41 protein-coding genes and 1 pseudogene are annotated in these 45,931 nt (G+C 71.0%); 23 read left to right on the forward strand and 19 right to left on the reverse strand.

The window, feature by feature from the left end; genetic code table 11:
* A pseudogene (locus tag ACFO0C_RS36895) lies at positions 1–525 on the reverse strand (PucR family transcriptional regulator); the annotation flags it as partial.
* A 130-nt stretch (positions 526–655) separates the two neighbouring features.
* On the opposite strand from ACFO0C_RS36895, the gene ACFO0C_RS36900 reads away from it, so the two are divergent.
* From ACFO0C_RS36900 to ACFO0C_RS36940, 9 genes are all read left to right on the forward strand, one after another.
* Positions 656–1,909 carry a flavin-containing monooxygenase gene (locus ACFO0C_RS36900; RefSeq protein WP_378071417.1) on the forward strand — a complete coding sequence of 418 codons (1,254 nt, stop codon included), beginning with the start codon at positions 656–658 and terminating at the stop codon, positions 1,907–1,909.
* On the forward strand, positions 1,906–2,733 hold the full coding sequence (locus ACFO0C_RS36905; protein ID WP_378071418.1) for an SDR family NAD(P)-dependent oxidoreductase: 828 nt from the start codon (positions 1,906–1,908) through the stop codon (positions 2,731–2,733). Before ACFO0C_RS36900 ends, ACFO0C_RS36905 begins: the two co-directional genes overlap by 4 nt.
* Positions 2,730–4,043: an MFS transporter gene (locus ACFO0C_RS36910; protein WP_378071419.1), complete on the forward strand. Its 1,314-nt coding sequence runs from the start codon at positions 2,730–2,732 to the stop codon at positions 4,041–4,043. Before ACFO0C_RS36905 ends, ACFO0C_RS36910 begins: the two co-directional genes overlap by 4 nt.
* 64 nt (positions 4,044–4,107) lie before the next feature.
* A complete protein-coding gene (locus ACFO0C_RS36915; protein WP_378071420.1) occupies positions 4,108–4,407 on the forward strand; it encodes a hypothetical protein in 300 nt (99 codons plus the stop codon).
* 142 nt (positions 4,408–4,549) lie between these two features.
* Positions 4,550–4,918, forward strand: coding sequence for a hypothetical protein (locus tag ACFO0C_RS36920; protein WP_378071421.1), 369 nt, complete (start codon positions 4,550–4,552; stop codon positions 4,916–4,918).
* Positions 4,919–5,053: 135 nt separating this feature from the next.
* Entirely contained in the window at positions 5,054–5,833 is a 780-nt protein-coding gene (locus ACFO0C_RS36925) for an inositol monophosphatase family protein (protein ID WP_378071422.1), read from the forward strand.
* Between the two features lie 60 nt (positions 5,834–5,893).
* Positions 5,894–7,174, forward strand: a complete 1,281-nt coding sequence (locus ACFO0C_RS36930) for a multidrug effflux MFS transporter (protein ID WP_378071423.1) — start codon at positions 5,894–5,896, stop codon at positions 7,172–7,174.
* Between the two features lie 899 nt (positions 7,175–8,073).
* The gene (locus tag ACFO0C_RS36935; RefSeq protein ID WP_378071424.1) at positions 8,074–8,898 is read left to right on the forward strand and encodes a hypothetical protein; all 825 of its coding nucleotides are present in this window, start codon (positions 8,074–8,076) and stop codon (positions 8,896–8,898) included.
* Positions 8,899–8,929: 31 nt separating this feature from the next.
* Positions 8,930–14,305, forward strand: coding sequence for a hypothetical protein (locus ACFO0C_RS36940; protein WP_378071425.1), 5,376 nt, complete (start codon positions 8,930–8,932; stop codon positions 14,303–14,305).
* A 12-nt stretch (positions 14,306–14,317) separates the two neighbouring features.
* Here ACFO0C_RS36940 and ACFO0C_RS36945 read toward each other — a convergent pair whose 3' ends face one another.
* From ACFO0C_RS36945 to ACFO0C_RS36955, 3 genes are read right to left on the reverse strand one after another with little or no spacing between them, the layout of a single operon-like run.
* Entirely contained in the window at positions 14,318–15,922 is a 1,605-nt protein-coding gene (locus tag ACFO0C_RS36945) for a peptide chain release factor 3 (protein ID WP_378071426.1), read from the reverse strand.
* A 58-nt stretch (positions 15,923–15,980) separates the two neighbouring features.
* A complete protein-coding gene (locus ACFO0C_RS36950) occupies positions 15,981–16,454 on the reverse strand; it encodes a phosphatase domain-containing protein (protein WP_378071427.1) in 474 nt (157 codons plus the stop codon).
* Positions 16,455–16,458: 4 nt separating this feature from the next.
* Positions 16,459–17,151, reverse strand: a complete 693-nt coding sequence (locus ACFO0C_RS36955; RefSeq protein ID WP_378071428.1) for a hypothetical protein — start codon at positions 17,149–17,151, stop codon at positions 16,459–16,461.
* Between the two features lie 182 nt (positions 17,152–17,333).
* On the opposite strand from ACFO0C_RS36955, the gene ACFO0C_RS36960 reads away from it, so the two are divergent.
* The gene (locus ACFO0C_RS36960) at positions 17,334–17,804 is read left to right on the forward strand and encodes a hypothetical protein (protein WP_378071429.1); all 471 of its coding nucleotides are present in this window, start codon (positions 17,334–17,336) and stop codon (positions 17,802–17,804) included.
* A 27-nt stretch (positions 17,805–17,831) separates the two neighbouring features.
* Positions 17,832–18,527: a hypothetical protein gene (locus ACFO0C_RS36965; RefSeq protein ID WP_378071430.1), complete on the forward strand. Its 696-nt coding sequence runs from the start codon at positions 17,832–17,834 to the stop codon at positions 18,525–18,527.
* A 42-nt stretch (positions 18,528–18,569) separates the two neighbouring features.
* On the opposite strand, the gene ACFO0C_RS36970 is transcribed toward ACFO0C_RS36965, so the two are convergent.
* From ACFO0C_RS36970 to ACFO0C_RS36985, 4 genes are all read right to left on the reverse strand, one after another.
* Positions 18,570–19,907 carry a dipeptidase gene (locus ACFO0C_RS36970; RefSeq protein ID WP_378071522.1) on the reverse strand — a complete coding sequence of 446 codons (1,338 nt, stop codon included), beginning with the start codon at positions 19,905–19,907 and terminating at the stop codon, positions 18,570–18,572.
* On the reverse strand, positions 19,907–20,320 hold the full coding sequence (locus tag ACFO0C_RS36975) for a hypothetical protein (protein ID WP_378071431.1): 414 nt from the start codon (positions 20,318–20,320) through the stop codon (positions 19,907–19,909). Before ACFO0C_RS36975 ends, ACFO0C_RS36970 begins: the two co-directional genes overlap by 1 nt.
* Complete coding sequence (locus ACFO0C_RS36980) at positions 20,317–21,729, reverse strand: APC family permease (protein ID WP_378071432.1); 1,413 nt, start codon at positions 21,727–21,729, stop codon at positions 20,317–20,319. Before ACFO0C_RS36980 ends, ACFO0C_RS36975 begins: the two co-directional genes overlap by 4 nt.
* An 85-nt stretch (positions 21,730–21,814) precedes the next feature.
* Positions 21,815–23,065: a threonine/serine exporter family protein gene (locus ACFO0C_RS36985; protein ID WP_378071433.1), complete on the reverse strand. Its 1,251-nt coding sequence runs from the start codon at positions 23,063–23,065 to the stop codon at positions 21,815–21,817.
* 88 nt (positions 23,066–23,153) lie between these two features.
* Between ACFO0C_RS36985 and ACFO0C_RS36990 the strand changes: the two genes are divergently transcribed.
* The 3 genes from ACFO0C_RS36990 (at position 23,154) to ACFO0C_RS37000 (ending at position 27,203) form a co-directional block, all read left to right on the forward strand.
* A complete protein-coding gene (locus ACFO0C_RS36990) occupies positions 23,154–24,746 on the forward strand; it encodes an MFS transporter (RefSeq protein WP_378071434.1) in 1,593 nt (530 codons plus the stop codon).
* Positions 24,743–25,843, forward strand: coding sequence for an aminopeptidase P family protein (locus tag ACFO0C_RS36995; protein ID WP_378071435.1), 1,101 nt, complete (start codon positions 24,743–24,745; stop codon positions 25,841–25,843). The genes ACFO0C_RS36990 and ACFO0C_RS36995 overlap by 4 nt, the downstream gene beginning before the upstream one ends.
* A 112-nt stretch (positions 25,844–25,955) precedes the next feature.
* On the forward strand, positions 25,956–27,203 hold the full coding sequence (locus tag ACFO0C_RS37000; protein ID WP_378071436.1) for a threonine aldolase family protein: 1,248 nt from the start codon (positions 25,956–25,958) through the stop codon (positions 27,201–27,203).
* A 260-nt stretch (positions 27,204–27,463) separates the two neighbouring features.
* On the opposite strand, the gene ACFO0C_RS37005 is transcribed toward ACFO0C_RS37000, so the two are convergent.
* Positions 27,464–28,054: a TetR/AcrR family transcriptional regulator gene (locus ACFO0C_RS37005; RefSeq protein ID WP_378071437.1), complete on the reverse strand. Its 591-nt coding sequence runs from the start codon at positions 28,052–28,054 to the stop codon at positions 27,464–27,466.
* A gap of 50 nt (positions 28,055–28,104) precedes the next feature.
* Between ACFO0C_RS37005 and ACFO0C_RS37010 the strand changes: the two genes are divergently transcribed.
* Positions 28,105–29,490, forward strand: a complete 1,386-nt coding sequence (locus tag ACFO0C_RS37010; RefSeq protein WP_378071438.1) for a Vgb family protein — start codon at positions 28,105–28,107, stop codon at positions 29,488–29,490.
* Between the two features lie 262 nt (positions 29,491–29,752).
* Here the strand turns inward: ACFO0C_RS37010 and ACFO0C_RS37015 are convergent, their stop codons facing one another.
* Both ACFO0C_RS37015 and ACFO0C_RS37020 read right to left on the reverse strand, forming a co-directional pair.
* Positions 29,753–30,355, reverse strand: a complete 603-nt coding sequence (locus tag ACFO0C_RS37015) for a HEAT repeat domain-containing protein (RefSeq protein ID WP_378071439.1) — start codon at positions 30,353–30,355, stop codon at positions 29,753–29,755.
* 625 nt (positions 30,356–30,980) lie between these two features.
* Positions 30,981–31,847: an EamA family transporter gene (locus ACFO0C_RS37020; RefSeq protein ID WP_378071440.1), complete on the reverse strand. Its 867-nt coding sequence runs from the start codon at positions 31,845–31,847 to the stop codon at positions 30,981–30,983.
* Between the two features lie 71 nt (positions 31,848–31,918).
* On the opposite strand from ACFO0C_RS37020, the gene ACFO0C_RS37025 reads away from it, so the two are divergent.
* Positions 31,919–32,773 (forward strand): LysR family transcriptional regulator, encoded by an 855-nt coding sequence (locus tag ACFO0C_RS37025; protein ID WP_378071441.1) that lies wholly within the window; start codon positions 31,919–31,921, stop codon positions 32,771–32,773.
* Here ACFO0C_RS37025 and ACFO0C_RS37030 read toward each other — a convergent pair.
* A complete protein-coding gene (locus ACFO0C_RS37030; RefSeq protein ID WP_378071442.1) occupies positions 32,742–34,031 on the reverse strand; it encodes a sensor histidine kinase in 1,290 nt (429 codons plus the stop codon). The genes ACFO0C_RS37025 and ACFO0C_RS37030 overlap by 32 nt on opposite strands.
* A gap of 62 nt (positions 34,032–34,093) precedes the next feature.
* Between ACFO0C_RS37030 and ACFO0C_RS37035 the strand changes: the two genes are divergently transcribed.
* Complete coding sequence (locus ACFO0C_RS37035; RefSeq protein ID WP_378071443.1) at positions 34,094–34,750, forward strand: response regulator transcription factor; 657 nt, start codon at positions 34,094–34,096, stop codon at positions 34,748–34,750.
* Here ACFO0C_RS37035 and ACFO0C_RS37040 read toward each other — a convergent pair.
* The 4 genes from ACFO0C_RS37040 to ACFO0C_RS37055 form a co-directional block, all read right to left on the reverse strand.
* Positions 34,745–35,833, reverse strand: a complete 1,089-nt coding sequence (locus tag ACFO0C_RS37040) for a YncE family protein (protein WP_378071444.1) — start codon at positions 35,831–35,833, stop codon at positions 34,745–34,747. The two genes, ACFO0C_RS37035 and ACFO0C_RS37040, sit on opposite strands and share 6 nt — an antisense overlap.
* A 123-nt stretch (positions 35,834–35,956) precedes the next feature.
* Complete coding sequence (locus tag ACFO0C_RS37045) at positions 35,957–37,441, reverse strand: cellulase family glycosylhydrolase (RefSeq protein WP_378071445.1); 1,485 nt, start codon at positions 37,439–37,441, stop codon at positions 35,957–35,959.
* A gap of 110 nt (positions 37,442–37,551) precedes the next feature.
* The gene (locus tag ACFO0C_RS37050) at positions 37,552–37,857 is read right to left on the reverse strand and encodes a hypothetical protein (protein ID WP_378071446.1); all 306 of its coding nucleotides are present in this window, start codon (positions 37,855–37,857) and stop codon (positions 37,552–37,554) included.
* 28 nt (positions 37,858–37,885) lie between these two features.
* Positions 37,886–38,575 (reverse strand): hypothetical protein, encoded by a 690-nt coding sequence (locus ACFO0C_RS37055; RefSeq protein WP_378071447.1) that lies wholly within the window; start codon positions 38,573–38,575, stop codon positions 37,886–37,888.
* A gap of 205 nt (positions 38,576–38,780) precedes the next feature.
* On the opposite strand from ACFO0C_RS37055, the gene ACFO0C_RS37060 reads away from it, so the two are divergent.
* Genes ACFO0C_RS37060 through ACFO0C_RS37075 form a run of 4 tightly spaced genes read left to right on the forward strand, consistent with a single transcriptional unit; the run spans position 38,781 to position 41,606 of the window.
* The gene (locus tag ACFO0C_RS37060) at positions 38,781–39,191 is read left to right on the forward strand and encodes a hypothetical protein (RefSeq protein ID WP_378071448.1); all 411 of its coding nucleotides are present in this window, start codon (positions 38,781–38,783) and stop codon (positions 39,189–39,191) included.
* A gap of 14 nt (positions 39,192–39,205) precedes the next feature.
* Entirely contained in the window at positions 39,206–40,243 is a 1,038-nt protein-coding gene (locus ACFO0C_RS37065; protein WP_378071449.1) for a hypothetical protein, read from the forward strand.
* Positions 40,244–40,263: 20 nt separating this feature from the next.
* On the forward strand, positions 40,264–40,800 hold the full coding sequence (locus ACFO0C_RS37070) for a hypothetical protein (protein ID WP_378071450.1): 537 nt from the start codon (positions 40,264–40,266) through the stop codon (positions 40,798–40,800).
* A 26-nt stretch (positions 40,801–40,826) separates the two neighbouring features.
* Positions 40,827–41,606 (forward strand): hypothetical protein, encoded by a 780-nt coding sequence (locus tag ACFO0C_RS37075; protein ID WP_378071451.1) that lies wholly within the window; start codon positions 40,827–40,829, stop codon positions 41,604–41,606.
* A gap of 4 nt (positions 41,607–41,610) precedes the next feature.
* On the opposite strand, the gene ACFO0C_RS37080 is transcribed toward ACFO0C_RS37075, so the two are convergent.
* Positions 41,611–42,150, reverse strand: a complete 540-nt coding sequence (locus tag ACFO0C_RS37080; RefSeq protein WP_378071452.1) for a cysteine hydrolase family protein — start codon at positions 42,148–42,150, stop codon at positions 41,611–41,613.
* Positions 42,147–43,127 (reverse strand): helix-turn-helix domain-containing protein, encoded by a 981-nt coding sequence (locus ACFO0C_RS37085; RefSeq protein WP_378071453.1) that lies wholly within the window; start codon positions 43,125–43,127, stop codon positions 42,147–42,149. Before ACFO0C_RS37085 ends, ACFO0C_RS37080 begins: the two co-directional genes overlap by 4 nt.
* Positions 43,128–43,397: 270 nt before the next feature.
* On the opposite strand from ACFO0C_RS37085, the gene ACFO0C_RS37090 reads away from it, so the two are divergent.
* Entirely contained in the window at positions 43,398–43,949 is a 552-nt protein-coding gene (locus ACFO0C_RS37090; protein ID WP_378071454.1) for a hypothetical protein, read from the forward strand.
* On the opposite strand, the gene ACFO0C_RS37095 is transcribed toward ACFO0C_RS37090, so the two are convergent.
* Positions 43,946–44,833, reverse strand: coding sequence for a LacI family DNA-binding transcriptional regulator (locus ACFO0C_RS37095; protein WP_378071455.1), 888 nt, complete (start codon positions 44,831–44,833; stop codon positions 43,946–43,948). The two genes, ACFO0C_RS37090 and ACFO0C_RS37095, sit on opposite strands and share 4 nt — an antisense overlap.
* A gap of 57 nt (positions 44,834–44,890) precedes the next feature.
* Here ACFO0C_RS37095 and ACFO0C_RS37100 point away from each other — a divergent pair, with 57 nt between their 5' ends.
* Entirely contained in the window at positions 44,891–45,907 is a 1,017-nt protein-coding gene (locus ACFO0C_RS37100) for a zinc-dependent alcohol dehydrogenase (RefSeq protein WP_378071456.1), read from the forward strand.
* The last annotated feature ends 24 nt before the right edge of the window (positions 45,908–45,931 follow it).

Consider the following 45,931-nt stretch of genomic DNA (forward strand, 5'->3'; position numbering starts at 1 on the left):
CGCCAGGGCCGCCGCCGAGCCGCCCTGCAGCAGCCGGCGCAGGATCGCCGCGTCACGACCGCCCGGCCGTGGATCGACCAGCGCTTTCGTGGCCCGGTGGGCGGAGATCAGCCGGCCGCGGACGGCGTCGGCCCAGTCGTCGTACAGCTCCCGGGCATCGAGCATCCGTTCGGCGCTGACCCCCTCGGCCCGGGCGACCTCCCGGGCCCGCGCCCAGATCGCCCGCTCGGCGACGTGGATGGCGCCCAGGACCGCCTCGATCGCCACGCCCTGCCGGGCCCGGGTGACGCCGAGCTCCTCCACGAAGGACAGCTCCGCCTCGGTCGGTCCGCGCCGGTCAGCGAGCGCCCGGGTCGCCGCGGTGAGCAGGGCCCGGGTGTGGCCGGCGATGTCCGACGGCGGCAGCACCGCGACCTCCCGCACGGTCGCCCGCACCCCGGAGATCACCGACGGCAGCAGGTCCTCGTCGCCCATCACCCGCTCGATGAGATCGACCATCGCGGTCCAGTCGTCAGCAGGCTGCATCCCGACATGCTGCCGTGCCGTTGTGGTGGCCCACAACCACAACATGAAACGGCGTGGTCCACTCCATTCTCAGGGCGGCGGCCAGCGCCTACGGTTTGGCCAGCGCTACAACCTCGGTAGGAGAAGTTCCATGCGTGTCGCCGTGATCGGCGCGGGAGCCGCGGGACTGGCCACGGTCAAGGCTCTGCTCGACGCCGGCTGCGAGGTGGTCGCCTACGAGCGCGGTGACCGGCCCGGCGGGCTGTGGACCGACACCTACGCTTCCCTGCACCTCAACACCAGCAAGGGCCGCACCGAGTTCGCCGACTTCCCGATGCCCGCGGGCTGGCCCGACTACCCGTCGGCAGCCCTGGTCGCCGGGTATCTCGCCGACTACGCCGACCGGTTCGGGCTGACCTCGCACATCCGGTTCGGCACGACCGTCACCCGGGTCGAACCCGCCTGGACCGTCACCACGGATCAGGGCGACACCGAGCGTGTCGACGCGGTGATCGTCGCCAACGGCCACAACTGGCGGCCCCGCCACCCGGAGCCCGGTTATCCCGGGACGTTCGACGGACTCCAGATGCACGCCCACGACTACCGTACGCCCGAGGTCTTCCGGGACCGGCGGGTGCTCGTCGTCGGCATGGGCAACTCGGCCATGGACATCGCCGTCGACGCCTCCCACACTGCCCGCGGGCCGGTTCTGCTCTCCGCCCGGCACGGCGTCCACATCGTGCCGAAATACCTGTTCGGGCGGCCGGCCGACGCCACCGGCGGGGCCATCGCGGCGCTTCCCTGGCGGTTGCGGCAGGCGATCGCCGAACGGTTGCTGCGGGTCGCGGTCGGGACCCCTCAGCGGTACGGGCTACCCGCGCCCGCCGGCGGCCTGTTCCAGAACCACCCGACCGTCAGCGACACGATCCTGCACCGGCTCACCCACGGTGAGGTCGTCCCGCGGCCCGGCATCGACCGTCTCGACGGGGCGAAGGTCGTGTTCACCGACGGGACGATCGACGCGGTCGACGTCATCGTCTGGGCGACCGGGTACCGCGTACACATCCCGTTCCTCTCCGAAGAATGGCTGGGCCCGGACCCGGAGAGCCTGCCGCTGTACCGCCGGGTCTTCCACCTCGACGACCCGGCGCTGGCGTTCGTCGGGCTGATGCAGTCCACCGGCGCCGCCTTCCCGGTCGTCGAGGCGCAGGCGAAGCTGGCCGCGGCGTACCTCTCCGGGAAGTTGATCCTGCCCTCCGCCGCCGCGCAGCGGCAGGCCGTCGACCGTGACCTGCGCGCGGCCGTGGACCGCTGGGGCCCGCACGCCCGTCCCCACATGCGGGTCGACTTCGACAGCTATGTCGCCGCACTCCACCGTGAGATCGCCCGAGGAGGTTCCCGTTGAACGCCCGCGATCCGCGCGGGATGCGTGTCCTGGTCACCGGCGCGTCCGGGACGTTCGGCCGGGCGATCTGCGCCCGTCTGGACTCCCTCGGCGCCCGCGTCGTCGGCCTCGACCGCGCGCCCCGCGTCAACGACCCGGTCGAGGTCCTGCCCTGCGACGTCACCGACGACGCGTCCGTCCGCGCGTCCGTCGGCGAGGCGATCGCCCTGCTCGGCGGCCTCGACCTGCTCGTCAACAACGCCGGCGTCGGCGGTCCGGCACCGGCTGAGCTGCCACCGGGCGAGGAGGTGCGCCGGCAGCTCGACATCAACCTGCTGGGCACCTGGCGGGTCACCGCCGCCTGTGTGGACGCCCTGGTCGCGTCGCGCGGGCGGATCGTCATGCTGACCTCGCGGATGGCGGTGATGCAGCTTCCCCTGGCGGCGGCCTACGGCGCTTCGAAAAGGGCCCTGGTGGCGTACGCCGACGCGCTCCGCCTGGAGATCGGCACCCACGTCGGCGTCACCTGTGTGTATCCGTCGGCCGTGCGCAGTCCCATCCACGACTCCACGGCCGCGGCCGGGCTCTCCCTGGAGGGCATGAGCCGGTACGAGCCACTGGACGGCGTGGTCGACACGGTCCTGCGGGCGGCTCTCAGCCGGCGGCCACGCCGTGACCTGCCGACCACCCGGCGCGGGGCGGTGGAGTTCTTCCTCGCGCGTCACCTGCCGGCGCTCACCGATCGGATCGTCGCCCGTACCCTCGCCGGACGGGTCCGGTCCGGCGCCTTCGGTGACGCCTCCCTGGCCGCCGGTGTGGTCTCCCGCCACGGTGACGCGCGGTGACCGTCCGGCGCGGTGACCTGCTGGCGTACGCCACCGGCTCGGTCGGGATGGGCGTCTGGGTGACCGTTCCCGGGTTGCTGCTGCTCTACTTCCTGACCCACACGCTCGGTGTGCCGCCGCTGCTGGCCGGGCTCACCCTGCTGCTGCCCAAGATCATCGACGTGGTGGTGCACCCGTACCTCGGCAGCCGCTCGGACCGCGCCGCCCGTCGCACCGGGAACCGGATCGGCATGCTCCGGGTGGGTCTGCTGCTGGCCGTGGCGATGGTCGGCATGTTCTCGGTGCCGGGCGGGTTGTCCGGCGCGGGCGCGGCTCTGTGGGTCGGTGCGTGGTTCGTCGCCGGAAATCTGCTGTTCGCCTGCTTCCAGGTGCCCTATCTGACGACGCCGTCGGATCTGGAGGTCGGCTATCACGAGCGCACCCGGGTCTTCATGTTCCGGATGCTGTTCCTCACGCTGGGGCTGCTCGGGGCCGGGGTGGCGGCCCCGGCCCTGGTAGCGGCCGGCGGGCGCGGCGACTACGCCCGGATGGCGCTGCTGCTCTCCGGGATCATGGTGGTCTCCGGGCTGGTCGCGATCGTCGGGGTGCGGCGGCTGACCGCGCATTCCGGGTTCCGTGCCCCGGCCGATTCGCACTCCACACTGGCCGACATCGGCGTCGCCTGGCAGGACCGCGACTTCCGGGCGCTCGTGCTGTCCTACCTGTTCACCGGGACGACCACCCACCTGTTCCTGGCCGCGCTGCCGTTCTACACCGAACACGTCTTCGGTGACCCGAAGCTCACCGCCGTGTTCATGGGGGCGTTCCTCGGCCCGGCCGTCATCGCCGGCCCGGTGTGGGCGGTCGTGTCACGCCGCATCGGCAAACAGCGGGGACTGGTCATCTCGCAGTCGGTGTTCGTCGCCGGGTCGCTCGCACCGCTGCTCGGTTACGGCACGGTGCCCGCGGTCGCCGTCGTCGTGGTGCTCGGGATCGCGTTCGCCGGCCTCCAGCTGTTCGCGTTCTCGATGGTCCCGGACGCGGTGGCCGCCGCCTCGGCCCGGGGCGCGACCAGGGCCGGGGCGTACACCGGGGTGTGGACCGCGACCGAGGCCACCGGAACCGCCATCGGCCCGTACGTCTACTCGGCGGCGCTGGCGCTGGGCGGTTTCGTCGCCACGACCGACGGCCGTACGGTCACCCAGCCGGAGTCGGCACAGACCGCGCTGCTGCTCGGTTTCACCGTCGTCCCGGCCGTCCTGATGGCCGTGGCGCTGGCCTTCCAGCTCCGCTGGACCCTGGACCGCACGCCTGCGACAACGTCGGTGTGACCGATTCCGGCCGTGCGACGATGGGCCGATGGGGGAGCCGTACCGGCCGTCGGCCTTGAGGGTCATGGCGGAGTATGAGGTGGTCGACCCGGTCTGGGACTCGGACCTGGAGCACATGGGCCCGGTCGACCTCGACGACCTCGGCGTCCGCCCGGAGCTGGTGCGGCGTCTGCGGGCGTGGAACGACGAGTACACCGGCATCGCGCTGACCGGCTTCGCGTTTCCCAGCGCCGAGGCGGAGAGCCGCTGGCGGCAGGCCGGGCTGATGCTGTCCTACGAGTTGCAGAACGAACTGCCCGACATCGCGATCACCTACTTCGAGGACGGCGACCCGAGGCCGTTGCGGGACCGCCGCGGCCCCTGAGGCGCTCAGCCGGACCCGCGGGACTGCGCTGGCCCCTGGACCGCTCCGCCGCCGTACCGTTCGCCGGGAGAACTCATGATCGGGGAGCCCTCGCCGATCGTCCCCGTCGCACAGGTCGGAGGCCGCACGTCAGGGGGAGCACATGATCCGCAAGCTGGTGGCAACTCTCGCCGCCACCGCCATCGCCGTCGGTTGCGCGGCGAGCCCGGCTGCCGCCTACGGCAAGGACCGCTGGAACGCCTTCGGACTGCTGTACGAGCCCGCCGGCTCCTGGACCAAAGTCGAGGACGGCTGTGTCGGCTACCAGGTGACCGGTCGTGCCGGCAACACCATCACCGTCCGGCTCGTCGTCGCCGGCAAGGTTCGCGCCGCCGACAAGATCGGCGTCTACGACACCTACTCCGGCCACTACTGCCTGCCGCGCAAAGGCACGTACCGCTGGAAGGTCGTCCTGAAGTCCGGCGGGAAGACCCACGTCGTCAACCGCGGCACCGACCGTATGGGCTGGTGACTGGCGCGAACGGCGGGAGAGCCCCGAGGGCGGGCCCACAGATCCCACCGGCGGAGGCCGCAGGTGGACTGCGAGGCGAGGTGGGAGTCCGCCCCGTAGCGGTGACCGAGGTGAGGTGCGGATAACCTGGCGGTGATGAGCCGAGATCTTGACGCCGCCCGTGACCTCGCCGCCGACCTCGCAGTCCAGGCCGGGCGGCTCCAGATCGAGCGCCGTGACACCCTGCGCATGGGTGCACCCAAGGCGCACGCCAACGACGTCGTCTCCGACGTCGACATCGCCAGTGAGCGGCTGATCGTCGACGCGATCCACGACGCCTGGCCCGGCGATGCCACCCAGGCCGAGGAGGGCCACGGCCGGGCCGGGGCCAGCGGCTGGACCTGGATCATCGACCCGCTCGACGGCACCCGCAACTATGTGAGCCGGACCGGCCCGTGGTCGGTGTGCATCGCGCTCTACGAGGGCGACCGGCCCCGGATGGCGGTCGTGCACGACCCGGCGGCGAACGAGACGTTCAGCGCGATCGACGGCGGCGGCGCGCTGCTCAACGGCGAGCCGATCGCCGCGTCGAGCGGCCCGCCGTTGGCCGAGGCCCTGATCGGCATCAGCTTCCAGCCGAACCCGAAGACCAAGGAGCGCGCCGGCCGGGTGCTGCGGGAGCTGCTGCCGCTCTCCGGCGACATCCGCCGCATCCCGGCCGCCCTGAACCTGGTCTATCAGGCCGCCGGGCGCCTCGACGGCGGCCTGGCCCTCGACACGAAGCTGTGGGACATCGCGGCCGGCGCCCTCATCGCCCGCGAGGCCGGCGTGACCCTCGGCGGCCACGGCCCCGACTACTCGACCGAGCTCACCATCGGTGCAGGTCAATCGCTGTGGCCTGAGTTGTCGGCGAGGGTCCGCGCCGCCGACGTGTGAGCACCGTTACCATCCGCGCGAGCCCGGAAGAACCCCGGTACCGGGCAACTTGTCGCTGAGGTGGCTTCCCTTCGCACCGTGACCCCGCCCGACGACGACCTATCGCCCGGAGAGCTGCTCTCACCCGGGCGCCGTTTCCGGATCGTTCTCGTGCTCGGCCTGCTGACCGCGCTCGGGCCGCTCACCATCGACATGTATCTTCCGTCGCTGCCGGCGATCACCGCCGACCTGCAGACGACTGCCGCCGCCGTCCAGCTGACCCTGACCGGCACCCTGATCGGCCTGGCGTTCGGCCAGCTGATCGTCGGCCCGCTGTCCGACGCGTTCGGCCGCCGGTGGCCGCTGCTGGGCGGCATCGCGGTGCACATGCTGGCGTCGGTGTTCTGCGTGATCGCGCCGAACGTCGCCGTCCTCGGCACGCTGCGGGTCCTGCAGGGCCTCGGTGCCGCGGCCGCCGCCGTGGTGGCCATGGCGATGGTCCGCGACCTGTTCACCGACAACGCCGCGGCCCGCTTGTTCTCCCGGCTGATGCTGGTCGTCGGGGTGGCGCCGATCCTCGCGCCGACCATCGGTGGCCTGGTGCTGAACTGGACGTCGTGGCGCGGCGTGTTCGTCGTCCTGACCGTCGTCGCGGTGTCGATCAGCGCCGTGTCGGCACTGGTCCTGCCGGAGACCCTGCCGGTGGCGAACCGCCGCGGCGGGGGCGTGCTGGGCACCGTCCGTGACTACGGCCGGCTGCTCACCGACCGGGTCTACGTGGGCCTGATCCTGGTCGCCGGTCTGGCGATGGCGGCGCTGTTCGCTTACGTGAGCGGTTCGTCGTACGTCTTCCAGGACGGGTACGGCATGAGCGAGCAGCAGTTCGCGCTGATCTTCGCCGGAGGTGCCGTCGGGCTGATCGGCGCGACCCAGTTCAACGTGCGTCTGCTGCGCCGCTGGACGCCCCAGCAGATCATGAGCGCCGCATTGCTGGCCGGGCTGGCCTTCAGCGTGGTGTTCCTGGCCCTGGCCGTCACCGGAGCCGGCGGCCTGGCCGGCATCCTGATCCCGTTGTGGCTGGTCCTGGCCACGGTCGGCCTGGCCATGCCGAACGCTCCGGCCCTGGCCCTCTCCCGGCACGGCGAGGCGGCCGGGACCGCGGCGGCCCTGCTGGGCGCCGTCCAGTTCGGTGTCGGCGCCCTGGCCGCGCCGCTGGTGGGTGTGCTGGGCGTCGGCGAGGTGGCGATGGCGATCGTCGTCTTCGGTGGAATGCTCGCCGCCACCCTCGTGTGCTTCCTGGTGGTCCAGCCGCACCGCCTTCCGGCCCACCACTCGGCCACGACTGTTGCCGTCGTTCATTAGCCATCTCGTGTTCATGTGACCGACGTCTCAGCTTCAGGTTTCGCTGTCCATGTCTGCCCAGTTCAGCGGCGTGTCGATGAGTGAACGGAAATCGGGTTCGTGGTCGTCTGGCGACAGCCCGTTCACCTTGGTGCCATACGGTCCCTCTCGTCGCGCACGGTCCGCGGGCGCTGACTTTGCGTGATGGGAGGCGTCGCCATGGCCAAGGACAAGAAGAAGGACAAGAAGGACAAGAAGAGCAAGAAGGCGAAGAAGAAGTAAGTGGTGCCGTGGCTCGCCCGGATCATCCGGGCGAGCCGCTCCGTTTCCGGAGATCGGGCACGGACCGGCGTCCCGTGAAATCGGGACCGGCCAGACAGGGAGTGCGGCCCGCGGTCCGGATCCGATCCGACAATCGGGCCGGCGCCGTCCGCCGCGGGACCGATCTCCGTCGCCGAAGCAGTGTGCGCCGCACGATGACACCCACACGATCGGCGACCCGTGATGCGTACCCCCGGCCTGCTGTTGTTGGCCATTCTCGCTCTCGCCGTCGGCGCCTGCGACGAGACGTCACAGCCGGCACCCGCCGCCCCGTCGAGCGCGGCCGGTACGGCCGCTGCCGAGCCGTCCCGCGGAGGTGACGACCTTCCGCCGCTTCCCCGGGCACCGGACACGCGCGGCGATGCGAGGCCCGACCTGAAACGGCAGAGACCGTTGCCGGTACCCACGTTCCGCCCGACCCGCCCGCCGTCCTCGCCCACGGCAGCCTCGCCTGAGCCGAGCCCCTCCGAGGACTCCGGATCGTCCCCGCCGGTGCAGACCGAGTCGCCCGAGCCGGCTACCAGCCAGGAGCCCGACGGGATCGGCGGTTGAGCCGTCGGCGGAGCCGCGAGCGAGCCGCATCCCCGAGCAGGGCGGAGGTGTCATCGCCCGAGGTCGCCGAACCGCCGTCATGGTGGCCGCGGGGCCTCGTCACCCTCTTCTCCGAACTCGCGGCGATCGGAGCCGTGCTGTACTACTTCGGGTGGGCCAGCAGCCAGGCCACGTTCGCCTACTTCGGCCTCAACGTGCGGTGGTTCGAGCTCTCCACCACCGACTACGTGATGCAGAGTCTCCAGTCCGTCTTCGACCCGTTCCTGTGGCTCTGCGCCGCGACCGTACTGGCGACGTACCTGCACGGCCGTCTGGCGACTCGTTTCCGGCGCCGGACGGTGACCGTCGTACGTGCGGCCGCCGGGATCCTGGCGGCCGTCGCCTGCTTCGCCTACATCTACCCGCGGTTCGGTTACGCCCTCGACATCGGCCTGCCGCTGCTGATGACGGCCGCGGCCGGGGCGGCGGCCTATGCCGACCACCTGGCCCCTCTGGCGACCGGCTCGCCGGTGGCCCGCGGCCGGGCCGCGGCGCTCGTCGGTGTCTGCCTGCTCGGAGGCTTCTGGGCGCTGTCGCTGTACGCCGAGGACGAGGGTGAGGGCATCGCCCGATCGTTCGTCGGCGCGGCGCCGCATGCCGCCGACGTCCTCGTCTACAGCAAGGAACGCATCGCCGTCGCCGGAACCGGGGTGTCCGTCCTCGACATCCCGGCCAAGGACAGCCACTACCGCTTCCGCTACGCCGGCCTGCGCATCCTGCTGCACACCAAGGACCGATTCGTGCTCGTGCCGGCGTTGTGGCAGCGCGGCCGGGACACCGTGATCGTCCTGCCCGACGGCGACGATCTACGGATCGACGTCCTGGCCCGATGACCACAGTGGATGTCGTTGGCATCATGGCCTGATGGGAGTCGCGGGTGTCCTCGCCGTCGTGGCCGTCATCGGATTGCTGGTCGCGCTCTGGGCCGGCGCCGGGCTGGAGAGCGCCGACCAACTCGCCAGCGTCGTCGGTGCCGTCACCGCGATCGTCGCCTTGGCGGCGACGGTGGCGTTCTCGGTCCGCCAGACAAGGCAACACCATCATCGGGTACGGCGCCTCAGCACCGCCTGGGGCCGGCACCGCCTCCCCGAACCCGTCCACGAACTGCTCAAAGCCGTCGCGGCCGCCGTCGACGCCGCACAGTCGCCGATGGCCGACGAACGCCGGACCAGAGTGTCGGTCATCTACGTCCGGCAGCGGATGGAGACACCCCAGCCCGAGCAGGTGCCACGACGCCGCCCGCACGGGGACGTCGACTTCCTGCCGCCGGACCAGCAGCCGCGGGTCATTCCGGTGCGGCGCCCGCTCGACGGCACCCTGAACAACTTCCGGCATCTCTTCCTGGAAGGCGGCCCCGGATCGGGCAAGTCGACCACGGCCGGGCAGGTGTGCAGGATTCTCGCCGAGGGCTGGCTGTCGGCGGATCGGCACGCGTACGCCCTCACCTCCGAGCCGGTCGTGCCGGTCTGGACCACGGCCCGGCAACTCGCCGAGCATCCGTCCCTGCCCTGGGCGGAGGCGCTGCTCAAGGCGGTCACCGCGACCCTGGGCTGGAGTGCCGACCAGCGCCTCCCCGCAGACCTGTTCGCCACCGCGCCCGGCGGCGTCCCATGGCTCGTGGTCATCGACGGACTCGACGAGGTGCCCGCCGATGACCGTCCGGCGCTCATCGGCAAGTTCGCCGACCGGGCCGCGGCCGCCGACTCCCCGTACCGTCTGCTGATCACCAGCCGTCCGCTGCCCGGCGGCGCCGCCGCCCTGCTCGGTGCGTCGTCGGTCGGCCACTACATCCTCGTGCCGTTCGACCGGGCGTTGCTCACCGAGTTCGCCACCCGATGGTTCGGTGCCCAGCGGGTCGCCGAGCCCACCGCCGAAGCCGGCCGGTTCGTCGCCGCGGTTCGCTCCTCCGGGCTGCTGGACGTCGCGGCGACGCCCCTGCTGGCCCGGGTGGCGATCAAGGTGTATCACGACAGCCCCGACCGGACGCTGCCGCGCACGCGCCACGACCTCTACGACACCTATCTGAAGTACGTTGCGCGAGTCAACCGGGACCGCCGGGTCCGTGTCCGGGAAGGCCTGCACCGGGCCCTCGACGGCTCCGCAGCCCGGGACCTGCACGACAAGCTTCCCACGGTGATCGAGGAACTGGCCGAGGTACGAGTGTCGAGCCGTCGCAGCCTGCTGCCGCTGGCGGTCGAACGGCTCGCGGCCGTGGGCGTGCCCGGCACCGACGAGCCGCTGGACTGGGACGACAGTGTCCGCGAGGCGCTGGCCGCCACCGGCCTGCTGGTACCACGTGGTCGTGACGTCGACTTCGTCCACCTGACGTTCGCCGAGCACCTGACCGCCCGTCGGCACGCACGCAGCCTTCCCGGCCACTTCGACCCGGAACACCCGGACTGGCGGATCTGGCTGCGCCGGGCCACCGACAGCGATTCCGCCGTCGGGGTGGCCGTCCTGACCCGCTGGTCGCGAGAGCACGACCCCACAGAGCTCGCCGAATGGCTGCTGTCCGGCGGCACCGACAGCCGGATCACCGCGGTCTGTCTACTCGGCGAGGGCGCTGAGCTGCGAGAGGACCAGATTGCCGCCTGTCTGGCTCACCTGGAGCATTCCAGTCACACCATCCGCAGCATGGCCTGGCATCTGGTCCGCAGGCTGCCGGACTTCGCTCAGGTGACACAGTGGCTGGACCGGTTGTCGCAGGACCGGCTGCTCCGTCCGGAGGAAAGGGTCCGCCTGGACCAACAGCAGGCCCAGCGGGATCCCTCGCGTCAACCGGCGGTTCTGACCAGTCTGCGGGCGGTTCTGCGTGGCGGTCGCGCAGGCCCGGCGGCCGTGGCGGGTGCGGCGATCCTGGACCTGGACCCCGGCATGGCCGCAACGGTGGCCGATGACCTGATCTTCCGCCTGGGTGAACCCGGCCTTGCCGCCCGTGACCGCATGTCGTTGGCGATGAGGCTGCTCGACTGCGGGGAGGAACATAGGGGCGCCGCTCTCGGCGTGTTTTCGGCGATCCTCGCCGACGGGAGGGCTGAACTCGAAACCGTCACCGTGGCGGCCGAGGCACTCGCCGAATCGGGCGTCCTCGACAGATCCGCCATTGGAACCGCGTTGACCGAGGTGATCAGGAAGGCGCGACTCGGGACGTACGAACTGGTCTTTGCCGCCGAGATCCTTGCGGCCTTGACTCCCGCCTCCCGCGACTACGCCATCGTGTTGCTGGTCACCGCCATGAACGGCCGGAGAGGTGTCTACGTCGCGGCAGAGGCAGCGGCGACCCTCGCCGCGCTTGCGCCGGAGCGTTTCGAGGACGCCGTCGCCGCGCTGAAGACATTGGCGACACTTCCGGTCTCCGACGGGGCTGCACGCAGCTACGCCGTGCAGGAACTCATTCGACTCGGCGGTGCCGAACTACGTGACGGCGTCCGTCTGTGGTGCGTCCTGGCCGACCGTCCCGACATCGACAACGGCGCGCTGGACCATGTGCTCTCCGCGATCCGGAGGATCGATCAGGAAGCCCGGGCGCTGGTCGTCGAGGAGGTCGTCGCTTACGACTGGAGCGTCTCCAGCGAACGTGCGCTGCTGGCCAGGGACCTGCTTCTGGCCGCCGCAGACCCGGCCCGGATCCCGGCGGCCGAACACGCGCTGATCACCCGGCTCACGAATGATCCGGCATTCGAGGAACTGAACGGCGTCGACAGGTTCACGCGGCATCTCAGCACCACCGCCTATCGTCGAACACTTTCAGCGGTGACAGAGTGGGCACGGAACCCGTTGAACCCGGTCAGGGATCGCCTGTCGGCTCTCACTTCCGTCCTGAACGCCGAGCCCGAACCGGCAGACATCGTCGTACGTGCCGTCACGGAATTGGTCGGCGACCCGTATTTCGACAGCAGCGAGACCGATGCCACGACCCTGCTCTGGACAGTCGACCAGAGCGGCATGCGGCACGCCCTGATCAGCGGCGACCTCTCGCCGACCACCGGATTCCTCATGCGGGTGCTGCCCGTTGGGGGATCCTCGATCGGAGATCCACAGCTCCGGCAGGTCCTCGAATCGGCCGCGGAACGCATGGTGAGCGAGCGGCACCAGGATTTCTGGCAGCGGCGGCAGCTCATCTCGCACCTCATATCCGCCGACTACTGCCGGGAACAGGCGCTCACCGCCGCACAGGAGATCTTCGACGATGACGACACGCCACCGGACAGGCGGGTGGCGTTGTTCGAGATGCTGGAGAACACCGGTGCCCTGGAGGCGCTCACCGGATCCGCGAATGATCTTCGCGTCATCCTGGCTGACCGTAATCTCACGGACCTCGAACGGATCAACGCGATCCCCTCGGCGGCGCGGGCCGGGGTGACCGGCGCGTGGGCCATCGAGCTCCTCAGGGGCATCGCCGACGACGAGTTCAGCGACATCTTCCTACGGTGTCTCGCGGTGCGGACACAACTGTCGTTCCCGGAGGTGACCACGACCGAGGTGGCCGACCGGTTGACCCGGCTGCTGGACGGCGCTCCGGAGGCGCCGGGGGACAGTTTGAACGTCGCCGAGTCCGTGGTCTGGTCGCTGCCGGAGCGACCGGACCTCGTCATCCGGTATGCCACCCGCGCGCTGACCGAGCCATCCCGCCACAACGCTGCCGCGCGGCTGCTGGCCGACCTGGATCCGGCATCCGTGCGGGTGCCGGCGCCGGCGGAGGGCTGGGACGCCAGGGCGCTCGTCGACGCCGCCGAACCGGCGATCCTGGCGTGGGGCCGGACCGATGATCACACAACCGCCATCCTCCGGCAGGTGACGACGGATCCCCTGACTCCGGCCGAGGTACGCGAGCGTGCGCTGACCCTCGCCCTCGAAGCGGATGGACCGGCTGCCGTCCATGCCGTCGAGATGTTGTGCGACACCGTCGTGATCGATCCCCTGGATGCGGCCCGGATCCTTGCCCGGTCCGGTGGGTCGCGTCACGCCGCGATCGCGCTGCGCGGCCTGGTCGCGGTGCTGGCCGATGAGTCCGAGGCGACCTACCGGCGGTACGACGCGGCCTGGGAGCTGTTGAATGTCGGCGCGACCGCTCATCGCGCCGAGGTGGTGAAAGTCGCCGGGCCGGGATTGGACAAGTCGGTGCATCCCCGGCTGCTCTGCCTCTTCGCCGAAACGGTCTGCCGGTTCGCTCCCGCCACAAGGGCGGAGGCCCGGGCACTGCTCGAGAGCCTGCTGACCGGCCCTTCGATCTCGGGCAGACGGCTGGCCGCCCGCAGCCTGCTGATCCTCGAACCGGGACATGCCGACGCTCTGGACACACTGTGCACCCTTGCTGCCGGTACCGGCGTCGCGCCGGCCGAGCGGGACCACGCCCGGGGCATCCTGTGGTTCGGCACGCCGGTCCACCGGCAACGCCTCGGCGAGGTGCTCCAGGAGGTCCTGCGCTGCCCGGACCTGCGTCCCGCGGTGCGGATCCGGGTGGTTCTGTGGCTCGCCGAGACCCTTCCGGGCCGCCGGGCCCGATCCGGCGACATCCTCGTCGCGTTGATCGACGACCCGGGTGTCCCGGTGGTCCAGCGCGTGGCGGCGGCCGTCGGGCTGGCGAAGACCGGCTGGGCGAACCGGCTCTGTGCCGAGAGGTTGCGAGGATTCCTCGACGACACCGCGATTCCCGATCATGTGCGCGCTGAGGCGGGCTGTCAGCTGGCGGTCATGGCCGGCCCGGTGCGCGAGGATGCTCGCCGGTGGGTGCTGGGCATGCCGGACGTCCGTGACCGTACCCGCTCGGCGTTGCGGCTGGTCAACGTCCCGGGCCGGTGCCGGGAGGACAGTCTTGCGGTGCTGCGCCGGTCGGTGGGTGACACCGCGTTGCCGGCGGCACGACGAGCCAGGGCAGCGCTGGCTCTCATCGACGGCAGCCATCACGACCGGGCGGCGGCGATCACCGCGATGTGGCACCTGATCGGCGACCCGGAGACACATGGGTGCATCCGAGCACGCGCGGTGACGGTCCTTCACCGGGCCGGTGGCGTCAGCGCGGCCGATGCCGTCGGCCGACTGCGCTCGATCCTCGATGATCCCGGCGCGGACCTGGACAAACGGCGGTGGGCCGCCGAGGAGATGCACGCGATCGACGGCACGCTGAGCGCCCCGCTGCGGGATACGCTGCGCCGGATGGCCGATCAGTGCACCGACCGCCGCGATCGGGACAGATTGCGGCGGTCGGCGAACGAGATCGACGGGTGGGGGCTGCGGTGAGGCGAGCCCCGATTACAGGCCGGCGTCCAGCGGGGCGTCGAGGTACAGGCCGGGGTGACGGCCGGCCACCGTGCGCATCCGCCAGCGGTGGGCGAACACCGCGAGCAGCGCACCGTCACGCACCCGGGTCATCACCTCCACCTGGGACTCGCCGCGCAGCATCTCCTTGCCCTCGGCGTCGGTGACGGCCGCGATCTCGTACGGCAGCCGGTCGAGGTGCACCTTCACCCCGAACTCGGCCTCCAACCGGAAGCTGGCCACCTCGAACTGCATCGGGCCGACCGCCGCCAGCACCGGCAGGCCGTCGCCGCGCAGGTCGGAGCGCAGGACCTGCACGACGCCCTCGCCGTCGAGCTGTTCGATGCCGCGGCGGAACCGCTTGTAGGCGCCGGTGTCGTCGGTCCGGCAGACCGCGAAGTGCTCCGGCGGGAACGACGGCAGCGCCGGGTACTGCACCGGCTTGTCGGCGTAGAGGGTGTCGCCGATGCCCAGCGCCGTCGCGTTGACCAGGCCGACCACGTCGCCGGGGAACGCCTCGTCGATGGTGTCGCGGCCCTGGCCGAAGACCTGCTGGGCATACTTGGTGGTGAACGGGCGGCCGGTGCCGGCGTGAGTGACGATCATGCCGCGCTCGAACCGGCCGGAGCAGATCCGCATGAAGGCGACCTGGTCACGGTGGGCCTTGTTCATGTTCGCCTGGATCTTGAAGACGAACCCGGAGAACCCGCTGTCGACGGCCTGGTCCGTCCCGCTCACCGTGGGCCGGGCGGTCGCCGGCGGGGCCAGCTCGACCAGGATGTTGAGCAGCTGCCGTACGCCCAGGTTGGCGACCGCCGCACCGAAGAGCACCGGCGTGCTGGTGGCGCCGAGGAAGGTCGCCTGGTCGTGGTCGGCGCCGGTCATCTCCAGCAGTTCGAGTTCCTCGTTGGCGGTGACCCACTCCGCGCCGTACCTCTCGGCGGCCTCGGCGTCGGACATCTCCTCCTCGATGGCCAGGTCGGCGCCGCCGGGGGAGCGCTGCATCCGGGTGAACACCCCGGTCCGGCGGTCGATGACGCCGTGGAAGTGCCCGGCGATGCCGACCGGCCAGGTCAGCGGGGTCGGTTTGAGCCCGATCCGCTGCTCGATCTCGTCCATCAGTGCGAGCGCGTCGTGGCCGGGCCGGTCCCACTTGTTGATGAACGTGATCACCGGAATGGCCCGCTGCCGGCACACCTCGAACAGCTTCAGCGTCTGCGGCTCCAGGCCCTTCGCCGCGTCCAGCAGCATGACCGCGCTGTCGACCGCGGTCAGCACCCGGTAGGTGTCCTCGGAGAAGTCGGCGTGGCCGGGCGTGTCGAGCAGGTTGATGACCGTGTCGCCGTAGGAGAACTGGAGCGCCGCCGACGTGACCGAGATGCCACGCTGCTGCTCCATCGCCATCCAGTCGGAGACGACACCTTTACGGTCGCCCTTGCCGTGCACCGCGCCTGCCTGGCCGATGACGCGCGCGTGCAGGGCGAGCGCCTCGGTCATCGTCGACTTGCCGGCGTCCGGGTGCGAGATCACCGCGAACGTACGCCGCCGCGCCGCCTGGGCAGCAACCCCCGCCGCCGATGTCAGCACGTTTTGACTCACCGATTCCACCCCTCACAAAAACGGTGGCAGCCACCGGCCGCCACCCAGCAACCATAGGTCAGGTACGGCCGTCGCGTTCCTGAGCCTGTCGCAGCGACCGTTCGTACGGCACCCAGTCGGCCAGCAGGACCGGGAGCCCCTCGCTCTTCAGTCGTTTCACCACGGCCGGGTCGTCGTCGACGATCACCGCGATGTCGCCGTCGCGGGCCAGCTTGCGCAGCTGCCCGAGCTTGTAGTCCCGGGCGGGCCGCCGATCGTCCTCGGGCCGCATCAGCAGGCGCCCGGCCGGCAGGCCGTGCCGCGTGAACCACCGTTCGGTGACCGGCCGCAGCCACTCGGGCCGCCCGGTCAGCCAGACCAGGTCGTGGTCACGCGCGTAGTGGTGAACCAGGTCGGTGCCCTCGGACAGGGGCGGGTCCCGGTCGGCGGCGGAGAAGAAGCGGGCCCAGTCCTTGGGCTGGCGGGCGATGTGCCGCAGGCGGTGCCTTACGTCGGCGACCACCCCGTCGACGTCGAAGACTGCGAAGGGCATGTGATCATTGTGCCGCCCGGATCCGGTCGACGATCTTGCGGCGGTCGCTGTCGTCCTGGCCGAGGTCGGCGCCGTCGATGGCGGCCGTCAGGGTGGCCCGCTCGGCCTCGGTGAAGCGCCGCAGGTTGGCCAGAACCAGGACCAGGGCCTGGAACTGCTCGTTGCGGGTGACCGGGACACTGATCCCCTCGGCCAGCGTCGCCACGTCGACGAGCCGCGGATCGCCCTGCATCAGGCCGAGCAGCAGCACCCGCACCGGCCCGGACGCCGTCGGGAACAGCACCTTGATCTCGTCCGGGTTGAACGTCCGCTGGCTGGCGAAGGCCGCCGCCCGGGTGACGAGGTGATCCTGCACCTGCTTGCGGACGGTGTAGAAGGTGCCGCCGACCAGCTGGGTGTGGATCACCCCGTACGCCTCGGCGATCTCGGCCAGCTCGGTGTTGTCGAGCAGCCGGGCCGTCTCCGGTGCGCCGTGCTGGGCGATCTGCCGCACGACCCGTAGCTCGAAGCCGTCGGCGCCGAGGACCAGCGCCTCCAGGCGGGGCAGCACGAACGGGCTGATCAGCAGCAACCCGCCGGTGATCACCAGGACGACGAGAGCCGCGCCCGGGTCGCCGGAGAAGAAGATCTTCCACCCGGCCACCGCCAGGACGACCGCGCCGACGCCGCCGACCGCCCACAACCACCATCGATTCATGCCGCAGAACCTATCGGCTCACCCCTGAGGCCGGTATGGGCCGAACCTTCGATGAAGCGCCGCTGAGCGATCACGAAGACGAGCGGTGCCCGGGCGATCCGAATCATCTGCGCGGGGTGACGCGACCGCCCTCCGATCCGTCAAGGCTGTAGCCGGAGACGGATCCCGGAGGTGGTGCCGCGTTGAACACGACGATCGCCGCGTCGGCCGCGCTGTTGGCGCTGTCGTTGTTGCTGCTGTCCGGCCTGCTCGTGGACCGCCGCCGCCAGCGGGCGTTCATCCGGGAGGGCCCGGTCTTCACCGCCCGGTTCCGCACCGCCGGACCCCGTCCACCGGGCTGGCGTGGCCTGCGCCGCGGCTGGTCCCGGCGGATGCTCGCCTACTGGCGCGACGACGTGCTGGTGATCCGCCGGGGCCTGGTCGTCGACCGCCGGCTGCGCCTGTTCGCGCAGATCACGTTCGCCGGCGTGTACGGCCTGTCCGGTCGCCGCGACGCCATCGCCGTCCACCTGCGCCTGCCGGACGGTGCCCTGCTGGAGGTCACCGCCCCGTCCGGGGACCGGGTCGAACTGGTCGGCCCGTACCTCGCGGCCGGGATCAGCCACCTGCCGCGGGCCCCGCTACGCCGCCGTGACCGTCGCCGGCGTCCCTGACGGGTCACCGTCGGGTAGTGTCCCGGCGTGATTCGATCATGGTCAATCCTGTTGGCGGGGGCCGGGCTGGCCGCCCTGACCGGCTGCACCGCCGGCGATCAGCCCACCCCTCCGCCCCCGTCCGCGACAGTGTCGGCGCCGGTCATGCCCGCCTACTTCGCCTCACTGGGCACCACCTGCCCCACCCTCGACTCGCCGGAGTCCGCGAGATTCACCCGATCCCAGCCGGGCCGCTGGAATCTGCTGCCGGAGAAGAGCGACATCATCGACTGGGTCGACTGCGGCTGGCGGCCGAAGGACGCGGACGACTCGGAAGCTCCGCCCTGGGTGACCGTGAACATCCGCATCCACCTGGACAGCTCCACTCCGCACAAATCCGCCTACGAGTACGCCGAGCGTGACTTCACCCGAAGCCGGGACGAAGCGATGACCCGGGCCGGGAGACTTCAGCCGGGTGTGGTCCGGGTGGCCGAGCGCGACACCCCGTCCGGGCCCGCCGTCGTGGTCGCCGACGTCGACGACGCCGAGATCACGAAGAACATCGACGAGCTCAGGCAGACGACCCGGGTCGGAAACCTGCTGGTCACGGTCATGCTGTTCGAGGCGAAGGACGCCGGCGGCGGTGACGCGGACAAGATGATGGCGGAGCTGCCCGCCACGGCCGACGCGATCACGGCCGAGGTGCTCGAACACATGGCGAAACAGCAGACGGCCACCGCATGAGAAAGGCCCGGTGCGGCGGCACCGGGCCTTTCCCGCCCCCTCCTACTTGCGGTAATGCCTCAGGAACAGCGCCTCGGCGTGGGCCAGCCGGGCGATCTCGCCCGGGTCGACGCTCTCGTTCGGAGCGTGGATCGCCGCGAGCGGCTCCTCCACACCGATCAGGATGATCTCCGCCTCCGGATAGGTCGCGGCGAACACGTTGCACAGTGGGATCGAGCCGCCCTGGCCCAGGGTGGCCATCTCCCGGCCGTACGCCTCCCGCATCGCCGACGACAGCGCCCGGTACGCCGGCCCGCCGGTGCGCGCCTCGAACGGCTGGCCCAGCGCCTCCGGCTCGACGGTGACCCGCACGCCCCACGGCGCCGCCGCGTGCAGGTGCGCGATCAGCGCGTCCTGCGCCTTGGCGGCGTCGGTGCCGGGCGGCACCCGCAGGTTGAGCCGGGCCCGGGCACGCGGCTGGATCGCCGCGGCCGAGCCGACCACCGGTGGGCAGTCGATACCGAGCACGGTGACCGCCGGCCGCGCCCACACCATGTCCGACACCGTGCCGTCGCCGAGCAGCGCCACCCCGTCGTGCAGGCCGGCGTCGGCGCGGAACTGGCTCGCCGGATAGGGCGCGCCGGTCCACGTCTGGGCACTGTCCAGGCCGGTGATCGTGGTGTTGCCGACCCGGTCACGCAACGAGGACAGGATCTGGATCAGCGCGGCCAGGGCGTCCGGTGCGGGACCACCGAACATGCCCGAGTGCACCTCCCCGGCCAGGGCGTCGACCGTCACCACCACATTGGCCAGCCCGCGCAGGGTCACCGTGGCGGCCGGGACGCCGACCGCCGCGTTGCCGGTGTCGCAGACCAGGATCGCGTCGGCGTGCAGCAGGGCCGGGTGACGTTCGACGAAGTCCTCCAGGCCGCCGGTGCCCTGCTCCTCCGAACCCTCGACGATCAGTTTCAGGTTGACCGGGATGTCGTCGCCGAGAGCACGCAGCGCGGTCAGGTGCATGACGATGTTGCCCTTGCAGTCGGCGGCGCCACGGCCGTACCACCGGCCGTTCACCTCGGTGAGGGTGAACGGAGGGGTACGCCACGCGGCCTCGTCGAGCGGCGGCTGCACGTCGTAGTGGGCGTAGAGCAGGACCGTCGGCGCGTCGGGGTCGCGCGAGGGGCGTACCCCGTAGACCGCGCTGCTGCCGTCGCTGGTCTCGCGCAGGCTCAGGTCGGTGAAACCGACCTCCGCGAAGCGGTCCGCCACCCAGTTCGCCGCCCGCGTGCACTCCTCGGGCGGGAACTGCCGGGGATCGGCCACCGACGGGATGGCCACCAGTTCGGCCAGGTCGCTGCGGGCCCGGCCCATCAGCGCCCCGACGTCGTCGGCCAGTCCCATCACGCCACGTCCTCGAGCTTGAGGTCGTCCACGACCTTCTGGAACGACTCGATGTACTCCGGGCAGTAGACCTTGATGATCAGCAGCTGGCCCTGGACGACCTTGTTGTCGGCGATCACCGGCCGCTGTCCGGGCCCGGCCGCGCCGTTGGTGAGCTGGCCGTAGAGGATGCCCCGGCGCAGCGCGTCGTCCGGGTCGAGGCAGACCGCGCCGCCGTCGGCGCCGAGCGTGTGCACGAGCTGGTCGGCCGACGGTGACCGGAGCCCGGCCGCGGCCAGTTCGGTCTGCAGTTGCGCGGCCTTGTCGGTGGCCTCCTGGGTCTGTTTCTCCGCGGTGTAGGTGATCAGGCCGATACCGGCGAACAGCAGGAACGTCACCCCGGTGATGCTGTAGAGCAGCGTGTTGGCTCTCATGACGCGGGGGCCTCCTTCCAGGACGGCTTGCGCAGGCGGTAGAAGAGGTACGGCACCAGCAGGCCCAGGCCGAGCGCGCCGCCGGCGACGATCAGCAGGTAGGTGCCGACGCTGCCGGAGCCGAACTGCGACGGCGGGATGAAGCCGATCAGCAGGGCGGCCAGCGACGCCGCGAAGCCCACACCGCAGAGGCCGGTGATCATCGGGGCGCGGTAGCCGCGCGGGTGGTCGGGCTGGGTCTTCCGCAGCCGGACGGCCGCCACGAACATCAGCAGGTACATGATCAGGTAGACCTGCGTGGTGATCACGGAGAAGATCCAGTACGCGCTGGACACGTCCGGGATGAACGCGTAGGCCAGCGCGATCACCGTCGTGACCAGACCCTGGGTGACCAGGATGTTCTGCTGCACGCCGTGCTTGTTCAGCTTCTGCAGGAACGGCGGGAGGTAGCCCTCCTGCTTGGAGATCAGCAGCAGGCCCTTCGACGGGCCGGCCAGCCAGGTCAGCATGCCGCCCAGCGATGCCGCGACCAGCATGATGCCCACGATCGGGGTCAGCCACTGGGTGCCGAACTCGGCGAAGACCGCGTCGAAGGCCTGCATCACCCCGGCGGTCAGCGACAGCTGCTCGGCCGGGACCACCCAGCTGATCGCCAGCGCGGGCAGGATGAAGATCAGCAGCACCAGGCCCATGGCCAGGAACATCGCCCGCGGGAACTCGCGGCCCGGGTTCTTCAGCGAGCCGACGTGCACCGCGTTCATCTCCATGCCCGAGTAGGACAGGAAGTTGTTGACGATCAGCACCAGGCTGGACAGCCCGGCCCAGGTCGGCAGCAGGTGGTCGGCGGTCATCGGGGCGGCCGACTCGTTGCCCTGGCCGAGGAAGATCATGCCGAGCAGTACGAGCACGGTGCCCGGGACCAGCGTGCCGATGATCAGGCCGCCGCTGGCCAGGCCGGCGACACCACTGGTGCCGCGCGACGAGATCCACACGCCGGTCCAGTAGCAGACCATGATCACGATGGCGGTCCAGACGCCGCTGGAGGCCAGGTCGGGATTGATGACGTACGCCAGCGTGCTCGCCACGAACCCGAGCAGGCTCGGGTAGTAGAAGATCGTCATGGCGAACTGGCACCACACCGCGAGGAAGCCCAGTGGCTTGTTCAGCCCCTCGCTCACCCACTTGTAGACGCCGCCGGACCAGCCGGACGCCAGCTCGGCCGAGACCAGCGCGGTCGGCAACAGGAACACGATGGCCGGCAGCAGATAGAGGAAGATGCTGGCCAGTCCGTAGACAGCCATCGTCGGGGACGGCCGCAGGCTGGCCACCGAACTCGTGGTCATCAATGCCAGCGCGACCCAGGATATGTAGTTGATGGTCCGCTTGGCGGACACGTCGGTCGAGCTCAACGCCGCCTCCCTTCGCGACAGAGCGGTATTCTGCGGGCATCGTCAGGGCAGGCCCTCCTCCACCACCTCATCCGTGGAGAGCGGTTTACCTGCGCTCCTTGCGCAGCAGACCGGTCCGGCCGAAGGTGCGCGCCAGGGCCCGGAAGATCGGGTGCCCGCAGAGCACCCCCAACGCCACCGCCACCATCGATCCGGCGGCGCCGAGCAGATCCTCCGAACCGAGCTCGGAGCTGCGGGCCAGGTACTCGGTCAGCCCGATCAGGCTCAGCGCACCCGGCACCAGCAGCCAGAACCCGGGCAGGAAGGACACCAGCGCGGGCGGCCCGGAGGGAAACCTCTCCACGGTGTACGCCACGACGGTGAGCACCAGCGCGCCGACGAACCCGCTCAGGTACCCGCCGAGGACCAGGCCCCCGAAGTACTGGCCGGTCCACCCGGCGTAGAGGACGAGACAGAGCCATCCGAGCGTGCGGGGCGGGCCGGAGTAGACCAGGTAGCAGCCGATCCCGACGACCAGCGCGCCCAGCCACGGCGCCCACGTGCCGATCGAGTTCTCCGGGGAGCTCACCGGCACCTCGTACCGGGGCAGGTCCACCACCTGCGCGGCCCCGATGATCCCGAAGGCGAGCAGCATCAGCTGCAGGATCCCCGCGACCAGCCGGCTCGCCCCGGTGACCATCTCGGCCGCGGACAGTTCCACGACGGCCATGGTGAGCATGGCACCGGGCAGGAACGTGGCCAGCGGTGCCACCATGGCCCGCAGGTCGGCGTCCGCCCAACCGCTGTCGGCCAGCAGGAACGTGCTCGCGGCGACCAGGAACGACGCGGCCACCGGCATGATCATCTGTACGCTCGTCCAGCGCGCGCCGACCAGTTTGAACACCCCGACCAGCGCACCGAAGACGCCGGCGAGCGCCAGATCGGACCAGGTCGGCTGGAGGATCAGGCAGATACCGACGGCTAGTACGGCGTACCCCAGGATCTGCATCAGGAAATGGAACCGGGCCGGCATCGCCGTGATCTCCCGCAGCCGGGCCATCCCCTCGGCCGGGGTGACCTCGCCGTGCTCGGCCAGCTTGAGCAGGTCGTAGACGGCGGCGGTCTGATCCAGTCGCAGACCGCCGTTGAGCTGCCGCGTCGGTTCCAGGGTGGCCGGATGGTTCGGTGACAGCGCGACCACCAGATAGGTGGGCAGCACCGCGATCCCGGCCCGGGGCGAACCGTAGGCGACCGCGACCCGCAACAGCCGTTCCTCGATCTGGTTGACCGCCTCACCGGCCGCGGTGAGCGCGCTGCCGAGGTAGAGAAGGAACTCCTGCACTTCCGCGTCCTTCATCGGGTGGACGGTAGGCGGGCGCCGGAACCCGTGGATTCACCCCGAGCGGGTGATCCATCGGGGCGCCACGGCGGCGAGGCTGACCGGCGTGTCCCCGACAGAAGTGCAGTTGAAGAAGGCCGGACCGGGTGTGCTCCTGGCCGCCTGCATCTCGGCGCTCGTGGTCAACGCCAACACCTCGGCAGTCACCATCCTGCTCCCGGCGATCAGCGCCGACCTCGGCACGCCGGTCGACCAGCTGCAGTGGGCGGTGACCGGATACATGCTGGTCGGCGCGGCGGTCATCGTCACGTCCGGCGCGCTCGGCGACGTCTTCGGCCGCCGCCGGGTGTTCATCGGCGGCCTGCTGCTGTTCGTCGCCTCGTGCGCGCTGATCGCCCTGGCCGGCTCCGGAACCGGTGTCATCGCCGGCCGGATGATCCAGGGCGCGGCCGGCTCCACCATCCTGGCCTGCGGCATGAGCCTGCTGTCGGTGGCCTCGGCCGGAGCCGGGCAGATGAAGGCGATCACCATGTGGGGCGCCGCGTCGGCGGTCGGCGCGGCCGCCGGCCCCCTGATCGGTGGCCTCCTGGTCGACTCCACCGGATGGCAGGGCCTGTTCTGGATCGACGCCGCCATCGCCGCCGCCTGCATCCCGCTCACCATGTTCACCGTGGCCGAGTCCCGCGACGAGCAGCGGACCCGCTCGATCGACGTGCTCGGCACGATCCTCGTCGCCGTCGCGCTGGCCCCGCTCGTGCTGGCGCTCAGCGAGGGCAGTTCGTGGGGCTGGATCTCCGCACCGACGATCGGCTGCCTGCTGCTGGCCGTCGCCGGGGCCGTCGGTTTCGTGGCCGCCGAGAAACGGGCCGCCGCGCCACTGGTCGACCTGCGGCTGCTGCGCAACCGGGTACTGGTCGGCGCCACCATCGCGATCCTGCTCGTCGCCGGGGCCATCAACGCCCTGATGTACCTGCTCAGCCTTTACTTCCAGGATCCGGCGGCGTTCGGGATGACGCCGTTGGAGGCCGGGCTCGCCACCCTGCCCGCGGCGGCCGCGATGATCGCCATCACGCCGCTGATCACGCCGCTGGCCGTGAAGATCGGGGCGGGGCGGGCGGTCGCGCTCGGCTTCGGGCTGGCCACCCTGGCCAGCGCCGCACTGATCCTCGTTGACGCCGGATGGACCTACACGACGTTCGTGCTGCCGCTGATCGTGATCGCCGTCGGGCTCGGCCTGGCCAACGGCCCCGCCTCGTCGGCGTCGACCTCGGCGGTACCCGAGGACCAGGTCGGACAGGCGTCCGGCATCTCCAACATGGCCCGTTACGTGGGTGGATCGCTCGCCGTCGCGGCCGTGGCCACCGTGTCCACGGCGGTCACCGACGCCCGTACCGCCGAAGGGGCCTCCACCGCCGACGCCCTCGCCGCCGGCCTGGCCGGGGCCTCGATCCTGATGACCGTCATGTCGGCCGCCGGTGTGGCGCTTATCGTGTTGATGCGCCGCCACCAGGCCGCGCAACCGCATGCCGTGCACCTGGCCGCCGCCGCGGCCTCGACCAGCCACACCATCCCGACCCGGCCCGTTCCCACTCGGTCCGATCCCATCCGGTCCGGCCCCATCCGGTCCGTTCCCACCCGGCCCGTTCCCCCTCGGTCCGTTCCCACCCGGCCCGTTCCCCCAGAAGGAGACGAGCGATGACGGCCCATTTCCGACGCCGGATGGAACGCGCGGTCGCCCAGGCCGCCGACGCCGGACTGACCGGACTACTGATCACTCCCGGTCCCGATCTGATCTACTTCACCGGCTACCGGCCGACCGCGATCACCGAACGGATCACCATGCTGGTGCTCGACGCCGACCACGACCCGCACCTGATCGTGCCGGTGCTGGAACGGCCCGACGCCGTGAAGGCGGCCGGCGCCGGTGCGGTGACGATCACCGACTGGGCGGACGGCACCGACCCGTACGCGGCGGCCGCCGGGCTGCTCGACCCGAAAGGCCGCTACGCGGTCTCCGACAACGCGTGGGCCCTGCACCTGCTCGGCCTGCAGGAGGCGCTGCCCGGTTCGGCCTACACGTCGATGACCGGATCGCTGCCGATGCTCCGGGCGGTCAAGGACACCGACGAGGTGGACCGGCTCGCCGCTGCGGGTGCGGCCGCCGACGCGGCCTACGAACAGATCGTGGGGGTACGGTTCGCCGGCCGCACCGAACACCAGGTCGGCACCGACCTGGCCGCGTTGCTGGTCGCCCACGGGCATTCGCAGGTCGACTTCACCGTGGTCGGTTCGGGACCCAACGGCGCGAACCCGCACCACGAGATGGGCGAGCGGGTGATCGCCGACGGCGACATGGTGGTCCTCGACTTCGGCGGTCTCAAGGACGGCTACGGCTCCGACACCACCCGGACCGTGCACGTGGGCGAGCCGACCTCACTCGAACGCGAGGTTTTCGACGTCGTGCGCGAGGCCCAGCAGGCGGCCTTCGAAGCGGTGCGTCCCGGTGTGCCCTGCGAGGAGATCGACCGGGTGGCCCGGGACGTGATCACCCGGGCCGGGTACGGCGAATACTTCATCCACCGGACCGGGCACGGCATCGGGCTGACCACCCACGAACCGCCGTACCTGGTGGCGGGGGAGCGGCGTCCGCTCGTACCCGGGATGTGTTTCTCCATCGAACCTGGTATCTATCTTCCCGGCCGTTTCGGGGTCCGCATCGAGGACATCGTCACGGTGACCGCCGATGGTGGCCGCCGTCTCAACAACACCAGCCACGACCTGCACATCGTCGCCTGAGTGTCGGCTTTGTGAGGTAAGTCCCCAGCGGCAGGGAGCGCGTCTCGCGACAGGTATCACCCCGTCCCCACGGCGATCAGACCTGAGGGAGCGAGCAACGGGGGTTACCGGCATGTCTCTGGATCTGATCGACCTGCGCACCGACACGGCACGCGGCCCCAGCGGACCGGCGCTGCGTGCCATGACGGCCGGCGGGAACACCGCCACCGGGGATCTCGAGGAGTACTGCGCGGCCCTGTTCGGCAAGGAGTCGGCGCTGTTCATGCCGTCCGGGACGGTCAGCAACCAGGTGGCTCTGAAGGTTCTCGCCGGTCGTGGCCGGCCGGTGCTGTGCGACGCCGGCAACCATCTGGACGCTTTCGACGCCTCACCCGCCGCCGACCTCGGTGGGGTGACGATCAACGCGGTCGCCACGCCCGACGGTTTCCTCCGCCCGCCGGTGGCCGGCTCCGACGGGTTTCCCTCAACGTTGTCGGCCACCTCCGACGGGTTCCCCTCGTCGCCGGCGGCCTCCGCTGGGCTGTTTCGGTCGTCGCCGGCGACGACCGATCGGTTCTCGTGGCCGCCGGCGGCCACGCCTGGCGGGTTCCACCGGTCGTCGGCCGGGGCGCCGGTCGGCCTGATCTGGACCGAGAACACGGTGAGTGCCCGCGGCGGCCGGATCTACCCGCTGGAACTGCTCGCCGACCTCCATCGGTGGGGTACCCGCCACGGCGGCGCCGTCTATCTGGACGGGGCACGCATCATGCACGCGGTCGCGGCCACCGGCATCGCACCGGCCGCATGGGGCGCCACCAGCGACGCCATGGCGCTGTCCGTCACCGAGGGCCTCGGCGCACCGATGGGATCGGTGCTGCTGGGCACGGCGGAGTTCATCACCGCCGCCCGCCGCCACCGCCGGTGGTACGGCGGATCGCTGCGCCAGCGGGGCCCGTTCGCCGCGGCCGCCCTGTGGGCGCTGCTCAACAACAGCGCCCGCCTCGCCGACGACCACGCCAGCGCCCGGTTGTTCGCCGCGGTCCTCGCCGAATCGCCGCTGTTCACGGTCACCCCGCCGGACACGAACATCGTTCTCCTCGACGTCGCCGGCGTCGGCTGCCCACCCGCCGAGTTCGTGGCGCGCGCCGCGGACGCCGGTGTGCGGGTGCTGGCCCGCCGCGGCAGTGCGGTGCGGGCCGTCTTCGACCATCGGACGTCCGCACGGCAGGCCCGCCGCGCGGCGGAACGCCTGATCACCGTGGCGCGGCAGCTGAAACCGGTCCGGCCCACCACGCCGGCCCGGCTCCGCTGGTGGTACCGGATCGATCCGCCGCACCCGGTCACCGTCACTTCCCAGATGCACAGCCGAACCTGGGCGTAGGCCCGGCTCGTCGGACCTTTACCGTGGCCGGCCTTGCCTCCAGCAGTTCCGTCGCCCGCCTTCGCGGCACCACACGGGCCGCGGTTCCCATGTGGTCGCGGTTCCCATGTGGTCGCGGTTTCCGTGTGGTCGCGGTTTCCGTGTGGTCGCGGTTTCTGAATGGTGTGAGGGCCGCACCTCGGCTTCCGGATACGGCGAGGGTCGAGTGCCGTCCGGGAATGAGGTCACGCGCAAGCAGCCCGCCGACCGGTGACCGTGGTTCAGGTGGCGGCCGCGGTGCCGACGCGGGCGTACCTCTCGGCGATGTCCTCGGAGACGGGGGAGCGCATCAGGGTCAGCTCGTAGAAGATCGGCGCGCAGGAGGCGATGAGTACGGTCCGGGAGTCCGCCCCGGAGGTGGCCTCGCCGCGTTCGACGGCGCGCTCGATGACCACAGCCGCGCTCGTGTAGCGGTCCTCCCAGAACATCCGCAACGCGTGGGCGGCCGCGGGTGAGCGGAACGATGCGGTGATCAGCGCCCGCGTGATCGACGGTTCCTCGGTCAGGGCGGCGACGATCTGATGATTGATTTCGGTCAGATCGCCGAGCAGGGAACCGGTGTCCGGCGGTCGCCACCGCTGCTCGCGAGCAGCGTCGAGGGAATCGGCGAGGAGGCTGCCGGTGTCGCGCCAGCGCCGGTAGACGGTAGTGCGGTGCACCCCCGAGCGGGTTGCGACAGCGTCCACGGTCAGGGCGTCGAAACCACCCTCCAGCAGCAGCGATGCGACGGCGTCGAGGACTCGCTCGCGAGTGCGTGCGGTCCGACCGCCGGGGCGTGCGGCACCGGGGGGTGCTTGCGGGATCGACTCCATGCTATTAATGCTACACGTGTAGCGTTAGTGCGGAATGGAGGTGGTGGGGCATGACCGAGGTGACTCTCCCTGACGGATGGGCGCCCTACGCGGTGACCGGTGATGCCACCGGCACGCTGTGGACGACGATTCTCGACCCGCCGGGGCTTGCGCGTGTGACGCCCGGCGACGTCCAGCGCGAGCCCTTCGACGCCCGGCCGGAGTCCGTCGGCGTCCAGCGGGAGTCCGTCGGCGCCCGGCCGGAGTCCGTCGGTGTCCAGCGGGAGTCCGTCGGCGCCCGGCCGGAGTCCGTCGGCGCCCGGCGGGAGTCCGTGAATGTCGGGCGGGAGGCTGTGGATGTCGCACGGGAGGCTGTGGATGTTGCGCGCGAGGTGTTCGAGGTCAGGCGCGAGGCGTTCGACGGCCGCCCGATGCTCCTGGCCGTCACCGACGATGGTGCGCTTTGGTGCACCCGCAGCGACGACCGGCTGGTCCGGAGGGATGTCACCGGCGAGTATGTGGTGATCGAACTCCCGGCTGGGTCGGCGCCTTACGGCATCGTGGCGATCCCGGGTGGTGGCGTCTGGTTCACCGCGCCCGGCCTGAACCAGGTCGGCCACTCGACCGTGACGGGCGACCTCACCATGATCGACCTGCCGGTGCCGGACGCAAGGGCCGCGATGATCACCGTGGACGCCGCCGGTGATGCCTGGGTCGCGCTGAACGGAGCCGGCGCGCTCGCCCGCATCTCCGCCGCTGCGGCTCCCGATGGTCGTACCATCGCCGGCGAGTCCGTGAAGATCATCGAGCTGCCGGGTGGCAGGGCGACGCCCGCCCCGGTCGGTGTCGCCGCCTCGGTCGCCGGTGTCTGGTATGCGGACATTGCCGGCGGCTGTGTCGGCCTCGTCGATCGTTCCGGAGCGGTGCGGCAGTTCGCCTTCACCGACCCCGGGTGCCGTCCACACGCTGTCGCCGCCGACCCCGACGGCGACTGCTGGGTAACGCTGTGGGGTTCCGGCGAACTGGCCCGGGTCACAGCCGACGGTGACATCGCCCTCCACGCGCTGCCGGGCCGGGAGCCTCATGGCCTCTGGGTCTCCACCACGGCGGAGCCCGGCGTTCCCGACTCGCCCGTGACCGGCGTGCTGTCCGAGTCGGATGCCTCGTCCGTTCCAGCCGCTTCGTCCGTTCCAGCCGCTTCGCCCGTTCCAGCCGCTTCGTCCGTTCCTACGGCTTCATCCGCTCGGGCCGCTTCGTCCGTTCCTACGTCTTCGTCCGTTCCAGCCGCTTCGTCCGTTCCTACGGCTTCATCTGCTCGGGCCGCTTCATCCGCTCCTGCGGCTTCATGCGGCTGGGCCGCCTCGCCCGTCTGTGTCGCTTCGTCCGGTCGGACCCTGGTTTGGGTAGCGATGGAGAGCGGCTCGCTGGTAGCGGTCGACCCGAACAAGGTCGTATAAGATCCCGGCCGCTGGGATGTAGGACGGTTTCGGGATCGCGCGTGGAAGGTCGCCGAAAGCGGCGTAGCGTGCGGGTGCGAGGACCGCAGCCGGCTGAGCCACATGGTCGTCAGCTCGGAAGGCGGCCGAAATAGGCTGCGTCGCGCGGGCGGGAACCTGTCGCAAGATTCGGGCCTTGAGCGAGGCGGCAACGGATGAACGGCGGGCCGGGGGCACGTGATGGGCTAGTGCCTCCGGCAACTCTCCGGATTCGGGGCGGGCGTCAGGCCTGAGCTCCGGTCAGGATTCGGATGGCGCGGTCGGTCGCTCGGCGGACTCGTTCGACCGGGTCGCCACGCATATCGGCCAGTGTGGGGAGAGCGTCGCCGACCTGGTGTTTCGCTATGGTCTTGGCGGCCATCTCGCGGACCCGCCACGACTCGTCGTGCAATGCCGCGATCGTGGCCGGAGCTGCGCTGTCGTCCCACACCCACAGCAGACCGCGAAGTCCCCAGACCCGCAGCCAGTAGCTGTCTCCGCGGGCCGTCCCGGCCGGGAGCCGGTCCGCAACCGTCTCGTCTGGGAACCGGTCACCGGCTGGTTCGCCCGGGAAGCGGCCTGTGGCTGGTTCGCCCGGGAAGCGGCCTGTGGCTGGTTCGCCCGGGAAGCGGCCTGTGGCTGGTTCGCCCGGGAAGCGGCCTGTGGCTGGTTCGCCCAGGAAACGGCCTGCGGCCGGCCCGCCCAGCGCCATGATCAGGGCCGGGTCGGCGGTGTCGCCTTCGACGAGACGAATGCACCCGGCGACCACGGCGGCGGTTCCCCGCCGGCCGCACTCCGCCTCGATGCTGTCACGTGGCCGGACACCCCAGTGGGAAGGCGGCGTCATCGGCTGGACTCCGATGGGTTCGGTCGACGCGGGGCTGACCTCACTCGGTGGTCTCCGAGGACTCCGGCCGAAGCGGGGGCCGGAGACCCGGTCCGGACACACGGCCTCTGATCGGAATTACGACGCCGTCCGGTTCCGGCTTTGCGGAAGCCGGCAGGTCGATCGGCTCGAGGGGCTCGGTGATGGGCACCATGGCGTGGCCTTTCCGGTAGAGCCGTCAACAGCGACGGGAAAGGGACGAGCAGCGAACGTCATGTTTCCGAGACTTGTCGGCGGCGAACGGGCCGCGGCGATCTGGTCAGGGTCGTGGGCGGTAAGACGCGGTCGGCGGAATGGTGATCCGATCGTGGCAGGCGGTGGGCGAAGCGGGCGGTGGGCGAAGCGGGCAGTGAGACATGGGCAGTGACGCAGAAGCTGTCACGCCGCAATCATGCCTCGCGCGTATGACACTTTCGGGCCCCCGGAAACCGGGTGGTCGGCGGGCTTCGGAAACCGGGTGGTCGGCGGGCTTCGGAAACCGGGTGGTCGGCGGGCTTCGGAAACCGGGTGGTCGGCGGGCTTCGGAAACCGGGCGATCAACGGGCTTCGGAAACCGGGTGGTCGGTGGGCCCCCGGAGCCGGGCGATCAGCGGGTCCCGGCCGGGACGGCGTCGGCGACGGGGGCGCGGGACGGGGTGGAGACGGCTCCTGCGCTGGCCACGATCACGAGGGCGACGGCGACCAGTTCGAGGGGTGACAGCCTCTGGCCGAGGACGACGAATCCCGCCAGCACCGCCACCGCCGGGCCCAGGCTCATCAGGACCGCGAACGTCGACGTCGGGAGGCGGCGCAGGGCGAGCAGCTCCATCGTGTACGGCAGCATCGACGACATCAGCGCCACCACCGCGCCGAGTCCGACGGTCGCCGGGTCGAGCAGGGCGGCTCCGGCGTCGGCGATCCCGAACGGCAGGGTGATGACGGCGGCCACGGCCAGGGCCAGGGCGAGCCCGTCGGCCTTGGGGAACCGTTGTCCGGTCCGCGCGCTGAACACGATGTACCCGGCCCACATCACGCCGGCGCCGAGAGCGAATCCGGCTCCGGCCAGGTTGAGCCGGTCGAATCCCTGATAGCCGAGCAGTACCACTCCGGCGAGCGCGAGCGCCGCCCACAGCCAGCTGGACCGGCGCCGGGCGGTGACGACGGCGAGGGTGAGTGGCCCGAGCACTTCGAGGGTGACCGCCGGGCCGAGCGGGATCCGGTCGATGGCCTGGTAGAACAGCCCGTTCATGCCGCCCATGGCGACGCCGAACCCGGCGACGGCCAGCCAGTCCCCGCGTCGGTGGCCGCGCAGCCGGGGACGGCACACGATCAGCAGCGCGATCGCCGCGATGACCAGCCGTAACGCGACGACTCCGGCGGCGCCGGCGCGGGGGAAGAGCAGCGCCGCCACGGCCGATCCGAACTGTACGGACAGGGCCGCGCCGAGGACGAGTCCCGTACCCACCGAAGTCACGTGCCCGACGCTAACGGCGCGGGTGGCCGTACCGGAAATGCGGTTTTGAACTTTGGTTATGCTCTCCGGTTATGACCGTGGACCTGCGTCACCTGCGGGCCTTCCTGGCGATCGCGGCGGAGGGTGGCATCACTCGCGCGGCGGCGCGGCTGCACGTCACGCAGCCCGCCCTGTCGCGGACGTTGCGGCAGCTGGAGACCCATCTCGGTGTGACGCTGGCGGACCGTTCCACGCATCATCTGGAGCTGACGCCGGCGGGTGTGGCGTTCCGGGATCGGGCGGCTGCCGCCGTCGCCGCGGTCGATGAGGTTCTCGATCCGGCGCGGGCCGGCACGTGGCCGCTGCGGCTGGGTCATGCCTGGTCGGCGCTGGGGGAGCACACCGGCGCGTTGTTGCGGGCGTGGGACGAGGCCTATCCGGACGTGCCGTTGCGGCTGCTGCGGATCGACGACCGCACCGCCGGGCTGTCCGACGGGCGGACCGACGCGGCGGTGCTGCGCGACCCGGGGGAGATCGCCGGTGTGCACACCGAGTGCCTGCTCAGCGAGGCCCGGCTGGCGGCGGTCCCGGCCGACGGCGACCTGGCCCGGCGCCCGCGCCTGACCCTGGCCGACCTGACGGTCCTGCCGATCGCGATCAACACGGTGACCGGTACGACGAGCCTGGACCTGTGGCCACCGCACGCCGCACCGCCCGCGACGGTGGAGGTGGCGAACACCGACGACTGGCTGGCCGCGATCACCGCCGGACGAGCGGCCGGGGTGACGAGTGTCGCCACGGCCGCGATGTATCCGCATCCGGCGGTCGCCTACGTGCCCCTGACCGACGCCCCGCCGTTGCATCTGCACGTGGCGTGGCGGCTGCCGCCCACCCATCCGGCGGTTCCGGCCCTGGTCAGACTCCTGCGTGCGCTGCTGGCAGGGTGACCGTCGCGTCGAGGCCGGTCGGTGTGGCCGCGTCGAGCCGGATCCGCCCGCCGCTGGCCGCGGCGAGTTTGTCGACCAGTGCCAGCCCGAGCCCGGTCCCGCCCTTGGGTGCGTCGGGTGCCCGCCAGAACGCCTGGAGCGCCTGACCGCGCTGTTCGCCGGTGAGGCCGGGTCCCGCGTCGACGACGTGCAGGTCCACCGTGTCGCCGTCGTCCTGCCAGGTCACGGTCACGATGCTGCCGGCCGGCGCGACGGTGAGCGCGTTGTCGAGCAGGTTGTCGAGGATCTGTTCGAGTGAGCCGGGGACGGCCCGGGCGACGGCGCTGTCGGGGCCGTCGGCGACGAGGGTGGCTCCGCGTTCGTCGGCGACCGGGCGCCAGACGGCGAGCCGGTCCCGGACGAGGGCGGCGACCGGCGCCGGTTCGGGTGGCAGGGCACGATGTTCGGTACGCGTCATCGCCAGCAGGGTGTCGACCATGCCGGCGAGCCGATCGGTCTCGACGACGGCGGCCCGTAGGTTGTTGCCGGCCTCCGCGGCGACGTCCGGTTCCAGGTTCTCCAGTCGTAGCCGCAGCGCGGTCAGCGGGGTTTTGAGCTGATGCGACGCGTGCGCGAGGAACGATCGTTGCGCGGCGATCAGCTCCTGCAGCCGGGCCGCGGTGGTGTTGAACGTGACGGCGAGCCGCCGCAGCTCCGGCGGCCCGTTGGTGGTGGAGGCGGGGGTGGCGGCGCCGTCGGCGAGGCTGCGGGTGGCGCGTTCCAGGTCGCGGACCGGCCGCCCGATCCAGCGGGCCAGGGCCAGCGCGATGAGGGCGCTGCACATCAGCACCGCGATGCCGACGCCGACCAGCACGATCCGGAACTGGCTGATGCTCGCGGTCACCGACGAACTGGAGACGGTGACACGCAGGGTGCCCTGCAACGGTTCGCCGGGGTGCACCGGGACTTCGACCGACATGGTTCCGCCGCTGATCTCGCTGACCACCAGCGTGTGGCGGGGGCTGTCGCCGGTCATCTCGATCCGGGCGTCCCAGCGGCGGGCGGCGTCCCGGACCAGGGTCTCGACCTGGGTGTCGTCGTCGATCTGCTGGGCGGTGTCGATGAACGCGGCGAGCGTCTCGGCGTCGTGTTCGAGCTGGGTGAGTGCGTGCTGCTGTTCGGCGCGCTGGTAGACGTACCCGAACGGCAGCGCGAGGCCGGCCAGCACCACGAGGGCCAGGGTGAGGTATGTCAGCAGCAGACGACGGATCACGGGCATCGCTACGTTCGACCAGGCCGTTCGGGTTCAACCATGAGGCGCGCCGCTCCGTATCCGTGGGTATGCGAGTGCTGCTGGTGGAGGACGACGAGTCGATTGCCGAGCCGTTGGCCGAGGGCCTGAGCCGGTACGGGATCACGACGAGCCGGGTCGTGACGGGTGCCGCGGCGCTGGCCGCCGAGCCGGGCGACTTCGTGCTGCTGGATCTGGGCCTGCCGGACATCGACGGTATCGACGTGTGTCGGCGGATGCGGCAGGTCAGCGACGTGCCGATCATCATGTTGACGGCCCGTGGCGACGAGACCGACCGGGTGCTGGGCCTGGAGATCGGCGCCGACGACTACATGGCAAAGCCGTTCTCGACGCGGGAGCTGGTGGCCCGGATGCGCGCGATCGGCCGCCGCACCCGCCCGGCCCCGGAACCGGCGGCGCCCGCCCTGGGCCCGCTGACCGTCGACGACCGCACCAAGCAGGCCTGGCTGCACGGCGAGCTGCTGCCGCTGACGCCGAAGGAGTTCCAGCTGCTGGCGCTGCTCGCCGCCGACCCGGGCGCGGTGGTGGACCGCCGCCGCATCCTGGAGACGGTGTGGGAGCCGAACTTCTTCGGCCGAGGGAAGACCCTCGACTTCCACGTGGCGACGCTGCGCCGCAAACTCGGCGACCCGGCGTGGATCGAGAACCGGCGCGGCGTCGGGTTCCGGCTGGTGGTGCCGTCATAGCGGACGGGCGGTGAGCAGTCCGTCGCGGTGCCCGGTGAGCAGCCACGGCCGGTGCTCGCCCTCGATCTCGGCCGCCGCGTCCGGGCACGACGGCAGGCCCCGCACCGGTCCGTGGTAGGCGGCGGTCGCGTAGTCGTGCCGGTCCATCGTGCCGTCCGAGCAGGTGAACACCCCGGCGCCGGCGATCACCGCGTGTCCGGCGGCCGCCGTGCCCGGCGACGACCAGCGCGCCACCACACCCTCACCGGGCACGATCTCCTTCAGGCCGCCCTCACCGGCCAGATAGACGCGCCCATCCCGCGCCCACATCCGCTCCGGACGTTCGCCCTGCTCCCACACCCACGCGACGACGCCGTCGGTCCCGGTCACCGAGACGCTCCCGCGATGCGTCGCGACGACCCTTTCACCCCTGCTGTGGTACGCCACCACGCGCGCCGTGGTCCCGAGGATGTCGCGGAACCGTCCCGTGCGGGCGTCGAGCTCGACGGCCCCGGCACCGGTGGCCACCAGCACCCGCTCGCCGGGACCGTCGACGGCCAGCCCCGACGCGGTGCCGGGCAGTGGCATGCTCCAGCACAGCCGGCCGACCGTGTCGATCCGGAACACCCGCCCGCCGGCGGTGGCCGCGACCACCCCGCCGGGGACGGCCGCCAGATGCCGTACCTCCCCGAAGCCCGGTGTGTGATGGTCCTGGACCGTCAGGGTCCACCCGATGTCCCGGCGCAGCCGCACCACACCGACCCCGGCATCGGTCGCCACCCATGCGGTCGCCCGGTCGTCGAAGTCCATCGTGATGTCCCGGACGGTCCGGCAGGTGATCCGGGCCGTCACCGCACGCCCCGGATGGGCGGGCGGCGGAGTCTCCGGCACCCGCAGGCCGTCGTCGAGGATGCCGGTGACCTCCCCGGTCGCCGCGTCCACCGAGGCCGTGCACAGCCAGGTGCCGCGCACGAACTGCACCAGATGCACCTGGCGGCCGAACTCGTACGCGATCCGCACACCGGCCATCCGGCCGCCGCCGGCCTCCCGTAGTGCCAGGTCCACCGCCCGGCCGGTCCCGATCGCCGTCGCCGTCTCCCGCATCGCCCACCTCTTCTCGCCGTTGTTCACAGCGGAAGACGGGTGCGGCGGATGATGCGGATTCCTGCCCGGCCGGACTCTGACCGGGCCCTGGCCGTTTTCTATACCTTCAGGACGAACCCCGGCTCAGGAGACGGCGACGTCGTCGAACCAGACCGTGCCGCGGTTGTCGCCCGATTTCAGGTGCAGTTGGACACCGGCGGCGCCGGGCGGGGCCACCGTCTCGACGGCCAGTTTCGTCCAGGAGGTGGTGCCATTGGGCAGCCGGTTCGAGCTGTGCTGGCTGATCCACCGGCCGTTGGCGTCGAACCAGCTCAGCGTGATCTCGGTGATACCGGTCGCGGACGCGCCACGGGCGTACGCCTCGGCCCGCCACCGGTGACCGGCCTGCACCGGGGTGATCGGAGAGGTGACCAGCGACGGCAGCCCCGCCGGGGTGCGGGTGGTGCCGGAGAACCGGGCGGCCGCCTTCCCGGTGCGGGCCGTGCCGGTGGCGACCGTGCCACCGCCGGCCCGGGGCAGGTTCCGCCGCCACGGCGAGTCCGGGAGGTCGGCTTCGAAACTCAGGTTCAGCACCGAGTTCGGGGTGGCCCCGGTGGTCCACGCGTCGCGGACGACACCGGCCGCCGCCTTCGGCGACCCGTCGATGTGGTGCAGGCCGAACTTGTACTGGGCCGGCTTCTCCGACACCGCCGAGTGGTCCGGGATCGCCCCGGAGATGAAGTCGGTGAACGTCCACGGCGAGACCGAGCCGACCCCGGCCTCCCGGGCCGCCCGGAACACCCGGGCCAGGAATGCGGCCTGCTCGCCCTCACTGTCGGCGGCGGTGCTCAGACCGGTCTCGCCGATCACGATCGGGGACGGCGCGACAGCGGCCTGCGCCTTGCGGATCTCCGCGAGCGCCCGCTCGGAACTGCCGTAGAAATGGAAGTCGTAGTAGTCCAGCGGCGTGCCGGCCAGCGCTTTCTTGATCTTCGCCATGCCGGGGGCGCCGGTCTGGCCGTCGACCGACAGGGTCAGCGGCATCGACGGAGCGGCCGCACGGACCACCGGGATCAGCTTGCGCACCCAGTTCACGGCCCCGGCGTCGTCCGGCTGGAACTCGTTCTTCAGCTCGACCGCGATCACGCGGGGATCGTTGGCGTACGGCGCGAGCACCGACCGGGCCCAGTTGGTGCTCCGGGCGATCTCGGAGTAGCCGTCCCACCAGTCGAACAGGGTCAGCTTGACCGTCATCCCGTTCTTCGCGGCCAAGCCGATGAAGGTGCTGAGGCGCTCGGCGTACCCACTCAGGGGTTTGGGGTAACCGAAAGCCTGCGGGAAGACGATGACCCGCACGTTGTCCGCGCCGAGCTTGGCCGCCTTGGCCAGGTCCGCGTCGATCCGCTTGGCGTCGAAGTCGGTCCACATCGACGACCAGGCGGCGTTCGACGGGTAGTAGTTGAGGCTCTTCGCCACGCGCACCGCCGCGAGCCGGCCCGCGAGGGTCGGCAGGGCCGCCGCCGACACCCCGGTCCGGGAGTCGGCCGCGGCCGGCACCACGGTCGAGGACACCACGCCGAGGGTGAGCGCGGACGCCAGGACGGCCGCGCGGAGACGAGCGCTGCGCATTTCTGTGTAGGCCTCTCTCGCGGATGCGGAATGGCCTACTGATCGGCGTCCGGTCACCCGGAGGGCAGGACTCGCCCGGGGGCGGAGGCGTTGCGGTTCGGTCGCCGGGACTATGCCCCGGTGGCCATCCGGATGAGTGCGTTGCCACCCAGGAGCAGGACGTCCGCGCCGGCGACGAACGCCATGCTCCTCTTCAGCAACTGCTCGGCGACCTCCGGCTCGGCGGCACCGAAACCACGCACGGCGAGGATGATCGCGCACAGCACCAGCGGGATCCCGCCGACCAGCAGCAACCCGACCTGCCACGGTGTGTCGCCGCCGGCCACCAGCAGGGACACCAGGACTGCCGGCAGGATGCCGAAGAAGAGGATGGCCAGGACGGCGTACCAGCGCAGGGGTCTGATCGGGTTGCTCACGGCGCAGATCGTAGCGGGGCACCCGGCGTCACTCGCCGTCGCCGCACTCCGGGGTCACCGTCACCTGGGCGTCGCGGACCATCCGGGCCGCGGCGATCTCCGGTGGCGTCCAGGTGTCGTAGGAGCGGGCCGGCCGGGGCGTCAGCGAGCGGTCGGTCGCCTCCCAGCGTTTGCCGCCGACGACGAAGTCCATCCGCGCGGTGTGCCAGAAGCCGAGGTCGCCGAACCGCATCGACCGGCCGACCCGCTGCCAGGCGTCGTAGAGGTGGCCCCGCTGCACCCAGACCTTCATCTCGGTGCAGGGCGGGATCATCCGGATGTAGACCTGCGGTGCGAAGGAGTTCTCGCCGCCCTCCTGCAGCAGCACCACGTCGGTCACCGGCTTGGCCGACATGTTGCGGACCATGGTGAGGGTGACGCGTTCCCGCGGGTCCGCGATCTTCGGATAGGTGGCGGCCTCCCAGTAGGTCACCTCGGCGGCGTGGCGCTGTTCGGTCCGCTCCAGGGCGCGTGCGTTCAGTTTCAGCTGGTCCCGCATCAGATCCTGCTGGTCGTGATAGGTCAGGAAGGCGAGACCGAGCAGCAGGACGTTCGCGCCCGTCTGGATCATCTGGACGGTGGTGTCCCGCCGTCGCGGGGACTGCGGCGGCCGGACGGTGACGGCGGTCCGGCGAACGACACGGGTCCGGATCTTCTGCTCCGGCGACTTGTACAACACGACCGAAGAATGCGACTTCACCCGAAATTTCCGGATGTTTAACACGCCGTTGTCGCCCGCTAGGGGTCTGTCCATCGGCGCGCGGACACCCCTTCGCGCCACGCCGTCTCACCATGTGCGGATTCCCGACACCGCATCGAACCCGATCCGCATCGAAGAGCGTTGCTAGTTTCGTAGTCCGGCGACGCGGGGGAGCTGATCGAGCATGGGTGATGAGATGCAGGGGGTCGTGTTCGGGGGGCCGCTCGAACGGCTGCGCCAAGCTGCCCGGATCGACCTGCCGCGCCTGGCCGACGAGTATGCCCAGATCCGCAACGCCTGCGAGACCACTGCGAGCTACGACGAGACGCTCGACCGGCCCGGCTACTTCGGGCCGCCGACTCTCAAGGGAAGCTGGACGCAACTGCGTGACGTCGTGTGGGCCGCCGCCGGCGAGACCGGGGAGAACCTGTGGGAGTTGTCCCAAGGGCTCGAGTCCGCGCTCAACCGATTCGCGTACGAGGATGCCGTCGCCGCCGCCGAGATGCTGGACGTCCGTCACCGGGTGCAGGGCGATCACTCTCCCGCCAATGACGAGTGGACGGTCGGCTACGACGGCGGGTCCTACCCGAGATAGCAGGAGGTCCCACGGTGCCGGAGTTCCCGCAGAGTCTCGAACTCGCGATCAGCAGTCTCGTCAACACGCTCGTTCACCGGATCATGACCCGCGACGGTGACACCGACGCTCTGGAGGAGTTCGTCCAGGTCACCGGGATCCCGTACGTCAGCGACGTCACCGTCCGGAACTATGCAGGCGAGAAGGCCAAGGAGATCTGGGGTCCTTACATGGAGCTTCCGGTCCCGTCGTCGTTCGACCCGGCGATCGAGGCGCTCGCCAGTGCCCATCACCGGCTCACCAACACCGGGGTCACCAGTCTCGAGGACGCCGAGGCGTTCAGCCTCGGTGCTCTGATCCCGGACTTCATGACGGATTTCCGCACCAACCAGGCCGGGTGGCGTGGCGCGACCATCGACGCCGTCCGCAGCGGATATCTCGACCGGTGGGGCGGCATGGTGTTCCTCCAGGCCAATACCATCGCGTTGCTCTGGCTGGTCCTGCGGGGCTACCAGGAACAGGTCAGGCAGGCGCAGAACGACGTAGTCAAGCTGGTCGGCCTTGCGGAGGAGGTGATCGCCGCCTACGACCCGTCGTCGATGTGCGGATCGACCGACAGCAAGAACCTCACTTTCAACATCGCCATCGGTGTGCTGGGCGTCCTGTCCGCCGGTGCGGGCGCCGCCGGAATGGCCGTCACCTCGGTCGTTGCCGCCGTCGGAACGGCCGGCCTCGGAGTCGGCAAGGACATGTACGAACCGGATGCTCCCCGGGACTCGGACATCGGGGGTGACAGCGTCGCCGCGATCTGGCAGAGCATTCTCGACGCTACCGAGGGGCTGCGCCGGCAATTCGAGGCGTCGGAGCGAGAACTGCACGACATCGTTGACAGCTTCCACAGCAGGGTGGTGAATGGTGCCGTCCTTCTCGGAAAGGCCGGCGGTGGCGGGCGGGTCAGCGTTCCGGCGCTGGAGGCGTTCCGATCGAAGCGGTTGGGCGTGGACACCACGAGCCTCGAACGACCCTTCATGGGCTCCGCGAACCCTGATCCGGCGCATTCCCCGGACTACTGATGTACATCGGAGGTGACCGGATGGGCGCCATCGCCGATGACCTCGGGGCGATAGCAGTCACGGCGACCTCACCCGACGGGCGTATAGAGGGGCGGGTGGAGTCGCTGGAGCACGTCACGCTCTGTTTCGTTCACGACAGTTACGAGGGCTACTATCGCCATCGTGACGCCGAGGCGCTGGCACATCAACTGGGCCGAGGGGCGACATTGATGGCTGCGACCTATCAGAAGGCCCGGCGGGCGGTCATGCTCGCCCACGGTTTCGAGCGATACAGCACCGTGCGGCCACCGTTTTCGTCCCGGCACCGTGAGTACCTCGAGCGGGCCGCGAAGCTGATCGCACATGGCAGCTCGCCGGGCGGGGAGATCCGGGTGACAGCGGTCGCCCTCACCGACTACGTCGTGAGTATCGCGCCTGACACGTTGGATGGCCGGGATGAGCGGATGTTCCTTCAGATTGCTCATGCCGCGATGTCGGACCTGCGAGCCGACCATCGGCGGGCGCATGCGGCACTGCGGCACGAGCTGTTCCTGAAACACAAGGACAGGCAACGGTGAGCGGCTCGCGATCTTCACGGAGGTGCATGCTTGCCGTGGTGCTCGGTGCGATCCTGACCGCTGGTGCGGCCGCCGGTTGCACCGGGCGATCCGACGACAGCGTTCCGCCATCACCCTCGCCGAGCGCCGACCCGTCGCTGCTGCATGATGACATCACTGACGGGGTCGCGGTCGAGGACCGGGGCTTCTCGACCTATTCGGTGCCTGGCGCCAGCGCCACCGAACGTGTCGTCGGCGCGGCGGCCGTGTTCCGTAACAAGACGGACCGGCCCATGAAGATCCACGTTCAGTACCGTTTCGTCGATTCCGGCGGCCGGGGATGGCGTTCCAGCGAGCGGGACGACTGGGCTTCGGTGTTCAGCGCGGGATGGGCATACCTGCCACCGGGCCAGGTCGTCGAGTTGGGGGACGGCGAACAGTTCACGGCCGAGGAGGCTGCCCGAGTTGCGGGGATCGTGCTGTACGTCTACGGCGAGCCGACCACGCCGTCGGTGCTGTTGCGCGCAAGGATCGACAAGTTGCTGCTCCGGCCTGGCGTGAACGGCGACTGGGATTACGTGTCTTTCGATGTGGACCACAGCCTGGCCCGCCTGAGCGGGCCGAGTTATGTCATGGTGTTCCGCTCTCCCGACGGGCGACTGATCGGCGGGTGGTTCGTCGACCGCGCCCACTGGGTGGACATCGAGAAGTCGCTGCCACCGGGCGAGACCGATGAATACCGTCGCGGAACCAGCCGGCACACACTGCCCACTCTGCTACCGCCTGACGCCCAGCCCGCCGATGTGACCATGTACCTGTGGCCGTGACCGCCTACCGCCGGAGCCAGTCGGCGACGGTGAGGACGTCGGCCTGTGCCGGGAAGACCTTCTCGGTGAGGACCTCGTGGATCTGCGGGTCGTTGTCGAGGCAGGCGTCGGACAGGACCGTCAGGCGGTAATCGAGGTCGGCCGCCTGACGGAGCGTGGACAGGACCACTCCGCTGGTCGCAATCCCGGTCAGGATCAGGTGGTCGATGCGCTGGGCGCGCAGCAGCATGTCCAGGTCGCTGCCGGCGAACGCGGACACCCGGCGCTTCGTGACCACCGGCTCGGCGGGGAGCGGGGCCACCGACGGGTGGAACTCGGTGCCGGTCGCCGGCAGGTCGCGGCCGGCCAGGCCACCGAACATGCGGTTGGCCGGGTCGACCTCCGGCGCGCCGGCACGGAAGCCGACACCGACGAAGACGACCGGCAGCGACGCGGCGCGGGCGGCGTCGACGGCGGTGCGCAGACGCGGCAGATATCCGGGGTCCGGATAACGGGCTACCACAGCGGGCTGGACATCCATGACCAGCAGGGCGGTACGGCTCAACGGTGCTCCTTCTCTGACGGGGCGGCGGACTCGGCGGAGGCGGCGGGCTCGGCGGAAGCGGCGGGCTCGGCGGAGGCGGCGGGCTCGGCGGAAGCGGCGGGCTCGGCGGAAGCGGCGGATTTGGCGGAGGCGGCGGGCTCGGGGGAGGTGGCGGACCAGTTCGCGAGGAACTGGAGGGCGGCGGCGGACGGGGAGCCGGGGTCGGCGACTCCGGCGAACAGGCGCAGCCCCGGATGCGACAGCAGGGTCATCGCCTCGAAGTCCACTGTCAGCGGCCCGGCCACGGGGTGGCGGAACTGCTTGCGGCCGCTCCGGCGATGGCGTACGTCGTACAGCTGCCAGAGGGACCGGAACGTGCCGCTGACCGTGAGCAACTCGCTGACCAGAAGGGAAAGCCCCTCGTTGTGCGGGTTGCGGCCGGTCGCCGTGCGCAGCACCGCGACGGCGTCGTGCGTCATCTCCTCCCACTCGGGGAAGAAGTCGCGGGCGCCCGGGTCGCAGAACAGGTACCGCGCCTGGTTGACCGGCTGGTGCGGGCCGTCGAAGAGCGGCGCGAACAGTGCCCGGCCCAGGCCGTTGGCGGCGAGGACGTCGAGCCGGTCGTTCCCGACGTACGCCGGAGTGCCCGTCATCGCGTCGAGCAGCAATCGCACGCCGGGCCGCAGCGCCCGGGTGTCGCGGGGCGCCCGGGCGCGGGTGTTCGCGGCGTGGACCAGGTCGAGCAGGTGCTCCCGTTCGGCGTCGTCGAGGTGCAGGGCCCGGGCCACGGCGGTGAGCACGTCGTCGGAGTAGCCGCGGGCGTTGCCGCGTTCGAGACGGGTGTAGTACTCGACGCTCACCCCGGCCAGCTGGGCGACCTCCTCGCGGCGCAGACCGGCGACGCGGCGCTCACCGTGCCGGGGGAGTCCGGCCTGCTCGGGGGAGATCCGGGCGCGCCGGGACAGCAGGAAGTCGCGGATCTCGTCTCTGACACTCACCGGCCGACGATAGAACGCCCTGGTCAGCGACTGGGAGGAACTGTTGCTGCCTGGCAGGGGGAGGGGTGCCCGCCCCGCACGGGGATTCGGGGCGGACCTGCTCAGCATCCTCCCGTCCGGCCGCGTGAACGGGTAGGCACACGGTGCGTTTTCGCTGGCCGAACAGGTGATGACCGTCTCCGGGAAGGCGGGGTGGCCCGGCCGGACAGCGACTGGCAACAACCCTTTCGTGGAATCGACGACGTTCAGTCACGGCGAGAGGGTGATCCGGTGACCAACTTCGGACTGCTCTCGCTCCATGACCAGCCGCCGTCCAAGCGGCCGGCCGGGTGGAAGCTGTTCGGTGGGGTCACCGCGGCGGTGCTGGCCCTGTGCTGCGGTGGTTTCCTCGGGCTGGGGCTGCTCGTCGACGAACCCGGCACCAACCGGGCGGCGGCGACCGCGTCCGAGGAGGCCGGGAATCCCGCGCTGCCGGTCGTCCGGGGGACCTCGGTGACCACCGAGATCACCTCGTCACCCAAAGCGGGGGCAGTGGTGACGCCGTCTTCCGCGCCGCCATCGGCCAGCCCGGTGCCGACCCGGACCACCACGAAACCGGCACCGCTGAAGACCACGTCGAAGCCCGCGCCGAAACCGGTCGTCCCGAAGACGTCGACGCCGAAGACGCCCACGCCCACGTCCGATCCGACCCGGCTGGGGATCACCCCGGGCGCCTTCTGCAGCCCGGAAGGTGCCTACGGCATCGGCAGGAAGAACGGCCGCCTGTATCGGTGCCGCTCGGTCGACGGCGACCAGGCGCGCTGGAAGCGGGTCCGCTCCTAGGCAGTGGCCCGCACGACGACGGTCGACGGTGCCGGGGGAGTGTCGTCGGTGGGCAGCCCCAGGACTGCCCGCGCGGCCCGCCGGCCGTACCCGGCGGCGTCGATCCGCACCGTGGTCAGTGCGGGGCGCCACCACTCGCCGTACCCCAGGTCGTCGAAGCCGATCACCGCGAGGTCGCCCGGCGCGCTGAGCCCCCGGTCGGCCATCGCGCTGAGCAGCGCGAGTGCCACCCCGTCGTCGAACGCGGCTACAGCGGTGACCTCCCCGGGCCGGTCCAGATCGAACGGCGACACCGCCGCGAGACCCCGCGTGGCGGCCACCGCCCGGGCCTGCTCCAGCCGCAACCGCCCGATCCGCTCGAGCCGCGGATCGGCCGGCGGGGCGAACCCGATGCGGGTGTGACCCGCCGCGGCGAGGTGGTCGATCTGTGTGGCCGTGTGCGCGGCCAGCCCGTCGATCCACCCGCCGTCGAACCGGCCGGGATCAGGCGTCGCATAGAGCAGCGCCAGGTCGATGACGGCCCGCGGGTCGGCGGTCTGCACCGCCCGACGCAGCGACGCCGCGTCGGTGGGCCCGTGCCGCACGAGCAGGGTGTGCCCGTGCTCGGTGAGCTCGCCGTCGAGCCCGTCGATGAAGCTGCGCAGGCTCCCGGCGACGGGAAGCTGCCCGGCGTTGAGCAGCACGAGCCGCGAGTTGCCCTCCCGCAGGGCCCGGGCGCTGCCGTGCGGCACGTAGCCGAGCTCGGCCGCGGCCCGCCGGACCCGCTCCTGCGTGGCGGGCGGGATGGTCTGCCCGGTCACCCGGTTGAGGACGAAACTCGCGGTGGTCGGCGAGACCCCGCTGGCGGCGGCGACGTCTTTCAGGGTCACTCGGGTACGCGGCACGACATCCCCCTTCCGCCCGATACCCTACCGCTCCACTAATTCGATTTAGTGCAGCTCATGAAAACAGTGATGGTCACCGCTCCGGGCCAGACCACGATCGTCGACGCGCCCGTCCCCGAGGTCGGCCCGGCCGACGTCCTGGTGCGCATGCGAGCCTGCGGCATCTGCGGCTCCGACAGCCTGTACATCTCGGTCGGCGGCATCCCGCCCCGGCAGGGCGCCACCCCGCTCGGTCACGAGCCGGCCGGTGAGATCGCCGCCGTCGGTGCCGACGTGACCGGACTCGACGTCGGCGACCACGTGGTGATCAACCCGATGGCGTCCTCCGACGGGATCATCGGCAGTGGCGGCGAGCAGGGCGGGCTCTCCGAGTTCGTGCTGATCCGGGACGCGCGGGTCGGCACCCACCTGGTGACGGTGCCGAAGCACATCCCGTTCGAGGTGGCCGCCCTCAACGAGCCGATGGCCGTGGCCACCCACGCCGTCAACCGTCTCGAACCGCGGCCGGGCCAGACCGCCGTCGTGTTCGGCGCGGGCCCGATCGGGCTGGGCGCGGCGATCGGCCTGAAACTGCGCGGAGCCGCCCACGTGGTGGTCGTCGACGTGGTCCCGAACCGGCTGGCCAAGGCGCTGCTGGTGGGCGCCGACGCGGTGATCAACTCGGCGGAGGAGGACGTCGCGGCCCGGCTGCTGGAGCTGCACGGCGAGGCGCCCCGCTATTTCGGGCGGTACGGCAAGCCGGCCACCGACCTCTACCTGGACGCGGCCGGCGCGCCCGCGGTGATCGAGACGGTCCTGGCGACGGCCCGGCACGGTGCGCGGCTCAGCATCGTGGCGGTGCACAAGAAGCCGGTCGCCGTCGACTTCGGGTCGCTGCTGACCAGCGAGCTCACGATCGCTCTCGCGATGGGCTACCCGACGGAGATCTTCGAGGTGACCAGGGATCTCGTCGAGCACTGGGAGAGGTACGCCCTGATCGTCAGCGACGTGCTGCCGTACGCCGAGGTGGAAAGGGCGTTGACCCTCGCCGCCACACCGGGGGCCGCCGACAAGGTGGTCGTCACCCTCCCCTGAGCCCTCTCCGAGGTCCGGGTGGGG

It is taken from the genome of Actinoplanes subglobosus, from assembly GCF_042650585.1.
Lineage (GTDB): Bacteria > Actinomycetota > Actinomycetes > Mycobacteriales > Micromonosporaceae > Actinoplanes > Actinoplanes subglobosus.

Bases quoted from the DNA above. Each gene is read 5' to 3' on its own strand.
- ACFO0C_RS36900 (WP_378071417.1), top strand. From the start codon at position 656: ATGCGTGTCGCCGTGATCGGCGCGGGAGCCGCGGGACTGGCCACGGTC.
- ACFO0C_RS37035 (WP_378071443.1), top strand. From the start codon at position 34,094: ATGCGAGTGCTGCTGGTGGAGGACGACGAGTCGATTGCCGAGCCGTTG.
- ACFO0C_RS37060 (WP_378071448.1), top strand. From the start codon at position 38,781: ATGGGTGATGAGATGCAGGGGGTCGTGTTCGGGGGGCCGCTCGAACGG.
- ACFO0C_RS37010 (WP_378071438.1), top strand. From the start codon at position 28,105: ATGACCGAGGTGACTCTCCCTGACGGATGGGCGCCCTACGCGGTGACC.
- ACFO0C_RS37000 (WP_378071436.1), top strand. From the start codon at position 25,956: ATGTCTCTGGATCTGATCGACCTGCGCACCGACACGGCACGCGGCCCC.
- ACFO0C_RS37005 (WP_378071437.1), bottom strand. From the start codon at position 28,054: ATGGAGTCGATCCCGCAAGCACCCCCCGGTGCCGCACGCCCCGGCGGT.
- ACFO0C_RS37025 (WP_378071441.1), top strand. From the start codon at position 31,919: ATGACCGTGGACCTGCGTCACCTGCGGGCCTTCCTGGCGATCGCGGCG.
- ACFO0C_RS36975 (WP_378071431.1), bottom strand. From the start codon at position 20,320: ATGAGAGCCAACACGCTGCTCTACAGCATCACCGGGGTGACGTTCCTG.
- ACFO0C_RS37100 (WP_378071456.1), top strand. From the start codon at position 44,891: ATGAAAACAGTGATGGTCACCGCTCCGGGCCAGACCACGATCGTCGAC.
- ACFO0C_RS36995 (WP_378071435.1), top strand. From the start codon at position 24,743: ATGACGGCCCATTTCCGACGCCGGATGGAACGCGCGGTCGCCCAGGCC.
- ACFO0C_RS36985 (WP_378071433.1), bottom strand. From the start codon at position 23,065: ATGAAGGACGCGGAAGTGCAGGAGTTCCTTCTCTACCTCGGCAGCGCG.
- ACFO0C_RS37070 (WP_378071450.1), top strand. From the start codon at position 40,264: ATGGGCGCCATCGCCGATGACCTCGGGGCGATAGCAGTCACGGCGACC.
- ACFO0C_RS36970 (WP_378071522.1), bottom strand. From the start codon at position 19,907: ATGGGACTGGCCGACGACGTCGGGGCGCTGATGGGCCGGGCCCGCAGC.
- ACFO0C_RS37040 (WP_378071444.1), bottom strand. From the start codon at position 35,833: ATGCGGGAGACGGCGACGGCGATCGGGACCGGCCGGGCGGTGGACCTG.
- ACFO0C_RS37015 (WP_378071439.1), bottom strand. From the start codon at position 30,355: ATGACGCCGCCTTCCCACTGGGGTGTCCGGCCACGTGACAGCATCGAG.
- ACFO0C_RS36925 (WP_378071422.1), top strand. From the start codon at position 5,054: ATGAGCCGAGATCTTGACGCCGCCCGTGACCTCGCCGCCGACCTCGCA.
- ACFO0C_RS37045 (WP_378071445.1), bottom strand. From the start codon at position 37,441: ATGCGCAGCGCTCGTCTCCGCGCGGCCGTCCTGGCGTCCGCGCTCACC.
- ACFO0C_RS37075 (WP_378071451.1), top strand. From the start codon at position 40,827: ATGCTTGCCGTGGTGCTCGGTGCGATCCTGACCGCTGGTGCGGCCGCC.
- ACFO0C_RS36955 (WP_378071428.1), bottom strand. From the start codon at position 17,151: ATGAATCGATGGTGGTTGTGGGCGGTCGGCGGCGTCGGCGCGGTCGTC.
- ACFO0C_RS37030 (WP_378071442.1), bottom strand. From the start codon at position 34,031: ATGCCCGTGATCCGTCGTCTGCTGCTGACATACCTCACCCTGGCCCTC.
- ACFO0C_RS36940 (WP_378071425.1), top strand. From the start codon at position 8,930: ATGGGAGTCGCGGGTGTCCTCGCCGTCGTGGCCGTCATCGGATTGCTG.
- ACFO0C_RS36915 (WP_378071420.1), top strand. From the start codon at position 4,108: ATGGCGGAGTATGAGGTGGTCGACCCGGTCTGGGACTCGGACCTGGAG.
- ACFO0C_RS36920 (WP_378071421.1), top strand. From the start codon at position 4,550: ATGATCCGCAAGCTGGTGGCAACTCTCGCCGCCACCGCCATCGCCGTC.
- ACFO0C_RS36950 (WP_378071427.1), bottom strand. From the start codon at position 16,454: ATGCCCTTCGCAGTCTTCGACGTCGACGGGGTGGTCGCCGACGTAAGG.